This window comes from Pseudomonas sp. R5(2019) (assembly GCF_009905435.1).
Classification (GTDB): domain Bacteria; phylum Pseudomonadota; class Gammaproteobacteria; order Pseudomonadales; family Pseudomonadaceae; genus Aquipseudomonas.
The window spans coordinates 1-57,131 of record NZ_JAAAMT010000014.1; the positions used below are offsets into that span (position 1 = coordinate 1).

The window sequence follows — 57,131 nt, forward strand, 5'->3', positions numbered from 1 at the left end:
CGCGATGGGCTGCGCAGCGGCCCCGGCGATTCTGAGTCCGCCGGCACTCGCGAAACTGATTCGCAGATGTCACAGGCCCAAGGGGCCGCTGCGCGGCCCATCGCGGCCGGGTCCGCTCCTACATGGACGTGCGTCTATCGCTGGCAAGCCATGCTCCTATGCCAAATTTTTCTGTGCGCTTATTTCTTTTGTTTGGGGATCCGCACTAATTGGCTGTCGGAGTAGATGTCATGCCAGCTGCGTTTGCGCTTGTCCACCAACACCCAGAGAAAACCCAGGCCCAGGCATAGCCAGGAGGCGATGGAGACGACAAAGCGTAGCAAGGCTTGCCAGAGGCTGATTGCACTGCCATCGGCGTTCTGCACGCGTATACCCCATACCTGCATGCCCAGGGTCTGGCCGGCGTGGGTCCAGAACTTGGCAAAGAACCCGAACAGCACAAACAGCAGAATCGTCGATAGCAGGGGATCACCGTCCAGTGCGCCGGCATCCGACAGTTCGCGCAGCCGGGCTTCGCCAACAAACGCCATCATCACCAGCTTGTAGGCCAGGGTGGTGACCATCAGCAGTGCCGTGCACAGCAGGAAGTCGTAAAACATCGCCGCCAGTCGCCGAGCGAGGCCAACGGCAGGGAAATCGCCCTGAGGACGCAACAGGTGCTTGGGCATGGGGGCGGGCTCTCTTTGCGCTAAAAAAACCGCCATTCTACGGAATCGCGGGCACAAAAAAGCCCTTGCTGTTGCCAGCAAGGGCTTTTTTGAAGAGACGAATCAGCCTTCAGCTTGAACTTCGTCAGCCTGCATGCCTTTTTGGCCCTGCACAGCGATGAAGGTCACTTTCTGGCCTTCTTTCAGGCTCTTGAAGCCGTTGCCCTGAATAGCGCGGAAATGTACGAACAGATCCGGACCGCTTTCTGGAGTGATGAAACCAAAACCTTTCTCGTCGTTAAACCACTTGACGGTACCGCTCTGACGTTGCGACATAGCTTATTTCCTATGAAACTTAGAATTAGTAACAGCTTCTTCCAAATGAAAGAGTACTGGGCTGGGTTGCAGGAAAGTAAGAGACGTCGAACGGGTTGTAGCAACATCAGAGCTACTGCCCAGGTCACGAACCATAGCGACCCATGCAAACACAGTGAAGAGACTCTACGCCAACTGCGGCTGCAAAAACAAGCCCTGAAAGCCGCTGTTTTACTACCTTTTGACCTAAGTCAGAGATGATTTGGATTTGTCATTCCTGACGGTTTTTCACCTGTGTTCGAATGTTACAAAAAGGTTCGGATATGAAGCTCCGGTACTCATTTTGGTGAGTAGCGACGTAACAAAATCACGTCGCCTGGGTGAAACTTCAATGAATCAGCCGCGGTAGTAACGTTGGGCGACAAACGGCATTTTTGCGACTTTCATTGCCACGCGCTTGCCACGAACAATGGCAAAGACTTGCGTATCCAGCGCGGTATGCGCCACATCCAGATAGCCCATGGCAAGCGGGCCGGCCAAGGTCGGGCCAAAGCCGCCGCTGCACACACGGCCGATGGTGCCGCCGGCTTCATCGACGATCTCGGCGTCTTCACGTACCGGGGTTCGCTCTTGTGGCAGCAGCCCGACGCGTTTGCGCGCCACGCCGTTTTTTTGCTGAGCGAAGATTTGTTCCGCTCCCGGGAAACCACCGGCGCGTGAGCCCTCTGCACGACGAACCTTTGAAATCGCCCACAGCAGGCTGGCTTCGATCGGCGTGGTATCAGTGCTCATGTCGTGGCCGTACAGGCACAGACCGGCTTCCAGGCGCAACGAATCACGTGCACCCAAGCCGATGGCCTCGACTTCTGGCTCGGCCAACAGGCGGCGGGCCAGGGCTTGGGCGTGCTCACTCGGCACCGAGATCTCGAAGCCGTCTTCGCCGGTGTAGCCGGAGCGGCTGACAAAGCACTCGACGCCGAGCAATTGGACGCGGGCGAAATTCATGAACACCATACTCGCCACCTGCGGCGCCAGTCGCGCCAGCACGGTGACCGCCGCCGGGCCTTGCAGGGCCAGCAGGGCGCGTTCCTCGAACAGCGACTCGATCTCGCACTGGCCAGCCAGGTGCTTGCGCAGGTGCGCCAGGTCCTGGTCCTTGCAGGCGGCGTTGACCACCAGAAACAGCTCGTTGTTGCCCAGGTTGGCGACCATCAGGTCGTCGAGGATGCCGCCGTTTTCATCGGTGAACATCGCATAGCGCTGCATGCCTACCGGCAGGTCGAGGATGTCGACCGGCACCAGGGTTTCCAGGGCCTGGGCGGCAGCGGCGCCACGCAGGCGGATCTGGCCCATGTGTGAAACATCGAACAGGCCGGCCTGCTCACGGGTGTGCAGGTGTTCCTTCATCACGCCCAGCGGGTATTGCACCGGCATGTCGTAGCCGGCGAACGGCACCATGCGCGCACCCAGCTCCAGGTGCAGCGCATGCAGCGGGGTTTTCAACAGGGATTCGGTGGACATGCACAACTCCTAGCATTCGATGATGTTGACAGCCAGACCGCCGCGGGCGGTCTCCTTGTATTTGCTTTTCATGTCGGCGCCGGTCTGGCGCATGGTGCGGATCACCTTGTCGAGCGAGACAAAGTGCTGGCCGTCACCGCGCAAGGCCATGCGCACGGCGTTGATGGCCTTGACCGAGCCCATGGCGTTGCGCTCGATGCAGGGCACCTGCACCAGCCCGCCAATCGGATCGCAGGTCAGCCCCAGGTTATGTTCCATGCCGATTTCGGCGGCATTCTCGACCTGTTGCACGGTGCCGCCGAGCACTTCACAGAGCGCCCCGGCGGCCATGGAGCAGGCCACCCCGACCTCGCCCTGGCAGCCGACTTCGGCGCCGGAAATCGAGGCGTTTTCCTTGTAGAGAATGCCGATGGCGGCAGCGGTGAGCAGAAAGCGCACCACGCCGTCCTCGTGGGCGCCGGGGATAAAGCGCATGTAGTAATGCAGCACCGCCGGCACGATACCGGCGGCGCCGTTGGTGGGCGCAGTCACGACGCGGCCGCCGCTGGCGTTTTCTTCATTGACGGCCAGCGCATAGAGGTTGACCCAATCGAGAACCGAGAGGGCGTCGCGCAGATTGGCTTCCGGATGCTCGCACAGCTGTCGGTACAGCGCCGCAGCGCGACGCTTGACCTTGAGCCCGCCCGGCAGGATGCCTTCGCTGTGGCAGCCGGTCTCGACACAGTCCTGCATCACTTGCCAGATATGCAGCAGGCCGCTGCGGGTCTCGGCTTCAGGTCTCCAGGCCGCTTCGTTGGCGAGCATCACCTGGCTGATCGACATCCCCTGCGCCGTGCAATGAGCGAGCAGCTCTTTGGCAGTCTTGAACGGGTAGGCCAGCACCGTGCTGTCTTCGACAATCCGGTCCGCGCCGGCGGCATCGTCATCGACCACAAAGCCTCCACCCACCGAGTAGTACTCACGGCTGCGAATCTGCAGGCCGGCGGCATCAAAGGCACGGAAGATCATGCCGTTGGGATGAAAGGCGAGGGGTTTGCGGATCATTGCCAGGTGCTGTTTTTCGATGAACTCGATCGCATGCACGCCAAGTACGTTCAGCCTTGCGCTGCTGCGGATCTGTTGCAGGCGTTCGGGGATAGCGCGGGTATCGACGGTATCCGGGTGCTCGCCTTCAAGGCCCAGCAGCACCGCCTTGTCACTGCCGTGCCCCTTGCCGGTGGCGCCGAGTGAGCCGTAAAGCTCGGCCCTGATCTGCGTGGTACTGTCGAGCAGGCCTTCGCGTTGCAGGCCTTCGGCAAAACGAGCGGCAGCCCGCATCGGGCCCACCGTATGGGAACTGGAGGGGCCAATGCCGATCTTGAACAGGTCAAACACGCTCAAAGACATCTCGATAACCCCTGTAGTTTTGAATCTGAGCGGCCACCCGCTCAACCGCTTGAAGACAGGTTGAGAGGGCGGGCCTTACAAACAGCTTAGAGCCTTCAGGCGTCCTGGTAGCTCTCGATCGATGGGCAGGCGCACACCAGGTTGCGATCACCGAACACGTTGTCGACGCGACCGACCGGCGGCCAGTATTTGCTTTCGATCAACGACGCCAGCGGGTAGACCGCCTGCTCGCGGCTGTAGGGGTGGGTCCACTCGCCGGTCAGTTCTGCGGCGGTGTGCGGGGCGTTTTTCAGTGGGTTGTCGTCCTTGTCCAACTGGCCGTTTTCCACCGCGCGAATTTCTTCGCGAATGCAGATCATGGCGTCGCAGAAACGGTCGAGTTCCTCTCTGGATTCGCTTTCGGTCGGCTCGATCATCAGCGTGCCGGCGACCGGGAACGACATGGTCGGTGCGTGGAAGCCAAAGTCGATCAGGCGTTTGGCGACATCATCAACGCTGATGCCGCTGCTGTCCTTGAGCGGGCGCAGGTCGAGGATGCATTCGTGGGCGACCAGGCCATTGCTGCCGCTGTACAGCACCGGGTAGTGCTCTTCCAGGCGACGGGCAATATAGTTGGCATTCAGGATCGCCAGCTGCGAGGCGCGCTTGAGACCTTCGCCACCCATCATTCGAATATACATCCAGGTGATCGGCAGGATGCTGGCGCTGCCGAACGGCGCTGCGCAGACCGCGCCTTCCTTGCGTTCCATATGGCCGTGGCCAGGCAGGAACGGCGCCAGGTGCGACTTGACGCCAATCGGGCCGACGCCCGGGCCGCCACCGCCGTGCGGGATGCAGAAGGTCTTGTGCAGGTTCAGGTGCGATACGTCGCCGCCGAACTTGCCCGGTGCGCAGAGGCCAACCATGGCGTTCATGTTGGCGCCATCGATGTACACCTGGCCGCCGTTGTCGTGGATGATCGCGCAGATTTCGCGGATGCCTTCCTCGAACACGCCGTGGGTCGACGGGTAGGTGATCATGATCGCGGCCAGGTGCTCGCGGTGCTGGATCGCTTTGGCGCGCAGGTCTTCGATATCGACGTTGCCGCGCTCGTCACAGGCGGTGACCACCACGCGCATGCCGGCCATGTGGGCGGTGGCCGGGTTGGTGCCGTGGGCCGACGACGGGATCAGGCAGATGTCGCGGCGCTCGTCGCCACGGCTGGCGTGGTAGGCGCGAATCGCCAGCAGGCCTGCGTACTCACCCTGGGAGCCGGCGTTCGGCTGCAGCGACACCGCGTCGTAGCCGGTGGCGGCGCAGAGCATGGCTTCCAGCTCGCTGGTCAGTGCCTGGTAACCCTGGCTTTGCTCGGCAGGGGCGAACGGGTGCAGATTGCCGAATTCGGCCCAGGTCACCGGAATCATTTCGCTGGCGGCGTTGAGCTTCATGGTGCAGGAGCCCAGCGGGATCATGGTGCGGTCCAGTGCCAGGTCCTTGTCGGCCAGGCGGCGCAGATAACGCATCAGCTCGGTTTCGGAGTGATAGCGGTTGAACACCGGGTGGGCGAGGATTTCTGACTGGCGCAGCAGGCTGGCAGGAATCGTCGATTCGGTCCCGGCAGCCAGGGTGGCGAAGTCCGGCAGCGCAACACCTGCGTCGGCAAACAGCTGCCACAGCACTTCAACGTCGGCCTGGCGGCTGGTTTCGTCCAGGGACAGGCCCAGACGCGCGCTGTCGATGACACGCAGGTTCAGCCCGGCCGCACGCGCCTTGGCGTGCAGATCGGCGGTGGCGGTACCGGTGTTCAGGCTCAGGGTATCGAAGAAGTGCGTTTGCTCGACCGTCACGCCCAGGGCCTTGAGGCCTTTGGCCAGGATCGCGGTCAGCTGGTGAGTGCGGCGGGCGATCTGCTGCAAGCCTTGTGGGCCGTGGTAAACGGCGTACATGCTGGCGATGTTGGCCAGCAACACCTGCGCGGTGCAGATGTTGCTGGTGGCTTTCTCGCGACGGATATGCTGTTCGCGGGTTTGCATCGCCAGACGCAGCGCGGTCTTGCCGAAGCGGTCGATCGAGACGCCGACCAGGCGGCCCGGCATGTCGCGCTTGAACGCATCGCGGGTCGAGAAGTAGGCGGCGTGTGGGCCACCGAAGCCCAGCGGGACACCAAAGCGCTGGGCGCTGCCGATGGCCACGTCGGCACCGAACTCACCCGGTGGGGTCAGCAGGGTCAGGGCCAGCAAGTCGGCGGCGACGGCGACCAGGGCGTTGGCGGCGTGGAAACGCTCGACCAGCTCGCGGTAGTCGAACAGATCGCCATTGCTGGCCGGGTATTGCAGCAGGGCGCCGAAGTAGGCGCTGACATCACCCAGCTCGCGCTCATCACCGACGACCACCTCGATGCCCAGCGGCTCGGCACGAGTGCGCAACACGTCCAGGGTTTGCGGGTGGCTGTGCACCGAGGCGAAGAAGGCGTGGCTGCCCTTGTTCTTGCTCAGGCGCTTGCAGAAGGTCATGGCTTCGGCGGCGGCGGTGGCTTCGTCCAGCAAGGAGGCGTTGGCGATCGGCAAGCCGGTCAGGTCGCTGATCAGGGTCTGGAAGTTAAGCAGGGCTTCCAGGCGGCCTTGGGAAATCTCTGGCTGGTAAGGGGTGTAGGCGGTGTACCAGGCCGGGTTTTCCAGCAGGTTGCGCAGAATCGGCGCCGGGGTATGGCAGTTGTAGTAGCCCTGGCCGATGAAGGTCTTGAACAACTGGTTTTGCGAGGCGATGGCCTTGATCGCTGCCAGTGCATCCGCTTCGCTTTGGCCCGCGGCCATGTCGAGCACGCTGGTGCCTTTGATGCTGTCCGGGATGACGCTGGCGCTCAGGGCTTCCAGCGAGTCGAAGCCCAGGGTCTGCAGCATCTGTTGCTCGTCTGCCTGGCGTGGGCCGATGTGGCGGGCGATGAATTCGTTTTCGGTGCTCAGATTAACGTGGCTCATGGTGGCTCCGGGCTCAGGCTTGGGCTTTGATCAGGTTGTCGTAGGCGTCCTGATCCAGCAGTTGCGCCACGGCGCTGGCATCGGCCGGGATGAAGCGGAAGAACCAGCCTTCTCCCAGCGGGTCTTCGTTGACCAGCTCAGGGCTGTCTTCAAGCTTGGCGTTGGTTTCCACCACCTCACCCGCGAGCGGCATGTACACGCCGCTGGCGGCCTTGACCGACTCTACGGTGGCCGCTTCGCTGCCTTGCTCGTAAGCCTGCAGCTCCGGGAGTTGCACGAATACCACATCACCCAGCGCATTCTGGGCGAAGGCGGTGATGCCGACGGTCACGCTGCCATCAGCTTCAGTGCGCAGCCATTCGTGATCTTCGGTAAAACGCAACTCGCTCATGGAAACTCCTCAAGGACCAGCCGACGCTGGCAAACGCGATTGAATGCACGGCCAGGGCCGAGCTTTGGATACGAGTTCTTAAGCAAATATGCGGCCATATTTTGAAAAAGCCTTGAAAATCAATGGCTTGAACTATTTTTAGGTCGTTTTTGAGTAAGTGAGTGTAATGAAATCGCTACGGCAGAAAGGGCTGCAAAAACTGGAGTGGGATCAATGCGTTGTGAAACGGGGGCTGGGGAGGGTTGTAATGAAATCGATACGATGTAGTGAATTCGTTACGGTATTGCGGAGGAGGTTTTTAGCAGGAGCGGCGGACCGCCGCTCCTGCTATCTGTCACAGATCTATATCAATCAATGTATTCAAACAGCTTGACGATCTTCTGCACCCCGGAAACCCCTTGCACGACGCTGGTAGCACGGGCCGCTTCCGAATGAGTCACCAGGCCGAGCATATACACGATGCCGTTTTCGGTGATGACCTTGACGCGCGAGCCCGGCACGCTGGTGTCAGCCAGCATCTGGGCCTTGATCTTGGTGGTCAGCCAGGTGTCGTTGTTGCGCGCCAGCAGGGAGGAGGGCTGCAGGATCTGCAGTTCGTTGTGAACCTTCTTGACTCGTTGCACAGCGCTGGCGGCCTGTTCGGCCTGAGCCTTGAGGTCGGCACGCGGGGTCTGGCCGGCCAGCAACACGATACCGTTGAAGCTGCTGACAACGATATGCGAACCGCTGTCCAGGTCCGGGTTGGCCTTGGCAACGTTGACCGCCACCTTGGTTTCGATCAGCGAGTCATCGATTTTGCTGCCGATGGTCCTCGTGCCACGGTCATCCTCGATGGGGGCCTCGCGGGTAGCGGTGATAAAAGAGCTGCAACCGGTCAGGGTCAGGCACAGGGTCAGGGCCATCAGGCCGAGGCGATTAGGGGTCATTCTTCACTCCCGAACAATTGGCTGTCGATCAAATCGCAAAGGCAGTGGATCGCCAGCAGGTGAACTTCCTGGATGCGCGCGGTGACGTTGGACGGAACGCGAATTTCGACGTCCTCGGGCAGCAGCAGCGACGCCATGCCGCCACCATCTCGCCCGGTCAAAGCTACGACAATCATTTCGCGATCATGTGCGGCCTGGATCGCTTGAATTATGTTCGCCGAGTTACCGCTGGTGGAAATCGCCAGCAGCACATCGCCGGGTTGGCCCAGGGCGCGGATCTGCTTGGAGAAGATTTCGTTGTAGCTGTAGTCGTTGGCGATCGAGGTGATGGTCGAACTGTCGGTCGTCAGGGCGATGGCCGGCAGGCTTGGGCGTTCTCGCTCGAAGCGGTTCAGCAGCTCGGAAGAAAAGTGCTGGGCGTCGCCCGCCGAGCCGCCGTTGCCACAGGCAAGCATCTTGCCGTCTGCAAGCAAGGCACCCACCATGACCTGGCTGGCTTGCTCAATGTACGGTGCAAGAACTTCCATCGCCTGCTGCTTGGTGTTGATGCTGGCCTGGAAAAGCTGGCGAATTCGGGATTGCATGTCCATCAATGTGACCTTAAGTAGCGCGGCTGGTCGAGCGCTGTCTGACGGAGGCCAGATGCTGCCCGGCACATATAAAGTGCAGCCCGCAAAGCAAAGAGCAAAAAATCGGTGAATGAAGAGTGTTGCCTGGGGTGGTGGCGCGGGCTCAGCTGTCGAAGGCGTTCCGCACCCAGTTGAGCGGCGTTGCGGACCCGACGGTGCCTTCCAGGGCGATCACGTCGAACCGGCAGGGTTGCCCGGACCAGCGCGCTTCCTTCTGCAGGAATGTTTGCGCGGCATGGGCAAGCCGTTCGCGCTTGCGCCGGTCAATGCTGCCCAGTGCACCCCCCCAATTGGCGTGCAGCCGGTAGCGGACTTCGACGAATACTACTGTATCGCCGTCGAGCATGACCAGATCAAGCTCGCCTCCTTTGCATAACCAGTTTTGCGCCAGCAACCGCAGCCCCTGCTTTTCAAGAAAGACCAGGGCCTGCTGTTCGGCTTGTTTGCCGGACTGCTGACGCGAGGTGGCTGGCATCAGCGAGGCGTATCCGGCAGGCGCCTGACCTGCCCATGGTCGAACTCGGCCCACGGCAATTGACGCTCGATACGCTGGTTGGCGCTCATGCTCAGGCTGCCCGAGAAGCCTTCGATACGGTTGCCCGGCAGTGCCTTCAGCTGGCCCAGGCGCGGCGCCAGACCGTAGGCGTCGATGCCCATGGCGTAGAGGCGACCGAGGCTGCCGGCGGCTTGTGGCCATTGCTGCACCACTTGTTGGCGCAGGTTGTTGCCGCTGTCGAGCAGCCACGGAGTTTCGCAGAAACGGATGCCGTTCATGTCGTTGTACTGCGCCTGGTCACCCGAAGCGCTGAACAGATGCGAAGTGGCATAGACCGGCACATCGCCGGCGTACTGGAAGTTCAGGGTGGGCTTGATCTGCTGGGCTTGCTGCGGGGTGGCAGCGAGGAAGATGAAATCGATGTCCTGGCGACGCGACGGTTGCGCGGCAACGGCGCCACCGACGGTGCTCTGCAGGCTCTTGGCGCGGCCTTCGCTCTGGCGCAGCTGGAACAGGTCGGCAATCTGCTGGGCCAGGGCAACTGGCGAGCTGACGTGTTCGGCGGCGATCAGGGTGCCGCCATTGGCTTCCCAGTCCTGACGGAAGGCCTTGAGCACACGGTCACCCCATTCGCCTTGTGGCACCAGGGCTACAGCGCGTTGCATGCCGTCGGCGCGGGCGCGACGTGACACTTCGCGGGCTTCGTCTTCCGCGGCCAGGCCGAACTGGAACAGCTGGGGCGGCCCCGCCTGGCCTGCGTCGCTGTAGTTCAGCGCCAGGGTCGTAATCGGCAATTGCGGGCGAGTCGCGAGTTGTTTGACCAGCGGTTTTTCCAGTGGGCCAATCACCAGCTGCGCGCCAGCGGCCTGGGCCTGTCGGTAGAAATCGTCGAGCGAGGTCAACCGCGAGCTGTCATAGACCTCAATGGCCGGCGGATTCTGGCCGGCTTGCTGGGCCTGGTAATGGGCGGCCATGAAGCCTTCACGCAGGGCGCGGGCAACCGACGCCAGTTTGCCATCCTGAGGTAGCAGCAGGGCGATTCGGGTCAGTGGTTGGCTGGCCAGTTCCTTGAGCTTGGTGAGAGGGACAGGCAGTTGCTTGGCAGCAGGGTGATCGGCGTGCTGTTTGCGCCAGTCATCGATGGCCGCCTGTTGCTGTTCCAGGGTGCCGGCGCTCTTGATGGCCAATGCCAGGCTCATCCAGCCGGCGAGGTCATCATTGCCGGCAGGTTGCAGCTGATCAGTCGGCAGGGCGGCGATCAGGCTCCAGATGGCTTCATGGTTGCTGGCGGCAGCAGGGCCGCTGAGCAGCGACGCCATAGTGATGCGCTCGCGGGCAGCAGGCAGGATCTGGCCATCGGCTTCCAGTGCAGCGGCCCGCACGGCGTGGGTACGGATCTGCTGGTCGTCCGGCAATTTTTCCAGGTGTTCGAAGCTGGGGTGGCTGAGCGCAGTGAGGGCAGCCTTGGGCTGGTTGCGGGTCATGGCCAGTTCAGCGGCCAGGGTGTTGGCGAAGATCTGTTGAGCCGGCTTGAGCGGGGCGACCGGCACCTGCTCGAGAATGCGGGCAGCGCGCACGTTGTCTTTTTGCCGATAGGCCTTGTCGGCGGCGCTCAAGCGCAGCAGGGCGGCGTCTTCCGGCTTCTTGCTGGTGGCGGCTTGTTCGAGCAGTTGCTCGATGCTGGCATCCGGGGTACGGGGTAATTCACCCAGGCTGGACGAAGGCGAACTGGCGCAGGCTGCCAGCAGGGCAGCGAGGCAGAGGGCGGAGAACAGCCGCAGGCAAGCTATCATGAATGAATCCCGACTCGATCGAATTAACGTGCAATTGTACCCAAGCACTGGCTGGGGCGCGATGTTGCTGGCAATAAAGCCGTGATATTGATCATGGAAATGTTTCAACTGCATGCGGTGTTGCGAGTATCCCGCGCTTCGCTGATTGCCCACATATCTGTTTTGACGCTGTACAATGGCGGCTTTTGACCAACAAGACAGGTGTGTGCTGTGACTGCTCCAGGTGCTTCGAATACCACTGCCGGCACGCTATTTGTAGTCGCCACGCCCATTGGCAACCTGGATGACATGAGTGCGCGAGCGCTCAAGGTGCTCACCGATGTGGCCTTGATCGCCGCCGAAGATACCCGCCATTCCATTCGCTTGCTGCAGCACTTCGGCATTAATACGCCGCTGGCGGCCTGCCATGAGCACAACGAGCGCGATGAGGGCAGCCGCTTCTTGACGCGGCTGCTGGCCGGGGACAACGTTGCCTTGATTTCGGATGCCGGTACGCCGTTGATATCCGACCCTGGTTATCACTTGGTACGTCAGGCGCGCGCCGCGGGCGTTGCGGTAGTACCGGTACCGGGCGCCTGTGCCTTGATTGCGGCCTTGTCGGCGGCGGGCCTGCCGTCTGATCGCTTTATCTTCGAAGGTTTCCTGCCGGCCAAGTCGGTCGGCCGTCGTGCGCGCCTGGATCTGCTCAAGGAAGAACCTCGCACCCTGATTTTCTACGAAGCCCCGCATCGGATTCTCGAGTGCCTTCAAGATATGGAATCGATCTTCGGGCCGGAGCGCCCGGCATTGCTGGCCCGTGAGCTGACCAAAACCTTCGAGACGCTCAAGGGGCTGCCATTGGCGCAACTGCGAGAGTTCGTCGAAGCTGACAGCAATCAGCAGCGAGGCGAGTGTGTGGTGCTGGTGGCGGGTTGGACGGCGCCGCTCTGCGAAGAAGCGATCAGCCCTGAGGTTGAGCGCGTGCTGGACCTGTTGCTGGCGGAGCTGCCTTTGAAACGAGCAGCGGCGCTGGCGGCGGAGATCACCGGGGTGCGCAAAAACGTCTTGTATCAAGTTGCGCTGGAAAAACAGAAAGCAGAATAGACTTCTGGGTTGGATGGCAGGCTGACAAGTGTCGGGCGCGAAAATACCTGGCACTGGGGGGTTGTCAAAGTGCTATCACTGCTTTTAAAGCTTGTTCTTGGGCGTTTCTACCGTTAACCTTTGCGGCGGAGAGTCGATTGGACAGTCGCTGCCTTCTTTTGTTCCGCAAAAGAGGGGGGAGGAAAGTCCGGGCTCCATAGGGCAGAGTGCCAGGTAATGCCTGGGGGGCGCGAGCCTACGGAAAGTGCCACAGAAAATAACCGCCTAAGCACTTCGGTGCCGGTAAGGGTGAAAAGGTGCGGTAAGAGCGCACCGCATGACTGGCAACAGTTCATGGCTAGGTAAACCCCACTCGGAGCAAGACCAAATAGGGTTCCATATGGCGCGGCCCGCGTTGGAACCGGGTAGGTTGCTAAAGGTGTCCAGTGATGGCCATCGTAGAGGAATGACTGTCCTCGACAGAACCCGGCTTACAGATCGACTCTCCACCTTTTCCCTCCCTGCTCATTCAACAGCAGCGGCCAGTTTGTAATACGAAAAAAATCTTACTCTTAATAAATTACTTTAACTTGTGGCTGTATCCCTCTGAGTCAGCGCGATTTTTATTGTCATACAAAATGACGATTTGTTCATTTCTCTTCTCGTTACCTTCTAAATCTCCGATCTGTAAGGGATTTCCCTATGAGCGTGCCTTGACGGTGTGGTGGGCGCATTCCTATAGTGTGCGCAAGTGGCAGAAAGTGGCATGAAGTGGGATTTTTAGGCAGAAAAAACTGAATTCAAGAGGTCGTAGCCGTGTTTCGCGGAGCCAACGCCGTCAGTCTCGACGCTAAGGGTCGTCTCGCTATGCCGAGTCGGTACCGTGACGAGCTCGATTCGCGAAGTTCCGGACAACTGGTCATCACTGTTGATGCTGTCGAACGCTGCTTATGTGTGTATCCCCTCGATGAGTGGGAAGTGATTGAAACCAAGTTACGTGCGTTGCCGTCGTTGCGCGAAGAAACCCGCCGCCTTCAGCGTTTGCTGATCGGTAATGCGGTGGATCTCGAGCTCGATGGCAGTGGTCGTTTTCTGGTGCCGCCGCGCTTGCGTGAACACGCCAGGCTCGAGAAGCGAGCGATGCTCGTGGGGCAATTGAACAAGTTTCAACTGTGGGACGAGGATGCCTGGGAAGCTGTTTCCGCAGCGGACCTGGTAGCCATTCAACAACCGGGCGCGATGCCTGACGAACTGCGTGATTTGATCCTGTGACTATAGATAGCGGCTTTAACCACATCACCGTACTGCTTGACGAAGCCGTCGAGGCCCTCGCCGTACGTGCCGATGGCTGCTACCTGGACGGTACCTTCGGGCGTGGCGGGCATAGCCGGCTGATTCTCCAGAACCTGGGGCCCGATGGTCGGCTGCTGGGCTTCGATAAAGATCCTCAAGCGATTGCCACTGGGCAAACGCTGGCGGCCGAAGACGGCCGCTTTGTCATTGTGCAGCGCAGCTTTGCCGAGCTGGGTGCTGAAGTCGCCGCGCGTGGCCTGGCGGGCAAGGTCAGCGGCGTGCTGCTGGACTTGGGCGTGTCTTCGCCGCAGCTCGACGACCCGGAGCGCGGCTTCAGCTTCCTGAACGATGGCCCGCTGGACATGCGCATGGATCCGACCCGTGGCGTTAGCGCAGCCGAGTTCATCGCCACCGCCCCGGTAGAAGAGATCGCCCGGGTATTCAAGGAATACGGTGAAGAGCGATTCGCCAAACGCATGGCCAACGCGGTTGTGCAGCGCCGCGAAATCAAGCCCTTCGAGCGCACCGCTGACCTGGCCGAAGTATTGAAAGTGGCCAACCCGGCCTGGGAAAAGGGCAAGAACCCGGCGACCCGTGCCTTTCAGGGCCTGCGCATCCACGTCAACAATGAATTGGGCGACCTCGAGGCCGGCCTTGAAGCTGCGCTCGAATCGCTGGAAATCGGCGGCCGCCTGGTGGTGATCAGTTTCCACTCCCTGGAAGATCGCATCGTCAAACTGTTCATGCGCCGACTGGCCAAGGGCGAAGCGGACAATCTTCCACGCAATCTGCCGGTACGTTTCGAGCCCTTCGAGCCAAAGATTCGTATCCATGGCAAGGCACAGTTCGCGTCCGAGGCTGAACTGAAGGCCAACCCGCGTTCGCGCAGCGCCGTCATGCGTGTCGCGGAGAAGCTGCGGTGAGCAAGCTTTTCGCCAAGCCATTGCCAGGCGGAAGCTTCCTGATGCTGCTGCTGTTTATCGGCGTGCTCATTTCGGCAATTGCCGTTTCTTACAGCGCGCACTGGAACCGGCAGTTGCTCAACACCCTGTACAACGAACTCAGCGAGCGCGACAAGGCGCAAGCCGAGTGGGGTCGGCTGATCCTGGAACAAAGTACCTGGACCGCCCATAGCCGTATCGAGTCCCTGGCTGCCGAACAGTTGAAGATGCACATCCCCGGGGCTGCAGACGTACGGATGGTGGCGCCATGATGAAACTTGAGGGGGCGCTCTTCCCGTGGCGGTTTCGCGTGGTGCTTGGCCTGTTGGCATTGATGGTCGGTGCCATTTGCTGGCGGATCATCGACCTGCAAGTCATCGATCATGACTTCCTCCAGGGCCAGGGCGACGCACGCAGCCTGCGGCACATTCCTATTCCTGCTCACCGCGGCCTGATTACCGATCGCAACGGTGAGCCGCTGGCGGTCAGTACGCCGGTCACCACCTTGTGGGCCAACCCCAAGGAAATGCAACTGTCCAGGGACAAGTGGCCGGAGCTGGCTGCTGCCCTCAAGCAGGATCCGAAAGTACTGAGCGCGCGTCTTCAGGCGCAGGCCAATAAAGAGTTCATTTACCTGGTACGCGGCTTGACCCCGGAGCAAGGGCAGGTCGTGCTTGATCTCAAGATTCCTGGTGTCTATGGCATCGAGGAGTTTCGTCGTTTCTATCCGGCCGGTGATGTGGCCGCGCACATGGTCGGGTTCACCGACCTTGATGATCATGGGCGCGAAGGTGTCGAACTTGCCTACAATGAATGGCTGGCCGGGGTGCCCGGCAAGCGGCAAGTGATCAAGGATCGGCGTGGTCGACTGATCAAGGACATTCAGGTCACCAAAAACGCCAAGGCCGGCAAGACCTTGGCGTTGTCTATCGACCTGCGCCTGCAGTACCTGGCCACCCGCGAACTGCGCAACGCCATCACTGAAAACGAAGCCAAGGCTGGCAGCCTGGTGATCATGGACGTGAAAACTGGCGAAGTGCTGGCGATGGTCAATCAGCCGACCTACAACCCCAATAACCGCCGCAGCATGTTCCCCGCCGCGATGCGTAACCGCGCGATCATTGACGTGTTCGAGCCAGGGTCCACGGTCAAGCCGCTGTCGATGAGTGCTGCGCTGGAATCGGGGCGCTGGAAGCCGACTGACAAGGTCGAGGTGTATCCGGGCACGCTGCAACTGGGCCGTTACACCATCCGTGACGTGTCCAAGAGCGAAGGCCCGATCCTCGACCTGACCGGTATTCTGATCAACTCCAGTAACGTGGGGATGAGTAAGATCGCCTTCGATATCGGTGGCGAAGCCATCTACCGGGTGATGTCGCAATTGGGGCTGGGCCAGTACACCGGCCTCGGCTTCCCGGGAGAGCGGGTTGGCAACCTGCCGAACCACCGGGAATGGCGCAAGGCTGAAACCGCCACCTTGTCCTACGGCTACGGCTTGTCGGTGACCGCGCTGCAACTGGTGCACGCCTACGCGGCGCTGGCCAACGACGGCAAGATGGTCCCGCTGAGCATCCTCAAGACCGACAAATTGCCGGACTCCACTCAGGTGATCCCCGAGCAGACTGCCAAGACCATCCAAGGCATGTTGCAGCAGGTGATTGAAGCGCCGCGTGGTGTGTTCCGCGCCCAAGTGCCGGCGTACCACGTCGGCGGCAAGAGTGGTACGGCGCGCAAGGCCACCGTCGGCTCCAAGGGTTATACCGAAAACGCCTACCGCTCGCTGTTTGCAGGTTTCGGCCCGATGAGCAACCCGCGTTACGCGATCGTCGTGGTCATCGATGAGCCGAGCAAGGGCGGCTATTACGGTGGTCTGGTCTCGGCTCCGGTGTTCAGCAAAGTCATGTCCGGTACCTTGCGGTTGATGAATATTCCGCCAGATAACCTGGAATCGATCCCACAGCAGCAAGCAGTCGCTGCGCCGGTCAAGGGAGGGCGCGGCTAATGTCCATGCCTCTGGATAAACTCTTTCCTCAAGCGGGCCAGGCCCCGCTGATACGCGAGCTGACCCTGGACAGCCGCGCCGTGCGTCCGGGCGATCTGTTCCTGGCCGTCAAGGGCACCCGTCAGGACGGTCGCGAGCACATCGCCGATGCCTTGAAGCGCGGAGCCGCAGCCGTGGCCTATGAAGCCGAAGGCGCGAATGTATTGCCTATTACTGATATGCCGCTGATTCCGGTTCGGGGTCTGGCGGCTCAGTTGTCGGATATCGCCGGGCGCTTTTATGGCGAGCCAAGTCGCCTGTTGAACCTTGTAGGGGTCACCGGCACCAACGGTAAAACCAGCGTGACCCAACTGGTCGCCCAAGCACTCGACATACTGGGCCAGCATTGCGGCCTGATCGGCACCCTGGGCACTGGCTTCTACGGTGCGCTGCAGAGCGGTCGCTTGACCACGCCGGACCCGATCGCCGTGCAATCGACCCTGTACGACCTGAAAAAGGCCGGTGCCCGTGCCGTGGCAATGGAAGTCTCTTCCCACGCGCTGGATCAGGGCCGTGTCGCCGCGCTGGCATTCGACATCGCGGTGATGACCAACCTGTCCCGCGACCACCTCGATTATCACGGCAGCATGCAGGCCTATGAAGACGCCAAGGCCCGGCTGTTCGCCTGGCCGAATCTGCGCTGCCGTGTGGTCAACCTGGATGATGGCTTCGGTCGTCGCCTGGCTGAGGCCGGCGCCGAGTCGCGTCTGATCAGCTATAGCCTGCAAGACCCGGCCGCCACCTTGTATTGCCGCCAAGCGCACTTTGACGACGACGGTGTGCGCGCCGTGCTGGTGACCGCTCAGGGCGAACGCGAGTTGCGCAGTCGTCTGCTCGGGCGCTTTAACCTGAGCAACATGCTCGCAGCGGTCGGCACCTTGCTGGCGCTGGACTACCCGCTGGACGAAATTCTCAAGGTTACCCCCATGCTCGAAGGGCCGGTCGGGCGCATGCAGCGTCTGGGCGGCGGCAAGCAGCCGCTGGTGGTGGTCGATTACGCCCATACCCCCGATGCGCTGGAAAAGGTTCTCCAGGCTCTGCGCCCGCATGCCAAAGGCAAGCTGTTGTGCCTGTTCGGCTGCGGCGGCGACCGTGACCGTGGCAAGCGTCCGCTGATGGCCGAAGTGGCCGAGCGCCTGGCTGACCGCGTGCTGGTCACCGACGACAACCCGCGCAGCGAAGACCCGCAGCAGATATTTGATGACATTCGTCCTGGCTTCAGCGCCGTCGATGCGGTCACTTTCGTGGCTGGCCGTAGCGAAGCCATCGCCCGGATGATCGCTGGCGCTGGTGTCGATGACGTGATCGTCCTCGCCGGCAAGGGCCATGAGGATTATCAGGAGATCCATGGTCAGCGGCATCCTTTCTCCGATCTGACTGAAGCCGAAAAGGCACTTCAAGCCTGGGAGGCTGTTCATGCTTAAGCCATTGTCCCTCACTCAATTGACGGCCCCATTGCAGGGCCGCCTGAAGGGCAACGACGTTTCGTTTAGCGGTGTCAGCATTGACAGCCGTGCTATCACCCCCGGGCAGTTGTTCGTTGCACTGGCCGGTCCACGTTTCGACGGTCACGACTACCTCAATGAGGTGGCCGCCAAAGGCGCGGTCGCTGCATTGGTGGAGCGCGAAGTGGCCGGCACCGACTTGCCACAGTTGATCGTGGCCGACACGCGGCTCGCGCTGGGCCAGTTGGGTGCGCTCAATCGCGCGGCCTTCAGCCAGCCGGTGGCCGCGATTACCGGCTCCAGCGGCAAGACCACCGTCAAGGAAATGCTCGCCAGCATTCTGCGCACGCGCGGTGCGGTATTGGCCACGCGCGGCAACTTGAACAACGACCTCGGCGCACCGCTGACCCTGCTTGAGCTGGCGCCAGAGCACACCGCTGCAGTGATTGAACTGGGCGCGTCGCGTATCGGCGAAATTGCTTACACCGTCGGCCTGACGGCACCGCAGGTGGCGCTGATCAACAACGCCGGTACCGCTCACGTCGGTGAGTTCGGTGGCCCGGAAAAAATCGTCGAAGCCAAGGGGGAAATCCTCGAGGGGCTGGGCGACGGAGGCATCGCCGTGCTCAACCTGGATGACAAGGCCTTCGATATCTGGAAGAAGCGGGCAGCGCAGCATCAAGTGCTGACCTTCGCCTTGAGCAATCCGGCAGCCGATTTCCATGCCTCGAATCTGCACCGCGATGCGCGCGGTTGCCCGTCGTTCGAACTGCATGGCCCGACCGGTAGCGGCCAGGTGCAGCTGAACCTGCTCGGCACCCATAACGTGCAGAACGCTCTGGCTGCAGCCGCTGCGGCGCATGCCCTGAACGTGCCGCTGGCCGGTATTGTCGAAGGGCTCGATAACGTCCAGCCGGTCAAGGGCAGGGCGGTTGCGCAGCTGGCCCTTTCCGGCGCGCGCGTCATTGATGACAGTTACAACGCAAACCCCACCTCTATGTGCGCGGCCATTGATATACTCGCCGGCTTTTCCGGTCGCACCGTCCTGGTGCTCGGGGATATTGGCGAATTGGGGCAATGGGCAGAGCAGGGACACCGGCAGGTTGGTGAGTACGCCAAGGGCAAGGTGTCGGCACTCTATGCCGTCGGTCCGATGATGGCCCACGCTGTCACAGCGTTTGGGCCAAATGCTCGCCATTTTTCAACTCAAGCTGACCTGATCGAGGCCGTTCGCGCCGATCAGGACACCAACACCACTATTTTGATCAAGGGTTCGCGCAGCGCTGCGATGGAGAACATCGTAGCGGCGCTGTGCGGTTCCAGCGGGGAGAAACATTAATGCTGCTGCTGCTGGCTGAGTATCTGCAACAGTTCTACAAAGGCTTCGCGGTCTTCCAGTACCTGACCCTGCGCGGGATCCTGGGTGTGCTGACCGCGTTGTCGCTGGCCCTGTGGCTGGGCCCATGGATGATTCGTACCCTGCAGATTCGCCAGATCGGTCAGGCTGTTCGTAACGATGGTCCGCAATCGCACTTGTCCAAGTCCGGCACCCCGACCATGGGCGGCGCACTCATCCTGTCAGCCATCGGCGTCAGCACCTTGCTGTGGGCTGACCTGAGCAACCGGTATGTCTGGGTGGTGCTGATTGTTACCTTGCTGTTCGGCGCGGTTGGCTGGGTCGATGACTACCGCAAGGTCATCGAGAAAAACTCCCGTGGGCTGCCGAGCCGCTGGAAGTATTTCTGGCAGTCGGTGTTTGGCCTGGGTGCGGCGATTTTCCTGTACATGACGGCGCCAAGCAGCGTCGAGACCACCTTGCTGGTGCCGATGTTCAAGGACCTCACAATTCCGCTGGGTGCAGGCTTCATTGTCCTGACTTACTTCGTGATCGTGGGTTCGAGCAACGCCGTCAACCTGACCGACGGCCTTGATGGCCTGGCGATCATGCCGACCGTGATGGTCGGCGGTGCGCTGGGTATCTTCTGCTACCTGTCCGGTAACGTGAAGTTTGCCGAATACCTGCTGATTCCTTACGTGCCGGGCGCCGGTGAGCTGATTGTGTTCTGCGGCGCGCTGATTGGTGCGGGCCTGGGCTTTCTGTGGTTCAACACCTACCCGGCACAAGTCTTCATGGGCGACGTCGGCGCGCTGGCGCTGGGCGCGGCACTGGGCACCATCGCGGTCATCGTTCGCCAGGAAATCGTACTGTTCATCATGGGCGGCGTGTTCGTGATGGAAACCCTGTCGGTGGTCATCCAGGTGGCCTCGTTCAAGTTGACCGGCCGTCGCGTCTTTCGCATGGCACCGATTCACCACCATTTTGAACTCAAGGGCTGGCCCGAGCCGCGCGTGATTGTCCGCTTCTGGATCATCACCGTGATTCTGGTGCTGATTGGTCTCGCCACCCTGAAACTGAGGTAGAACACGTGTCGTTGATCGCTTCTGACCACTTCCGCATCGTTGTCGGCCTCGGCAAGAGCGGCATGTCCCTGGTGCGCTTCCTGGCGCGCCAGGGCGTTGCCTTTGCCGTGGCCGACACGCGCGAGAATCCACCGGAGCTGGCCACGATCAAGCGTGACTACCCACAGGTGGAAGTGCGTTGCGGCGAGCTGGACGTCGAGTTCCTCTGCCGCGCCAATGAGCTGTACGTCAGCCCGGGGCTGGCCATTTCCACGCCAGCATTGCAGCAGGCGGCAGCCCGCGGCGTGAAGCTTTCCGGCGACATCGAGCTGTTCGCGCGTCACGCGAAAGCGCCGATCGTTGCCATCAGTGGCTCGAATGCCAAGAGCACGGTCACCACGCTGGTCGGCGAAATGGCGGTCCAGGCGGGCAAGCGTGTGGCCGTCGGTGGCAACCTCGGTACCCCGGCGCTGGACCTGCTGTCCGACGACGTTGAGCTGTATGTGCTGGAACTGTCCAGTTTTCAACTGGAAACCACCGACCAGCTCAATGCTGAAGTGGCGACCGTCTTGAACGTCAGCGAAGACCACATGGACCGCTACAGCGGCCTGCCGGCTTATCACTTGGCCAAGCACCGGATTTTCCGTGGCGCGCGCCAGGTGGTGGTCAATCGTCAGGACGCTCTCAGCCGTCCGTTGGTGGGCGAAGGCCTGCCGTACTGGACCTTCGGACTGAACGCGCCGGACTTCAAGAATTTTGGCCTGCGCGAAGAAAGCGGTGAAAAGTACCTGGCGTTCGGGTTTGACCACCTCATGCCTGTGCGCGAGTTGAAGATTCGCGGCGCGCACAATCAGTCCAACGCGCTGGCGGCTCTGGCGCTGGGTCATGCCGTTGGCCTGCCATTCGACGCGATGCTCGACAGCCTGCGCACGTTCACCGGCCTCGCGCACCGCTGCCAGTGGTTGCGCGAGCGTGACGGCGTGACCTGGTACGACGATTCCAAGGCCACCAACGTCGGTGCGGCCCTGGCGGCCATCGAAGGGCTGGGCGCTGATATCACCGGCAAACTGGTGCTGGTCGCCGGCGGCGATGGCAAGGGCGCCGATTTCTCCGCGCTGCGAGCACCGGTCCAGGCACACTGCCGCGCTGTGGTTTTGCTTGGCCGTGATGCCGATCGCCTGGCGCTAACACTTGATGGCGCGGTCGAGTTGATCCGGGCCAAGACCCTGGACGAGGCGGTCGAGGAATGTGCGCAGCTCGCCCAGCCGGGTGATGCCGTGCTGTTGTCTCCCGCCTGCGCAAGCCTGGACATGTTCAAGAATTTCGAAGAGCGCGGCCGTCTGTTCGCCCAAGCGGTGGAGGCCTTGTCATGATCTTTGGCCTCCTCAAACCGTACCCTTCGCCGCTGATCACCGGCCGTGGCATCGACCTCGATTTCGCCATGCTCGCCGGCTGCCTGGCGCTGTTGGGCCTGGGGCTGGTCATGATCACCTCGGCGTCCTCGGAAGTCGCCGCCGCCCAGTCGGGCAACCCTCTGTATCACATGATCCGCCACCTGATTTATGTGGTGCTGGGCCTGGGTGCGTGTGTGATGACCATGATGGTGCCGATCGCCACCTGGCAGCGCCTGGGCTGGATGATGCTGGTCGGTGCCTTTGGCCTGCTGGTGCTGGTACTGGTGCCGGGGATTGGCCGCGAAGTGAACGGTTCGATGCGCTGGATCGGTTTCGGCTTCTTTAACGTGCAACCCTCGGAAATCGCCAAGGTCTTCGTGGTGATTTACCTCGCCGGCTACCTGGTTCGTCGCCAGCGCGAAGTGCGCGAGAGCTGGATGGGCTTTTTCAAACCCTTCATCGTGCTGTTGCCAATGGCCGGCCTGCTGCTGATGGAACCGGACTTCGGCGCCACCGTGGTGATGATGGGTGCTGCGGCCGCGATGCTGTTCCTCGGTGGCGTGGGGCTCTTCCGCTTCAGCCTGATGGTGATACTCGCGGTGGGAGCGGTATTCCTGCTGGTACAGGCGCAACCGTACCGGATGGCGCGACTGATTACCTTTACCGACCCCTGGGCCGATCAATTCGGTTCCGGCTATCAATTGACCCAGGCGCTGATTGCCTTCGGCCGTGGCGAATGGCTGGGCGTTGGCCTGGGCAACAGCGTGCAGAAGCAGTTCTACCTGCCGGAAGCGCATACCGACTTCGTGTTCTCTGTGTTGGCCGAAGAGCTGGGCGTCTTCGGTTCGCTGGCCACGGTGGCGCTGTTCGTGTTCGTCAGCGTGCGGGCCATGTATATCGGCCTGTGGGCCGAGCGGGCCCGGCAATTCTTCGCCGCCTACATGGCTTACGGCCTGGCCTTCCTGTGGATCGGCCAATTCTTGATCAACATCGGTGTGAACGTCGGCCTCCTGCCGACCAAGGGCCTGACCTTGCCGTTTCTCAGCTACGGAGGCAGCTCGCTGGTTATCTGCTGCATTTGCCTCGGGTTGTTGCTGCGGATCGAATGGGAGAGTCGCACCCACCTGGGCAGCGAAGAGACGGAGTTCAGCGAAAGCGACTTCGCCGAGGAGCCAGCTCATGGGCGCTAATGTACTGATCATGGCCGGTGGTACTGGCGGGCATGTATTCCCGGCGCTGGCGTGTGCCGGCGAATTCCAGGCGCGTGGTTATACCGTGCACTGGCTGGGAACTCCGCGTGGCATCGAAAACGAACTGGTGCCCCAGGCCGGGCTGCAACTGCACCTGATCAACGTCGCCGGCCTGCGCGGCAAGAGCAAGCTGTCCCTGCTCAAGGCGCCGTTCACGCTGATCAAGGCAGTGATGCAGGCCCGTCGCATCATTCGTCAGCTCAAGCCTGCCTGCGTCGTCGGCTTCGGTGGCTATGTCACTGGCCCCGGTGGCGTGGCGGCAAAACTGTGCGGCGTGCCAGTGGTCATCCACGAGCAGAACGCTCGCGCCGGTACCGCCAACCGCATGCTGGTGCCGCTGGCAGCGCGTGTTTGCGAAGCCTTTCCCGACACCTTTTCCGGTTCCGGCAAGCGCCGCACCACGGGTAACCCGGTGCGCGGCGAACTGTTTCTGCAAACCCCTCGCCAGTCCCTCGCCGGGCGCAAGCCGCGGCTGTTGGTGCTGGGTGGCAGCCTGGGTGCCGAACCCTTGAACAAGCTGTTGCCACAAGCGCTGGCCAGGGTCCCGGAGCATCTGCGTCCCGAGGTGTTCCACCAGGCTGGCAAGAAACACGATGAAATCACCGCGCAGCGTTACAAGGACGCCGGTGTCGAGGCGCAGGTCGCGCCCTTTATCAAGGACATGGCCCAAGCCTATGGCTGGGCCGATCTGGTGGTCTGCCGTGCAGGTGCGTTGACGGTCAGCGAACTGGCCGCTGCCGGCCTGCCGTCGGTGCTGGTGCCTTTGCCCCATGCGATCGACGACCACCAGACCCACAACGCCAACTATCTGGCTCGTGAAGGTGCTGCCTTCCTGATGCCGCAAGCGACAACTGGCGCAGCCGAACTGGCTGACCGCCTGAACGAGGTGCTGATGCAACCGGAAAAACTCAACACCATGGCCACGACCGCACGGCGCCTGGCCAAACCTGATGCCACCCGCACCGTGGTCGAAATCTGCCTGGAGGTGGCCCATGGTTGAACATCAAAAAGCCATGCCTCAGCCTGAAATGCGCCGCATCCGCCATATCCACTTCGTGGGGATCGGTGGCGTGGGCATGTGCGGCATCGCCGAAGTATTGCTGAACCTGGGCTATGCCGTGTCGGGCTCGGACCTCAAGGCCTCGCCTGTGACCGAGCGCCTGGAGTCGTTCGGCGCCGAGATCTTCATCGGCCACCGCGCGGAAAACGCCGCCAGCGCTGACGTGCTGGTGGTATCCAGTGCGGTCAACACCTCCAACCCGGAAGTCGCCAACGCGCTGGAGCGCCGTATCCCAGTGGTGCCGCGTGCCGAAATGCTCGCCGAGCTGATGCGCTATCGCCACGGCATCGCGGTCGCCGGTACCCACGGCAAGACCACCACCACCAGCCTGTTGGCCTCGGTGTTCGCCGCGGGCGGCCTGGACCCGACCTTTGTGATCGGTGGTCGTCTGAACGCTGCCGGCACCAACGCCCAGCTGGGCACCAGCCGCTACCTGATCGCCGAAGCCGACGAGAGCGACGCCAGCTTCCTGCACCTGCAGCCGCTGGTGGCCGTGGTCACCAACATCGACGCCGACCACATGGCGACCTATGAAGGCGACTTCAACAAACTGAAGAAAACCTTCGTCGAATTCCTTCACAACCTGCCGTTCTATGGTCTGGCCGTGATGTGCCTGGACGACCCGGTCGTGCGCGAGATTCTGCCGCAGGTCAAGCGCCCGACCGTGACCTACGGCGTCAGCGAAGAAGCTGACGTGCGTGCGATCAATATTCGCCAGGAAGGCATGCTGACCCACTTCACCGTGCTGCGTCGCGACCGCGCACCGTTGAACGTGTCGGTGAACATGCCGGGTAACCACAACGTGCTCAATTCGCTGGCGACCATCGCCATTGCCACCGATGAAGGCATCAGCGACGAAGCCATCGTCCAGGGCCTGTCGGGCTTCCAGGGCGTGGGCCGGCGCTTCCAGGTCTACGGCGAACTGCCGGTCGAGAACGGCAGCGTGATGCTGGTCGACGACTACGGTCATCACCCGCGTGAAGTGGCCGCCGTCATCAATGCCGTTCGCGGTGGCTGGCCGGACCGCCGTCTGGTGATGGTCTATCAGCCGCACCGTTACAGCCGCACCCGTGATCTGTACGACGACTTCGTACAGGTATTGGCCGATGCCAACGTGCTGCTGCTGATGGAGGTCTACCCGGCCGGCGAAGAGCCGATCCCTGGTGCAGACAGCCGTCAGCTGTGCCACAGCATCCGTCAGCGTGGTCAATTGGACCCGATCTACATCGAGCGCGGCATCGAGCTGGCGCCGCTGGTCAAGCCACTGCTGCGTGCCGGCGACATCCTGCTGTGCCAGGGCGCGGGCGACATCGGCGGGCTTGCACCGCAATTACTGAAAAGTCCGTTGTTCGCTGGGGCAGTAGCCGCCAGTCAGGGGAAAGCGAAATGACTGCTGCCTACGCCAAGCTGTTCTCGACCATCGCACCGAAGGATTTCGGTCGCGTCGCCGTGCTGTACGGTGGCAAGAGCGCCGAGCGCGAAGTCTCGCTCAAGTCCGGCAGGGCCGTGATCGAAGCGCTGAACTCGGCTGGTGTCGACGTGGTTGCCATTGATGTCGGCGATGACCTGCTGCAACGCCTGCTCGCTGAGAAGATCGACCGCGCCTTTATCATCCTCCACGGCCGTGGCGGTGAAGATGGCAGCATGCAGGGTCTGCTCGAGTGCCTGGGCATCCCTTACACCGGTAGCGGCATCCTCGCCTCGGCGCTGGCCATGGACAAGCTGCGGACCAAGCAGGTCTGGCAAAGCCTGGGCATCCCGACGCCAATGCATGCGGTACTGGCCAGCGAAGCCGACTGTATTTCTGCGGGCGCGGAACTGGGCTTTCCTTTGATCGTCAAACCGGCCCATGAAGGTTCCAGTATCGGTATGGCCAAGGTGAGCGACGTAGATGCATTGATCGCTGCCTGGAAGGACGCCGCCACCTACGATTCGCAAGTGTTGGTCGAACAATGGATTCAAGGTCCGGAGTTCACCGTCGCGACCCTGCGTGACCAGGTTCTGCCGCCCATCGCCCTCGGCACCCCTCATTCGTTCTACGACTACGACGCCAAGTACCTGGCGTCCGATACCCAGTACCGCATTCCCTGCGGCCTGGACAGCACCAAGGAACAAGAACTGATCGACCTGACCGCACGCGCCTGCGAAGCGGTCGGCATCAGCGGCTGGGGCCGCGTGGATGTCATGCAGGACGCTCAAGGCAAGTTCTGGCTGCTGGAAGTGAACACCGCACCAGGCATGACCGATCACAGCCTGGTCCCCATGGCAGCACGTGCAGCCGGCCTTGATTTCCAGCAGTTGGTACTGGCGATCCTGGCGGCCAGCGTCGAGGCGCGAGGTTAATCCCATGCAAGGCGCGATGTTACGTCATCAGCAACCCGCCACCGGCCGCAAGCCGGTGCCGCGCGGTGCCAGCCGGATGGTGGCCAAGGAGCCACTGTCGGCGCGCCTGCCCAAGCCAGGCATCGGCTTTCTGAAAAAAGTGCTGTGGCCCGTGGCGCTGGTCGCGCTGGGCTTCGGCGCTTATGAGGGCGCCCAGCGCCTGATGCCGTATGCCGATCGACCGATTACCAAGATCGCTGTGCAGGGCGACCTCAGCTACATCAGCCAGCAGGCGGTGCAGCAGCGGATCGCGCCCTATGTGGCGGCGAGCTTTTTCACTATTGATCTGGCGAGCATGCGCACCGAGCTTGAAAAGATGCCTTGGATCGCCCACGCCGAAGTGCGCCGGGTATGGCCGGATCAGGTGGTCATTCGATTGGAAGAGCAATTGCCCGTGGCCCGCTGGGGTGACGAAGCACTGTTGAACAACCAGGGACAGGCGTTTACCCCGCGCGAGCTGGCCAACTACGAACACCTGCCGCAATTGTACGGCCCGCAGCGCGCCCCGCAGCAAGTGATGCAGCAGTATCAGGTATTGAGCCAGATGCTGCGCCCGCTGGGCTTTTCGATCGCGCGCCTGGAGCTGCGTGAGCGCGGCAGCTGGTTCCTCACCACGGGAGCTGGCAGCTCGGGGCCTGGCATCGAGCTGCTGCTGGGGCGTGATCACCTGATGGAAAAGATGCGCCGTTTCATTGCCATTTACGACAAGACACTGAAAGAACAGATCACGAATATCGCGCGCATTGACCTCCGCTACGCCAACGGCCTGGCCGTGGGCTGGCGGGAACCGATTGCGCAGCCGACGGCCGAACCCGTCGTCGCGAAGAATTAAGAGAGGCAGGACCATGGCAAATGTGCAAAGCGGCAAAATGATCGTTGGCCTGGACATCGGCACCTCCAAGGTGGTGGCGCTGGTGGGCGAGGTCGCGGCTGACGGTAGCCTGGAAATCGTCGGGATCGGCACCCATCCATCGCGCGGCCTGAAGAAGGGCGTGGTGGTCAACATCGAATCCACCGTGCAGTCGATTCAGCGCGCGGTCGAAGAAGCGCAGTTGATGGCTGGCTGCCGGATTCACTCGGCGTTCGTCGGCGTGGCCGGCAACCACATCCGCAGCTTGAACTCCCACGGCATCGTGGCGATCCGTGATCGTGAAGTCAGCGCCGCTGACCTTGAGCGTGTGCTGGACGCGGCCCAGGCCGTGGCGATTCCAGCGGACCAGCGCGTCCTGCACACCTTGCCACAGGATTACGTGATCGATAACCAGGAAGGCGTGCGTGAGCCGCTGGGCATGTCGGGCGTGCGACTGGAAGCCAAGGTCCACGTGGTGACCTGTGCGGTCAACGCCGCCCAGAACATCGAGAAGTGCGTGCGCCGCTGTGGCCTGGAAATCGATGACATCATCCTCGAGCAATTGGCTTCGGCCTACTCGGTACTGACCGACGACGAGAAAGAGCTGGGCGTCTGCCTGGTCGATATCGGTGGCGGCACTACCGACATCGCCATCTTCACCGAAGGCGCGATTCGCCACACGGCAGTGATCCCGATCGCGGGTGATCAGGTCACCAACGATATCGCCATGGCCCTGCGCACGCCGACCCAGTACGCCGAAGAAATCAAGATCCGTTACGCCTGCGCCCTGGCCAAGCTGGCCGGTGCCGGTGAAACCATCAAGGTTCCGAGTGTGGGTGACCGTCCACCGCGTGAACTTTCGCGCCAGGCCCTGGCCGAAGTGGTCGAGCCGCGCTACGACGAGCTGTTCACCCTGATCCAGGCCGAACTGCGTCGCAGCGGTTACGAAGACCTGATCCCGGCGGGCATCGTCCTCACCGGCGGTACTTCGAAGATGGAAGGTGCGGTGGAGCTGGCAGAAGAGATCTTCCACATGCCAGTACGCCTGGGTGTGCCGCACTCGGTGCACGGCCTGGCTGATGTGGTGCGCAACCCGATTTATTCCACTGGTGTGGGCTTGCTCGTCTACGGCTTGCAAAAGCAGTCCGAAGGCGTGTCCCTGGCCGGTATGAGCAGCACTAACAGCTATGGCGATGAACCTAAGGCTCCTGTGCTTGAACGATTCAAGCGTTGGGTTCAGGGCAACTTTTAAAGTTTCAAAGCAGTAGTAGTAGGCGCAAAAACTAGAGAAATGGAAAGGAGAGGGAAAATGTTCGAACTTGTAGACAACGTCCCGCAAAGTCCGGTAATCAAGGTTATCGGTGTCGGTGGTGGTGGCGGCAACGCCGTTAATCACATGGTCAAGAGCAACATCGAAGGTGTGGAATTCATCTGCGCCAACACCGACGCACAAGCGCTGAAAAACATTGGTGCGCGCACCATTCTGCAACTGGGTACCGGTGTGACCAAGGGCCTGGGTGCGGGTGCAAATCCCGAGGTCGGCCGTCAAGCCGCCCTGGAAGACCGCGAGCGCATCGCTGAAGTACTGCAAGGCACCAACATGGTGTTCATCACCACCGGCATGGGCGGCGGTACCGGTACCGGTGCGGCGCCAATCATCGCTGAAGTGGCCAAGGAACTGGGTATCCTCACCGTTGCGGTGGTGACCCGTCCGTTCCCGTTCGAAGGTCGAAAGCGTATGCAGATCGCTGACGAGGGTATTCGTGCCCTGTCCGAAAGCGTCGACTCGCTGATCACCATCCCGAACGAAAAACTGCTGACCATCCTTGGCAAGGATGCAAGCCTGTTGTCGGCCTTCGCCAAGGCGGACGATGTACTGGCCGGTGCTGTTCGCGGTATCTCCGACATCATCAAGCGTCCGGGCATGATCAACGTCGACTTCGCCGACGTGCGGACCGTGATGAGCGAAATGGGCATGGCCATGATGGGCACTGGCTGCGCCAGCGGTCCGAACCGTGCACGTGAAGCCACTGAAGCGGCGATCCGCAACCCACTGCTCGAAGACGTCAACCTGCAGGGCGCGCGCGGCATTCTCGTCAACATCACCGCAGGTCCTGACCTGTCGCTGGGCGAGTACTCGGACGTGGGTAGCATCATCGAGGCGTTTGCCTCGGATCACGCCATGGTCAAGGTCGGTACTGTTATTGATCCAGACATGCGCGACGAGCTGCACGTGACCGTGGTTGCTACGGGTCTTGGCGCGAAAATCGAGAAACCGGTGAAGATCATCGACAATACGCTGCAAACTGCCGCTCAACAGGCGCCCATGGCGGCCCCTGCGCGTCATGAGCAACCGTCGGTGAACTACCGTGATCTCGACCGTCCGACCGTTATGCGTAACCAGGCCCATGCCGGTGCTGCAGCGGCTGCTAAGCTCAACCCACAGGACGATCTGGATTACCTGGATATCCCGGCTTTCCTGCGTCGCCAGGCTGATTGATGGAATTTATCAGGGGTATTAGGGTGATTGGTTTTCAGCAAAGGCCGGTTCTGCTATCATCGCCCGTCTTTGTTGATACCAGTTCGCAATTTGCGCTGAAGCGGCCAATGCCATGATTAAACAACGCACCCTGAAGAATATTATTCGTGCCACAGGTGTCGGCCTGCACTCGGGCGAGAAGGTCTATCTGACTCTCAAGCCCGCGCCTGTGGATACCGGCATCGTGTTCTGCCGCGCCGACCTCGACCCTATGGTGCAGATCCCTGCCCGTGCGGAAAACGTCGGCGAGACCACCATGTCGACCACGTTGGTCAATGGCGATGTCAAAGTCGATACGGTGGAACACTTGCTCTCGGCCATGGCCGGTCTGGGCATCGATAACGCCTACGTCGAGCTCTCCGCGTCTGAAGTGCCGATCATGGACGGCAGCGCAGGTCCCTTCGTATTCCTGATTCAATCGGCTGGTCTTGAAGAGCAGGACGCTGCCAAGAAATTCATTCGCATCCTGCGTGAAGTGACAGTGGAAGACGGCGACAAGCGCGCCACTTTCGTCCCTTTCGAAGGGTTCAAGGTGAGTTTCGAGATCGATTTCGATCACCCGGTTTTCAAGAACCGCACTCAAAGTGCCAGCGTGGACTTTTCCAGCACCTCCTTCGTGAAGGAAGTCAGCCGCGCCCGCACCTTCGGTTTCATGAGTGACATCGAGTACCTGCGCAAGCACAATCTCGCACTCGGCGGCAGTGTTGAAAACGCCATCGTGGTAGACACGGACGGCGTGTTGAACGAAGACGGCCTGCGTTACGAGGACGAATTCGTCAAACACAAGATCCTGGATGCCATCGGCGACCTCTACCTGTTGGGCAACAGCCTGATTGGCGAATTCCGTGGGTTCAAATCCGGTCACGCACTGAACAACCAGCTCCTGCGCAAGCTCATCGAGCAGAAGGATGCCTGGGAAGTCGTGACATTCGAAGATGCCAGTACGGCACCGATCTCTTACATGCGTCCGGTAGCGGCAGTGTAAGTAACAACTCTCTTTCCTTTAGCATTTCTTCAAGGCCACCTTCGGGTGGCCTTTTTTTTGGAAGCAGCTCCAGGCCTGGAGCCATGCACTGTGGGAGCAAAGCTTGCTCGCGATAGATTCACCGCGCAGCATCAGAAACTCGCAGTGCCTTCATCGCGAGCAAGCTTTGCTCCACACAGTGGTCGGCGGGGGGGTTAGTTTTTCTCTTCTTTGCGGCTGGCATGACTGGCCAACCGCTCCAGCGCCGCGCGAAGGTTCGGGTCGCTGATACCCTCGGCCGTGGCCTGGATATTTTCCGCCGCTCGGGTCGACAGATCGATCGTATGTCCCACCGCCTTGCTCTGGGTCGTCGGCGGCTGAACCTTGAACAGGATGCGCGTCAGGTTAGTGAACTGCTCAAGCGCCTGCAGCTGCCGTTGCAGACGTTTTTGCTGGTAGCGCAAGCGGGTCGCCCAATGACCGTCGGTCACGATCAGAAGCAACGTGCCTTCGCGCCAGGAAGCAATATGACAGTGCTCGCGCGCCGCCGGCTGCAGCTGGCTGTCGAGCAAACGTTGCAGATGGGCAAGTCGCTGGGCCTGGCTGAACAGCGCTTTCAGCGGGCGAGCCTCGCGCAAAAGGACCGAGGGAGCCCGTGCGGCAAGAGGGCGAAATGCCATTGGAAAGATACCTGAAGTTACAGAGCGGCCATCTTAACAGAAAGCCGGTTTTCCATCGTCTCGCCCGCAGGCGCCCGCAATCTCTTGGCACCATGGGTTGAAGTTGAGCGAAAAGGCCCTATTTTAAACAAGCCCCGCTAAAGCGCTGTGCCAGCATCGTGGAATAACGCCACTTTCCTCACCATCGTTTCCGGGTAGAATGCTCGTTCGCATGCGGCCATAAGGGCTGCACGGGCGATCCACGGGGCCGCCCTCCATCCCTACGTGTGGAAGATCCTGCCGATATGTTTGCGCCTTTGTTAAAAAAACTTTTTGGAAGCAAGAACGAGCGTGAAGTCAAACGCATGCTCAAGACGGTAGCCATCGTCAATGCCTTCGAAGAGCAGATGGTCGCCCTCTCGGACGAGCAATTGCGCGCCAAGACTGCAGAGTTCAAAGAGCGCCTGGCCAAGGGTGAAAGCCTCGACAATCTGCTGCCTGAAGCCTTTGCGGTCGCCCGCGAAGCCGGTAAGCGCGTCATGGGCATGCGCCACTTCGACGTGCAGCTGATCGGCGGCATGACCTTGCATGAAGGCATGATCGCAGAAATGCGCACCGGCGAAGGCAAGACCTTGGTCGCGACCCTGGGCGTATACCTCAACGCTCTGTCCGGCCAGGGCGTGCACGTGGTCACGGTGAACGACTACCTGGCCCGCCGCGACGCCAACTGGATGCGCCCGCTGTATGAATTCCTCGGCCTGAGCGTTGGCGTCGTCACGCCTTTCCAGCCGCCGGAAGAGAAGCGTGCAGCCTATGCCGCGGACATCACCTACGGCACCAACAACGAATTCGGTTTCGACTACCTGCGCGACAACATGGCGTTCAGCATGGAAGAGAAATTCCAGCGCGAGCTGAATTTCGCCGTGATCGACGAAGTCGACTCCATCCTGATCGACGAAGCCCGTACGCCGCTGATCATCTCCGGCCAGGCCGAAGACAGCTCCAAGCTGTACACCGAGATCAACAAACTGATCCCGCGCCTGGCCCAGCACATCGAAGAAGTCGAGGGCGTGGTCACCAAGGCCGGGCACTTCACGGTCGATGAGAAAACCCGTCAGGTCGAACTCAACGAGGCCGGTCATCAGTTCATTGAAGAAATGCTCACCCAGGTTGGCCTGCTGGCCGAGGGCGAGAGCCTCTACTCGGCGCACAACCTGGCCCTGCTGACTCACGTGTATGCCGGTCTGCGTGCGCACAAGCTGTTCAACCGCAACGTCGAATACATCGTCCAGGACGGCCAGATCCTGCTGGTCGACGAGCACACCGGCCGTACCATGCCGGGCCGCCGCCTGTCCGAAGGCCTGCACCAGGCCATCGAAGCGAAGGAAAACCTGAACATTCAGGCCGAGAGCCAGACCCTGGCATCGACCACCTTCCAGAACTACTTCCGCCTGTACGAGAAGCTGTCCGGCATGACCGGTACCGCTGACACCGAAGCGTTCGAATTCGCTCAGATCTACAACCTCAACGTGATGGTCATCCCGCCGAACAAGCCGTTGGCGCGTAAAGACTTCAACGACCTGGTGTACCTGACCGCCGACGAGAAATACGCCGCGATCATTGCCGACATCAAGGAAAGCATGACCCAGGGTCGGCCGGTACTGGTCGGTACCGCAACCATCGAAACGTCGGAGCACATGTCGGCGCTGCTGCAAAAAGAAGGCATCGACCACAAGGTCCTGAACGCCAAGTACCACGAAAAAGAAGCCGAGATCATTGCCCAGGCCGGTCGTCCAGGCGCCCTGACCATCGCCACCAACATGGCCGGTCGTGGTACCGACATCCTGTTGGGCGGTAACTGGGAAGTGGAAGTCGCTTCGCTGGATAGCTCGAGCCCTGAGCAGATTGCCCAGATCAAGGCTGACTGGCAGAAGCGCCACCAGCAAGTGATCGAGTCCGGTGGCTTGCACGTCATCGCCTCCGAGCGTCACGAATCGCGCCGTATCGACAACCAGTTGCGTGGTCGTGCCGGCCGTCAGGGTGACCCGGGCTCGAGCCGGTTCTACCTGTCGCTGGAAGACAGCCTGATGCGCATCTTCGCCTCTGACCGGGTGAAGAACTTCATGAAGGCGCTGGGCATGCAGTCCGGTGAAGCCATCGAGCACCGCATGGTGACCAACGCCATCGAAAAAGCTCAGCGCAAGGTTGAAGGCCGCAACTTCGATATCCGTAAGCAATTGCTGGAATTCGACGACGTTGCCAACGAACAGCGTAAAGTCATCTACCACATGCGTAACAGCCTGCTGGCAGCCGACAACATTGGCGACACCATCGCCGAGTTCCGTCAGGAAGTGCTGGACGCCACTGTCAGCTTGCACATTCCGCCACAATCGCTGCCGGAGCAGTGGGACGTGGCGGGTCTGGAAGCCGCGCTGGCCAGCGATTTCGGTGTGAAGCTGCCGATCCAGCAATGGCTCGACGAAGACGATCACCTGTACGAAGAAACCCTGCGCGCGAAGCTCATGACCGAGCTGCTCAACGCCTACAACGAGAAGGAAGAGCAGGCCAGCGCCGAAGCCCTGCGGACCTTCGAGAAGCAGATCCTGCTGCGTGTGCTGGACGACCTGTGGAAAGACCACCTGTCGACCATGGACCACCTGCGTCACGGTATCCACCTGCGTGGCTACGCCCAGAAGAACCCGAAACAGGAATACAAGCGCGAGTCTTTCTCCCTGTTCCAGGAACTGCTGGAGTCGATCAAGCGCGACACCATTCGCGTCCTGTCGCACGTCCAGGTGCGTCGCGAAGACCCGGTCGAAGAAGAAGCCCGTCTGCGTCGCGAAGCCGAAGAGCTGGCCCAGCGCATGCAGTTCTCGCATGCCGCGGCACCAGGTCTTGAGCAAGTGGCAGCGGCTGCAACCGGGGAAGAGGGCGCTGATGTCGCCGTCGCTACTGCCCCGGTGCGCAATGAACAGAAGCTGGGTCGCAACGAACTGTGCTGGTGCGGTTCGGGCAAGAAGTTCAAGCACTGCCACGGTCAGATCAACTAACGATCCAGACCTGGCTTGATGCTGCGTAACATTGACACCGCGCCGCGACCGGCCTTCCGCCGTCGCGGCGTTTTACCATCTCATGCGCAGGGGAAGACCCCGGCGCGGATTATTCTCTAGGAGCGCTTTCATGGCTGTTGGTCTTGGTCCTTTGCCAACGTTGCACCCGGTTCCCGGCTTCGAACTCGGCATCGCCTCTGCGGGCATCAAGCGCCCGGGGCGCAAGGACGTTGTGGTCATGCGCTGCGCCGAAGGCTCCAGCGTTGCCGGCGTGTTCACCCTGAACGCCTTTTGCGCCGCTCCCGTGATCCTCTCCAAGCAACGTGTACAAGGCACCGTGCGTTACCTGCTGACCAACACCGGCAATGCCAACGCCGGTACCGGTGCACCGGGCTTGGCCGCTGCCGAACGCACTTGCGCCAAACTGGCCGAGCTGACCGGTGTCGACGCCAGCGCCGTGCTGCCGTTTTCCACCGGTGTGATCGGTGAGCCGCTGCCGGTCGAGAAGATCGAAGGCGCGCTGCAAGCCGCGCTGGACGATCTGTCGGAAGACCACTGGGCTGAAGCCGCCACCGGCATCATGACCACCGACACCTTGCCAAAAGGTGCCAGCCGCCAGTTCCAGCACGAAGGCGTGACCGTCACCGTGACCGGAATCAGCAAGGGTGCCGGCATGATTCGCCCGAACATGGCGACCATGCTCGGCTACATCGCCACCGACGCCAAGGTGTCGCCGGCGGTGCTCAAGGACTTGATGCTCGATGGCGCCAACAAGTCATTCAACCGCATCACCATTGACGGCGACACTTCGACCAACGACTGCTGCATGTTGATCGCCACCGGCAAGGCGGATGTGCCTGAAATCACGCAGGCCAGCGGTCCGCTGTTCGAAGCCTTGAAAAAGGCCGTGTTCGAAGTCTGCATGGAAGTCGCCCAGGCGATCGTGCGCGACGGCGAAGGCGCGACCAAGTTCGTGACCGTTGAAGTCAACGGCGGCGGCAACCACCAGGAATGCCTGGACGTCGGCTATGCGGTGGCTCATTCGCCGCTGATCAAGACTGCTCTGTTTGCTTCTGACCCGAACTGGGGCCGCATCCTGGCCGCTGTCGGCCGTGCCGGTGTGCCGAACCTGGATGTCAGCCTGATCGACGTGTACCTGGGCGAAGTCAATATCGCCAGCAAGGGCGGCCGCAGCGCGACCTATACCGAAGCCCAGGGCGCGGCCGTCATGGCCCGTGAAGAAATCACCATTCGTATCGAATTGGGCCGTGGCACCTGCAGCGAAACGATCTGGACCACCGACCTGTCCCACGAGTACGTCAAGATCAACGCCGAGTACCGCACCTGAGTCTTGAACTACACGCGTTACGAGGGGGCCAATGGCCCCCTTTCTTTCCCTGAAGATGGAGCCGAACCATGAGCCTTCACCTGATCATCGGCGACAAACTGTATTCCTCCTGGTCACTGCGCGCCGCGCTGGCGATTAAGCTGACCGAGGCGGCCTACACTGAACAGATCATCAAGCTGAACCAGGCCGACACTCACGCGCGGATTCTCGAGCATTCGCCAACGGGCAAAGTACCGCTGCTCAAAAGCGAGCATGGCACCATCGCCGACTCCCTGGCGATTGGCGAGTACCTGGCCGAGCGCTTCCCCGAGGCCCATCTCTGGCCGCAAGACATCGCCGCTCGCGCCCAGGCCCGCTCGGCCTGCGCCCAGATGCACAGTGGTTTCTTCGCCCTGCGCGGCAATATGCCGTTCGACCTGAGCCGTGACCAGGCGTTGACACCGATGCCGGCAGAAGTCCAGGCCGACATCGACCGTATCGTTGCGCTGTGGTGGGAATGCCGTGCCGCGGCGGTGGAAAAAGGGCCGTTCCTGTTTGGCGAATTCAGCCTCGCGGATGCTTTCTTCGCCCCGGTCGCGGTGCGTTTGCGCACCTACCGGGTCGAATTGCCGAGCGAGGCTCTGGCCTACATCGAGGCGATCTATCAATGGCCAGCGTTCAAGACCTGGCAGCAGGCGGGTCTGACGGAGCGTGGGCTGTGAAGCGGGTGCATGTTGCGGCTGCGGTAATCCGCGGCATTGATGACCGAATCCTGATTGCCCGCCGAGCCGATAGTCAGCATCAAGGCGGCTTGTGGGAGTTCCCGGGCGGTAAGGTCGAAGAGGGCGAAAGCGTCTCGCAAGGCCTGGCGCGTGAGCTCAAAGAGGAGCTGGGCATCACCGTCACCGCCGCCCGGCCGTTGATTCAGGTCAAGCATGACTATCCGGACAAACAGGTGTTGTTGGATGTCTGGGAGGTGTCGGCATTTACTGGCAAACCCCACGGTGCCGAGGGCCAGCCGCTGGCTTGGGTGACCGCCCGCGAGTTGCCGAATTATGGCTTCCCTGAAGCCAACCAGCCGATCGTCGCGGCGGCGCGTCTGCCCTCCGACTACCTGATTACCCCGGAAGGTCTGGAAACACCCACCTTGCTGCGTGGCATGCAGAAAGCCATCACCAACGGCACCCGCTTGCTGCAACTGCGTGCCCCCAACGGCTATGACCCGAGCTACCGCGACCTGGCTGTGGACGCGGTCGGCTTGTGTGCGGGCAAGGCGCAGTTGATGCTCAAGGGGCCGCTGGAGTGGCTGGGCGATTTTCCGGCGGCCGGCTGGCACCTGACTTCCGCGCAGCTACGCAAATACGCCCGCAACGGTCGTCCGTTTCCCAAAGCGCGCTGGTTGGCGGCGTCCTGCCACAATGCCGAAGAGCTGTCGCTGGCGGAGCAGATGGATGTGGATTTCGTCACCCTCTCGCCAGTGCAGGCGACGCTGACCCATCCTGGCGCCGAGCCGCTGGGCTGGGATCAGGCGGCGCGCCTGATCGTAGGTTTCAGCAAGCCGGTGTATCTGCTCGGTGGCGTGGGTGCTGCTCAGCGCGAACAGGCTTGGGCAGCCGGTGCGCAGGGTGTGGCAGGGATTCGGGCGTTCTGGCCTCAGCCGGACTGAGTCCAATCCATTAAATTGCGTCAGGCCTATCGCGGGCAAGCCCCAATGCCAGTCAGTTAACGCATAGATTCTGTGGGAGCGGATTTATCCGCGAATGAACGATGACGCGCAATGCCTGAAAAACCGCGGTGTATTCATTCGCGGATAAATCCGCTCCCACAGGGGTTGTGTCGTTCAATGCCTTAACTGACCGGCATTGGGGCAAGCCCTGCTCCTACGGGGCTGTAGGAGCAGGGCTTGCCCGCGATGCTTTTCAGGGCTTGGCAGGTTCCCACAGAATTTCCGCCACGCCTTGACGCCGGCCAATCAGCCGCGACGCCACGAACAGCAAGTCCGACAGTCGGTTGATATACGCTAACCCCACTCCCTGCAACGGCTCCTCGGCATTCAAATGCTGGCAACGCCGCTCGGCACTGCGAGCCAGGCTGCGGCAGACGTGGGCCTGGGCCACTAGCATCGAGCCGCCGGGCAAGATGAAGTTTTCCAGTGGTCCAAGCTCTTCGTTCCACAAATCAATCGCGGCCTCCAGTCGCTGCACTTCGGCCTCATTCAAAGCCTGATAAGCCGGCATCGCCAACTCGCCGCCCAAATCGAACAGCCGATGCTGGCAGGGCGCGAGTACCTCGATGACCTCGGCCAATGCCGGGCACCCCGCCTGCTGCTCAGCCAAACCGGCCAGTAGCACTCCCAGCTGACTGTTGAGGCTGTCCACCTCGCCAATCGCTTCGATCCGTGGATGATCCTTGGGCACTCGGCGGCCATCGCCCAGGCCGGTTTCGCCCTTGTCACCGGTGCGGGTGTAAATCTTCGACAAGCGAAAGCCCATGCTCAAAACTCCGCGTTAGTGGGCAGCGGCGGCGTCACCGAATTTGCCGCCAATGGCAGGCGCAGGGTGAAGCAAGTGCCCACACCAGGGGTGGAATGCACTTCCATCTGGCCTTTGTGATTGTTGGTAATGATGAAGTACGAAACCGACAGCCCCAGCCCTGTGCCCTGGCCGATCTCCTTGGTGGTGAAGAACGGCTCGAAGGTGCGTTTGCGCACGCTTTCGGGCATGCCGACGCCGTTGTCTTCCACCTGAATCTCTGCCCACGGCGGGTTGAGCCGGGTGCGCAGGATGATGTGCCCTGGTTCGCTGTTGTCAGTGCGCTGGTGAATGGCCTGGGCCGCGTTCTTGAGCAGATTGAGCAGTACCTGTTCCAGCTCGTTGGCGGTGCAGGGTACGGGGCCCAAAGCGGGATCGAACTGACGGCTGATGGCCTGGCCCTTGAAGTCGAAGCCGATGGTCAGGTCGAAGTCGCTACCGGCGATTTCCACGGCTTGATCGATCAGTGCCGGCAAGTCACACGGCGCCAGTTGGCGATTGCTGCGGCGGCTGAAGCTGAGCATGTGGGTGACGATCTTGGCCGCCCGGGCCCCGGCCTGCTGGATGCCGTCGAGCAACTGTGGCACTTCCCGGCTCTGCAGGTAACGGTTGACGGTGGCCAGGTCGATGCCAGCCTCGGCGGCCTGCTCGATGTTTCTCGGCAGGTCCGCAGACAGGCGCCGACGGATGTTCTGCACGTTATGCAAAATGGCGCCGAGGGGGTTGTTGATCTCGTGCGCCATGCCGGCTGCCAACCCACCCACTGAAAGCATTTTCTCGGATTGCACCATCATTTCCTCCAACGACAGGCGCTGGGTGATGTCATCGATACGGATCACCACGCCGCGCCCGGCGCCGCCCATCAGCGGGTAAAAGGTCAGGGCGTAGTGGTGGGAAACGTCGTCCTTGGTCCAGGTCACCCGTTCGATTTTCGCCACGGTGTGGCGCTCCACGGTGTTCTTGAGCTCCGGCAGGAATGGCTTGAGCGGCTCGAAGGCGAGAAAAATCGGTTGGTTCAGCGCTTCATCCAGCGGCGTACCGGACAGTGCACTGGCCTCCTGATTCCATTGCGTCACGTAAAGCTGCTCGTCCAGTGCGATCAGCGCCGAAGGCATGGAGTCGATGATGCTGTTGAGGTAATTCTGAAAGCCGGTGAGCTTTCTTTCGATCTTGCTGCGCACCTGGACTTCCAGCTCCAGCTTGCGGTTGGTGTGGCGGGTTTCCTCGGCCAGGCCCTGGGCCTGGTCAAACGCGGCCTGGAATTCGTCGCGGGCGCGCTTGAGCTGTTGCTCGCGCGCTTCGATGCGCGACAGCATGGTGTTGAAGGCCTCGGCCAGGCTGCCGATTTCATCATGGTTGCCGCGCTGGGCACGCAGTGCATAGTTCTCCTCGCGGGTGACCTGGCGCGACAATTCTTCAAGGCGGTAGATCGGCTGGGTGATCAGGCGCTTGATCTGACGCGCAATCACCATCCACAGCAGGATACTGAACACCAGAATGCCCAGGCTCGCGGTCAAGGTGCCGGTATAGAACGCCATGGGCAACTCGCTGCTGGCCACCAGCAGCAAATGGCCCGGTGGCCGGCCGGGGCGCGGCAGCTTGATCAACTGGGTGCTGCGAAACTCGGTGATTCGCCAGCTTTCGATATGCCGCAAGCGCTTGGGCAATTGCAGCTCGTCGCCGTGTTGCAGCTGCGCGAGCAACGAGCCATCGCTGTCATACAGGGCGGCGGCGCGCAGGGGCGAGTAGCTGTTGAGTTCGTTGAGCAGGGCTTTGGCGGAGAGCTGCGAGTCCAGCGCCTGTTGCGCCAGTTTCGGGTTCGATACCAGCCGGCCGATGGTCTGAAGGGCCTGGGGCGCCATGCTTTCCTGGGAGATCCAGTAGGCGGCGCTGATAAAGGTCAGGTTGGCGACCAGCAGCACGGTGGTCAACAGTACCAGCAGGGCCGCCAGCAGCTTCTGGCCGACCGGCAGGTTTTCCAGGCGTTCGCGCAATGGCATGGTGAAGGCGTGATCCCGGTGGGTGGAAGGGCAGGGTAGGCTCGAATCAGTCGCTGGGCAATCCGCGTGCGTTCAGGTGTTCGACCAGGCGCCGGTAGAGCCGTTCCAGGTGCGGCAGCGAGCAGTCGTGACGGGCGGCGACGCGGCACACATGCCCCAGCAAGTAGTGAATCTCGGTACGGCGGCCCTGAGCGACATCCTGATACATCGAAGAATAGTTCGCGGCAGTCGCCTGGATAACCCGCTCGACTTCTTCGCTTAAATGCTCAGCCGCTTGAGGCTGGCCACAGCGCTGGAGCAACTCGACCAGCTCCGCGCAGAGGGTGGCGACTTCACAGTGGTGAGCCTGCAGGCCGCCGTTGCGGCAGTCGTGCAGCACGGTCAGTGGGTTGATCGCGCAATTGAGCGCCAGCTTGCGCCACAGCCGCGTGAGAATGTCCGGTGTCCACTGGTGGGGGATGCCACAGGCCTGCAGGTCGTCGAGCCAGTCGGGCGGCAGTGGGTTGGCCGGATCGCCCAGCCAGTTGAAGCCGTGGCCGGCGAAGACCACCTGCCAATCGGCCTGACGAAAGGCACCTTCGGTGCTCGAGGCAAAGATACAACGCGCATGAGGCACCTTGTTCGCCACCGCGTCCTGGCTGCCCAGGCCGTTTTGCAGCAGGATGACGTCGGCATCAAAGGCCAGCCGCGGTGCCAGCTGAGCAACCGCCTGTTCGGCATCGTAAGCCTTGCAAGCCACCAACAGTCGATGGATCGGCCCCTGAGTGTCCGGTGTCTGCGCGGGGATGGCCAGGGTCGTGGGTTGGCCATGTTCGATCAGCGTCAAGCCGCCAGCGGCCTCGTAGGCCATCAGGCGAGTGGCGTCACGCAGGATCAACTGCACCGGCTTGCCACCGCGTGCCAGTCGACTTGCCCATAAACTGCCCAGGCTGCCTGCGCCCAGAATATGCCAGGTGCTGCTCATCGGACTTTCGCAACCGTTATAATGATCCGGCATTTTAACCGTCAAACCAGGCGTGCTCCATCTTCAATCGAGCAGCGCCATTTTTTTTGGAGAAATACATGCCGTCGTTCGACGTGGTATCAGAACTGGACAAGCACGAAGTCACCAACGCGGTCGACAACGCGATCAAGGAACTGGACCGCCGCTATGACCTCAAGGGCAAGGGTAGCTTCGAATTCAAGGACAAGGATCTTCAGGTCAATCTGACCGCCGAAGCCGAGTTTCAGCTTGAGGCGATGATCGAGATTCTCAAGCTCGCCATGGTCAAGCGCAAGATCGATGTCCAGTGCCTGGAAGTCAAGGACGCGTACCCTTCCGGCAAGGAAATGAAGCAAGAAGTCAAACTGCGCGAAGGCATCGACAAGGAGCTTGCGAAAAAGATCGTTGCTCATATCAAGGACGCCAAGCTCAAGGTGCAAGCCGCCATCCAGGGCGAGCAGGTACGGGTCACTGGCAAGAAGCGCGACGACCTGCAAGAAGCCATTGCTGCCCTGCGCGGCAAGGAATTCGGTATGCCGCTGCAGTTCAACAACTTCCGCGACTGAGCACTCGCTGCGCAACCTCGAGGGCCTGATGTTGTCCGAGATGCGTGGCAGGGCCGCACAGGGCTGGTGTCAATCCAGCCCTGTGCGGCCCGTCCTTGTTTTTGTCACCTGGCTTTCAGGAGAATGTTATGGATTTGAGCGCTGAAGTGGATAACCTGGTCAAGCAATCGCAGACCTGGATCCCGATGATGATGGAATACGGCAGCCGGGTGCTGCTGGCAGTCATAACCCTGGCCATCGGCTGGTGGTTGATCAACAAAGTGACGTATCGGCTGGGCAAGCTGTTGGCCCTGCGCAATGCCGATCTGGCCCTGCAGGGTTTTATCTGCAGCCTGGCCAATATCATCCTCAAAGTGCTGCTGGTGGTCAGTGTCGCGTCGATGATCGGCGTGGAAACCACCTCGTTCGTTGCCGCGATCGGTGCGGCCGGCCTGGCCATTGGCCTGGCGCTGCAAGGCAGTCTGGCCAATTTTGCCGGCGGGGTACTGATTCTGCTGTTCCGTCCCTTCCGCATAGGCGACTGGATCGAAGCGCAAGGTGTCAGCGGTACCGTGGACTCGATTCAGATCTTCCACACTGTGCTGCGTACCGGCGACAACAAGACGGTCATTGTGCCCAATGGCAATTTGTCCAACGGCATCATCACCAACTACAACCGTCAGCCAACCCGCAAGGTGGTGTTTGACGTGGGTGTCGATTACGAGGCCGACTTGCAGAAGGCTCGCCAGGTCTTGCTGGAGCTGGCCAAAGACCCGCGCGTGCTCGCTGACCCTGCACCGCAGGCGGTGGTGTCGACTCTGGGCGACAGCTCCATCACGGTGTCCTTGCGGATCTGGGTCAACACCGCCGATTACTGGGACGTGATGTTCATGCTCAACGAGCAGGCGCGTGATCGCTTGAAGGCCGAGGGCATCGACATTCCCTTTCCGCAGCGAGTGATTCGTGTGGTGCAGGAAGCGGCAGTGTAGGAGCCTGGCTTGCCAGCGAAGCGGTCTGGCTGAATATTCGCGGTGTAATCGCCAGCAAGCTGTGCTCCTGCAGGGAACATGAAAAAGCCCCGGTGCAGACCACTGCCCGGGGCTTTTTTTGGCTTATGCCTTGGTCGAAGGTGGCTCGTTGACGGGTGTTTCCGGCGCTGGAGGCTCTTCGACGGCGTCGCCATTGCGCCCGTGTTCCTGACGCCACTGCAATGCAATCAGGATCAAGGTCGGCACCCCGAGCAGGGCAGTAATCAGGAAGAAATCGTGATAACCCCATTTCTCGACCATCACACCGGAGTAACCGCCGATCAGGCGCGGCAGCAGCAGCATGATAGAGCTCAGCAGCGCGTACTGGGTGGCGGAGAACTTCAGGTTGGTCAGGCTCGACAGGTAGGCCACGAACGCCGAAGTGGCGAGGCCTGAGCTGAAGTTATCGAGCGAAATGGTCACCACCAGCATCTGCAGGTTTGGGCCCATGTCGGCCAGAATCAGAAACAGGATATTGGTCGCCGCTGACGCCGCACCGCCGATAAACAGGATTGGCAGAATGCCGAAGCGCACAATCAACAAGCCGCCAAAACCTGCGCCCAGCAGGGTCATGATCAGGCCGAAGATCTTGCTGACGCTGGCGATCTGCTCCTTGGTGAAGCCCTGGTCGATGTAGAACACGTTGGCCATCACGCCCATGACCGTATCGGACATCCGGTAAGTCGCGATCAAGCCCAGCAGCAACAGCGCCTGCCAGCGGTAGCGCAGGATGAAGTCGTTCACCGGCGTCAGCACTGGCGCCAGGCCACGGCGGCCCAAGGACGACAGGCACAGGCCGGTGAGCAGGGTATAGAGGATGGCACGCAGGAAGGCTCGGTCTTCGAGCAGCAGGTCGAGCACGCTGGCGCCTTCGAACAGCACGCTGGCGAAGTCGGTGTTGTAGAGCTGGGTGAACATCGCCGGGACCGAAACCAGCAGCACGATCAGCACGAATACCGAGATCAGTTGGTGGCTGAAACCGTAACGCGCGGCAGACAGCTGGGTCCGTAGCGACACTGGCGGTTCGCGCATCAGCAGGGTGGTGATCAGTGCGGGCACCATCAGCACGCCGAACAGCACGTAGGTGCCGGTCCAGGCCTCGTGCAGGTAACTGAAGCCGGTAGAGCCGAAGCGTTCGGCGAAAAACAGTGCACCGGCCGTGGCCAGCAGCGCCGCCATGCGATAGCCGGCCATGTAGCTGGCGGCCAGGGCCGCCTGGCGGCTCTCCTCGGCGATTTCCAGGCGGTAGGCGTCGACGGCGATGTCTTGGGTGGCCGAGGCGAAGGCCACCAGCACGGCGAGGGCGATCAGCCACGACAGGTGTTTTTGCGGGTCGCAAAAGCCCATGCCGACCAGGCCGATGATCACCAGCACTTGCGAGAGCATCAGCCAAGACCGTCGCCTGCCCATCTTCGCCAGCAGCGGCAGGCGCCATTGGTCGAGCAGTGGCGACCAGACCCATTTAAAGGCATAGGCCAGGCCGATCAGGCTGGCATAGCCGATGGTTTCGCGGGCCACGCCGGCCTCGCGTAACCAGACCGAAAGCGTTGAAAACACCAGCATGTACGGCATCCCGGCGGCAAAGCCGAGCAGCAGTAGCACGAGTGTTGAAGGGCTGGCATAAGCGGCGAGCGCGGCGCGCCAGGTTTTACGCGGCATGAGCTGAAATCTGCCTCAGTTTACGAAAACAAAGCGCGCACTCTAACCGCTGTGCTCCATCGGGCGCCAGCCATGGCACTTAATATCCACACGGTTGTTCCGGACAGTGATGCCTTCGGCCCGCAGCCGCGCGCGCTGTTCATCGCCTGACACTGTGCCCGATGGCAGGCTGATTCGGCCTCCGGCTGCGACCACCCGGTGCCAGGGCAGGCGTGTGCCGTCGGGTAACTGGCTCAGTGTACGGCCGACCCAGCGAGCAGCGCGACCGAGGCCGGCCAGCTCCGCCAGTTGACCATAGCTGACGACCTTGCCTTCAGGTACTTGGCCAAGTGCCACGTAGAGGGCCATTCGTCGGGCCACGGCATCCTCGTCAACAGCTTCTGAAGTGCGGCTCATCGCCCGTACCCTCTGCGCTTGAGGTGGTTCAACGCGCCATTACCGATGCAATCAAGCATTGAACTCATCGCAATTCGTCCGGTCAGTCCTTGCTCGGGGTGCGTCTATCCGGATAATGCCCGATTTTTTCGCGAACCAGAGCCTTGAATTTGCTTATGTTGTCTAGAGCCCTGCTGTGCCTTGCCGTTGTCAGCGCCTCGTCGGCCGCTGTCGCCGATACCGTATTCATGAAGAATGGAGATCGCCTGAGCGGCAAGATCAAGTTTTTCGATGGCGGTAAACTGCTGCTCGACACCGAGTACGGTGGCTCGGTGGCTATCGACATGAAGAAGGTCAAGACTCTCGAAAGCGACCAGGAGCTACTGGTCAAGCAAGACGAGTACACCGGTGAGAGGGCCAAGTCGCTGAGCGCGGCCGAAGACGGCAAGGTCACCCTGGCCAATGGCGAGGCGCCGAAGACGGTGGAACTGTCCAGCATCCAGCAGATCCTCAAGCCCAAGCCTGTGGTTGAAGACCTGGTGCTCAAGGGCAACGTCGACGTGGGGTTGGACTATAAGCAGGCCGAAACCGACACCGAAAACTACGACGTCGACTTCAAGACCACGGCTCGCCATGGCCGCTGGCGTCACAATGCCGAAGGCGAATACAACCGCGAAGCCCAGGACGAGGTCACCACGACCAACAACTGGGGCGCCGAATACGCGCTTGACCGCTTTATTACCGACAAGTGGTTCTGGCAGGGGCGCTTGAATTACAAGCGCGACCATATCGAAGACCTGGCTCGCCAGCGCACCATCGGTACCGGCCCTGGCTACCAGTTCTGGGATAACGAACTGGGCGCGTTCTCGCTTGGGTCGTTGCTCAACCGGACCGACTACGAATATGCCGACGGCGGCAAGGACAACTTCTACTCGTTGGGCGTGAAGTGGGATTACAACCGTTACCTGGTTGGCAAGAAAGTCGAATTCTTCACCAACGGTGAAGTGGGCAAGCCGTTGGGTAACGTCGCCAACTACAGCCTCGATGCCGAGGTTGGCTTGCGCTACAAGGTCACCGAGTGGGCCTCGCTCAACCTCAAGGCCGAGAAAGATATCATCAGCGGCACCAACGACAGCGACCTGGACAAGACCCGTTACACCGCAGGTTTCGGCGTGGCCTGGTAACGCCCGCCCACCGGCTTCCTGGCAAATGCGGTTGATAGCGCTTACCTTGTGTAGGAGCATGGCTCGCCAGCGATAGGCGCACCGCGGTGTGTCAGGTACACCGCCTCGCGGGCAAGCCCGGCTCTTACGTCGATCCTGCAACCTGAAGCCTGTCTATCAAGGAGTCACAGGGTGAGCCTCAAAGCTGCCAAGCAAGCGCGTGCGCTGCTGCTCAAAGAATACCGGGGGGTGTTGTCCACCCACTCCAAATCGATGCCGGGCTTTCCCTTCGGCTCCGTGGTGCCTTACTGCCTGGACGCCCAGGGTCACCCGCTGATCCTTATCAGCCGCATCGCCCAGCACACCCACAACCTGCAACTTGATCCCAAGTGTTCACTGCTGGTTGGCGAGCGTGGTGCCGAGGATGTGCAGGCCGTCGGGCGGCTGACCGTGTTGGCCGAAGCCAGCCAGCTCAGCGACCCTGAAACGATCGCTGCCGCCGCGGAGCGTTACTACCGTTATTTCCCCGAGTCGAGCAACTATCACAAGGCTCACGATTTCGATTTCTGGGTGCTCAAGCCCGTGCGTCATCGCTACATCGGTGGCTTCGGTGCCATCCACTGGGTCGATGATTTGACGCTCGCCAACCCATTCGCAGGCAAGGCTGAACTGAGCATGGTCGAGCACATGAATGCCGACCACGCCAAAGCCATCACCCACTATGTCGAATTGGCCGGGTTGCCCAGGCATGCGCCTGCGCAGCTGGCGGGTATCGACAGCGAAGGCATGCACCTGAGGATCGGTCAGACGCTCTACTGGCTGCCATTTGCTGAATCTTGCAACACGCCGACACAAGTCCGCGAAGCCCTGGTTTCTCTGGCTCATGCTGACCAATGGCCTGATGTTGTAGAGGCCAAGGCTTGAAATAACGGGAAGTCGCCGTCATCTAGGGTTTACTGCAAGGATGTCTTGCGCAGAGGAACCCGTAATGCGTGCATTTCTACTGTTTTTTCTACTTTTTCCGGTACTGGAGCTGTACGTCTTTTTCAAGGTCAGCACCGCGATCGGATTTTTCCCGGCGCTGCTGTTGATCATCGCCGGTTCCGCCCTGGGTGTCCTGGTGGTGCGGGTGGCGGGTCTGGCCACCGCGCTGCGTGCCCGTGAAAGCCTGCAGCGGGGCGAGCTGCCAGCCGAGCAGATGTTCCAGGGCATGCTGCTGGCGGTGGGTGGCGGATTGCTGCTGTTGCCAGGCTTTATCAGCGATGTGATCGGTTTGATTTGCCTGCTGCCTTTCACCCGTCGTTTGCTGGGCCGCAAGATGCGCGAGCGCGCCCAAGAGCAGGCCATGCGCCAGCGCGCGTTTGCCGATGACCTTGACGCCCAGCGTCGCGGTCCTGCCCAGGGTGCGCCTCGCAAGCCCGATGTGATCGAAGGCGAGTACGAGCGGCGTGACCGGTAAGCTTCGCCCTTTCATGAACACGGCCCCTGATGGGGCCGTGTTCATTTGTGCCCGGTGATGCAAAAAATTTCATGGGCAGCACTTGTAATCCGCTGGAGCGACCTCATGTATGGGTCACCGCAAGGTTTCTGGCCCTGGCCAGACATTTAACTTACGCGGCTCGCCTGGCGAGTCGTGACCGGCACCGTCGGATGAACCAACCTGCCGGTGCCGATACCGGCCGATGAAAACCACAATTAGGAGAGATCGACAATGAAGCTTCGTCCTCTGCATGACCGCGTCGTAATCCGTCGCAGCGAAGAAGAATCGAAAACCGCTGGCGGTATCGTTCTGCCGGGTTCGGCCGCCGAAAAGCCTAACCGTGGCGAAATCGTCGCTGTTGGCACTGGCCGTGTGCTGGACAACGGCGAAGTCCGCGCGCTGGCCGTGAAAGTGGGTGACAAGGTCGTTTTCGGCCCGTACTCGGGCAGCAACACTGTGAAAGTTGACGGCGAAGACCTGCTGGTGATGAGCGAGAACGAAATTCTCGCTGTCATCGAAGCTTGATTACCGCTGGTTTCCCGTTACTAAAAAGTATTTAAGGAATAACGATCATGGCTGCTAAAGAAGTTAAATTTGGCGATTCCGCCCGTAAGAAAATGCTGGTCGGTGTCAACGTTCTGGCTGACGCGGTAAAAGCGACCCTGGGCCCGAAAGGCCGTAACGTGATCCTGGCCAAAAGCTTCGGCGCACCGACCATCACCAAGGATGGCGTGTCCGTAGCCAAAGAAATCGAACTGGACGACGCCTTTGAAAACATGGGCGCCCAGCTGGTCAAGGACGTCGCTTCGCGCGCCAACGATGACGCAGGCGACGGCACCACCACTGCTACCGTTCTGGCTCAAGCCATCGTCAACGAAGGCCTGAAAGCCGTCGCTGCCGGCATGAACCCGATGGACCTGAAGCGCGGCATCGACAAGGCGACCATCGCCATTGTTGCCGAGCTGAAAAACCAGGCCAAGCCATGCACTGACTCCAAGGCAATCGCTCAGGTCGGCACCATCTCCGCCAACTCCGACAACTCCATCGGCGACATCATTGCCGAAGCCATGGAAAAAGTCGGTAAAGAAGGCGTGATCACCGTTGAAGAAGGCTCGGGCCTGGAAAACGAACTGTCGGTCGTAGAAGGCATGCAGTTCGACCGTGGCTACCTGTCCCCGTACTTCGTCAACAAGCCGGACACCATGGTTGCCGAGCTCGACGGCCCGCTGATCCTGCTGGTCGACAAGAAGATCTCCAACATCCGCGAAATGCTGCCAGTACTGGAAGCCGTTGCCAAAGCCGGCCGCCCACTGCTGATCGTTGCCGAAGACGTTGAAGGCGAAGCCCTGGCGACTCTGGTTGTGAACAACATGCGCGGTATCGTCAAAGTCGCTGCCGTCAAGGCACCTGGCTTCGGTGACCGTCGCAAGGCCATGCTGCAGGACATCGCCGTTCTGACCGGCGGTACCGTTATCTCCGAAGAGATCGGCCTGAGCCTGGAAAGCACCACTCTGGAGCACCTGGGTAACGCCAAGCGCGTTGTTCTGTCCAAAGAAAACACCACCATCATCGACGGTGCTGGCGTTGAGGCAGACATCCAGGCTCGCGTTGTCCAGATCCGTCAGCAAGTGGCCGACACTTCCTCGGACTACGACCGTGAAAAACTGCAAGAGCGTCTGGCCAAGCTGTCTGGCGGCGTTGCAGTGATCAAGGTTGGCGCGGGCTCCGAAGTTGAAATGAAAGAGAAGAAAGCCCGCGTTGAAGACGCCCTGCACGCTACCCGTGCAGCCGTTGAAGAAGGCGTGGTGCCTGGCGGTGGTGTTGCACTGGTTCGCGCCCTGCAAGCTATCGAGGCCCTGAAAGGCGACAACGCCGACCAGGACGTGGGTATCGCTCTGCTGCGTCGTGCTGTTGAAGCACCTCTGCGCCAGATCGTTGCCAACTCCGGTGACGAGCCAAGCGTAGTCGTCGACAAGATCAAGCAAGGTAGCGGCAACTACGGCTACAACGCTGCCACCGGCGAATACGGCGACATGATCGAAATGGGTATCCTGGACCCAGCCAAAGTGACCCGTTCGGCACTGCAAGCTGCTTCCTCGATCGCCTCGCTGATGATCACCACCGAAGCCATGGTCGCTGAGATGAAGGTTGCAGCACCAGCTGGCGGCGGCATGCCAGACATGGGCGGCATGGGTGGCATGGGCGGCATGATGTAAGCCAGCCTACCCGGCTAACCTCGAAACGGGTTAACCCCCGTTTTAACCAGAAGGCCCGGTGCATTGCACCGGGCCTTCTGGTTTTTGTCGCAGCAGTGACCGCTTGAACCGGCGTGACGAAACACGCCCTAGCCCTGCGCCCGAACAGGCCTTAAGCTGCGCCTGCCACGAGGGCGAAAGCTGCGGACAAAGAGAGAGCCCAATGCGAATTCTACTGGTTGAAGACAACCGCGATATCCTTGCCAACCTGGCCGATTACCTGGGGCTGAAAGGTTACACCGTGGACTGTGCGCAAGACGGTTTGTCGGGCCTGCACCTGGCGGCAACCGAGCATTACGACCTGATCGTGCTCGACATCATGCTGCCGGGAATCGACGGCTATACCCTGTGCAAGCGCCTGCGCGAAGACGCTCGCCGTGACACCCCTGTCATCATGCTGACCGCACGGGACCAGCTGGATGACCGCCTGCAAGGCTTTCGCTCCGGCGCTGACGATTACTTGCTCAAGCCCTTTGCGCTCTCCGAGCTCACCGCGCGGATCGAGGCGGTATTGCGCCGTAGCCAGGGTGGCGGCAAGCGCTGCTTGCAGGTCGGTGACCTGAACTATGACCTGGACACCCTGGAAGTCACCCGCGAAGGGCGCCGGCTCAAGCTCAACCCGGTGGGCCTGAAGTTGCTTGCGGTGCTGATGCAGAAAAGCCCCCATGTACTGCGCCGCGAAGTGCTCGAAGAAGCCCTGTGGGGCGACGATTGCCCCGACAGTGACAGCTTGCGCAGCCACGTTCACCAATTGCGCCAAGTGATCGACAAACCGTTCGACAAGCCGCTGCTGCAGACCGTGCATGGTGTGGGCTATCGCCTGGCTGAGGGGCGTGATGGAGTTTAAGCAGAGCCTCGCTCAGCGGATTATCATCGCCTTTGCCTTGATGACCGCGCTCGTGGCCGGAGCCTTCGCCTTCGGTATCGTTGCCACCGTCCATCTGGTGGAAAAGAAGCTGATCTCAGCCGGGCTGGGCGGCGACCTGCAGCGCCTGTTGCTGATGGACAGTGTCAGCGAATGGAGCCATCGCCCAGAGCCAGACCAGATGTTCTACTTCAGCGGCGGCCCGGGTGATTTCGATGTATCCCAAGACCTGCGTCATCTGGACCCTGGCTTTCATGAAGTCTTTCGTGAGGAGCGGTCCTATCACGCCATGGTCGAGGTGGTGGACGGTCGTCGCTACGTGCTGCTGCAAGACCAGAACGACTTCGAAGAGCGCGAGCGTGTACTCTTTGCCGTGGTAGTGACCGGTTTTGTCCTCAGCCTGGCGCTGGCGGTGTTCCTCGGTTGGGTGCTGGCGCGCCGGGTAATGGCGCCGGTTGTTCGGCTGGCACGCCAAGTGCGGCACCGGGACCAGTTGCTGGGTCTGGCGCCACCGCTGGCGCCGGATTACGCGGCAGATGAGGTGGGCGAGTTGGCGGTAGCCTTCGATGCGACCCTGGGTCGTCTGCGTGACGCCTTGAACCGCGAGCGTCTGTTCACCAGCGACGTCAGCCATGAGCTGCGCACTCCACTGATGGTGCTCGCCAGCTCTTGTGAGCTGCTGCTGGTGAGCCCCGACCTCGACCAGCGTGCCCGCGCCCAGGTGGAGCGTATCTCCCGGGCCTGCGCGCAAATGCGTGAACTGGTCCAGACCTTCCTGATGCTTGCACGTGCCCAGCATGAAAACGCCAGCGCCGCGTCCCAGAGCACACTGGCGCAGGTTGCTGACGACTTGGTCGGCCTGTGGCGTGAACCTGTCGAGCAAAAAGGCCTGACGTTAAGCTTTATGGTGCGTCAGGTTTCACCGACGCTGCACAACACCACCTTCCTGCAAACAGTGATGGGCAACCTGATTCGCAACGCGGCTCACTACACCGAGCGCGGCTTCATCCGCCTTACCCTGGATGGCGACCGTTTCTGGGTCGAAGACAGCGGCATAGGGATTCCCGAAGAGAAGCGCGAAGCGATGTTCCAGCCCTTTGTGCGCGGCAACGAGAAACGTGGCGAAGGCCTGGGCCTGGGCCTCTCGCTGGTGCAGCGGATTTGCGATGACCAGGGCTGGACGGTCGAGCTGTCGACCATGGAGCCAAACGGTTGCCGGTTTCAGGTTGAACTGGCGCCGAAAAAAAGCTGAGTGCCTTCCCGTCGTAGCATTTAGCCTCTTCTTGACTTCGTAAAACCTTGAAACGTTTGAGGAAGGCCTTAACGATTTTTTCACATTCGCATGACCTGACAATGACTACCGCACCCCTAAGGTGGGCCATCAGAGTCAGGAGGCGCACCATGAGCAACCCGATCAAGCTGGAAGTGGCGCGCAGACTTTCTCATCGACGTGACGAGCAACTGGCACAGCGAGCGCTGGCGCTGGCCGGCGAGCCCGGCCTGGTGCTGGACCTACCCTGCGGAGCAGGACATTTCTGGCCCTTGCTGGCGCAAAAAATGAACCGCGTGATCATTGGCGCCGACAATTGCGCCGACATATTGGCGACTGCCTGCCGCTCGCAGCCTGCACACGTGGTGGAACGGGTACGACCCTTGCAGACATCAGTGTTCGACATCGATTTGCCCAACAACGCTGTCGATAGCATTTTCTGCATGCGCTTGATGCACCACATCGGCGAATCCTCTAACCGCTTGGCAATGCTCAAGGAATTTCAACGGGTTACACGTGACAGCGTGATCCTTTCGCTGTGGGTAGACGGCAACTTCAAGGCTTGGCGGCGCAAGAAGCTCGAACAGGAACGCGAGAAAAAGGACGACGAAGGCAGTTTCCAGAATCGCTATGTGTTACCGGCTGCTACAGTCGAGGCCGAATTCAAGCAATCGGGTTTCCGCATCCAGAAACGATTGGACTCCTTACCCCTCTATGCCATGTGGCGCGTTTACGTATTGCGTAAGGAGTAATAAAGGATGGCAGTAGGGTGTCCAACCAACGACCTTCGGCAAGTGCGTCGCCATTCGTCGTTCAGCGACGCAGACTGGGCCCAGGTGCTCTATTTTTATAGCAAGGCGTATGGCAACCCTATCAAAGGTTTAGGCCTATGAAACTCGAAATAGCTCGAGGTTTGTTTCTTATGGGTGCGTTGGGCGTGGCAACTGCCGCGGCAGCCGCCTGGGAAGTGCCTCGGCCTGAAATTCTCAGCGCAGCGATTGGCAGTGGGCATTGCCCGCTACCGCGCTTGATCAAGGCCCAGGTAGCTGTCAGTCCTGATCAGGATTTACTGCTGTTGATGTTCGGGCTTGCTCTAGGGAAGGGACCACAAGGTTGAAACTGTTTCGTACCACTTGAAGGCCTCGTCAAACGACGAGGCCTTTTTGATTTCTGTCAGCTCATGTGGTTCGCGCAGGAGCAGAGCTTGCTCGCGATAGCACCAGTAGGGTCCAGGCCATGTTGTAGATATCCGCGTCTACCCGTGCGAGGTTGCTGTCGGTTTTGCGGGCCTCATCGCGAGCAAGCTCGCCCCCACAAAAAAAACCAGGGCTTCAGGTGGTTTGAGGTTGCTCCTGGGCGGCCTTGTCCTTGGACGCCAGCAAGGTATAGACGCATGGCAGCACGAACAGCGTGAACAGGGTACCGATCGACATGCCAGTGGCGATCACCATGCCGATATCGAACCGGCTCACCGCGCCGGCACCGGTGGCGAGAATCAGCGGCACCATGCCAAAGACCATCGCTGCGGTGGTCATCAAGACCGGGCGCAAACGGATCGATGCGGCCTCTTCGACAGCTTCCCGGGCAGTCAGGCCTTTTTCGTGCCGAAGCTGGTTGGCAAATTCGACGATCAGGATCCCGTGCTTGCTGATCAGGCCGATCAGGGTCACCAGGCCAACCTGGGTATAGATGTTCATGCTCGATAGCCCCAGGAACAGCGGAATCAAGGCCCCGCAGATCGACAGTGGCACGGTCACCAGAATCACCAGCGGGTCTCGGAAGCTTTCGAACTGCGCCGCCAGCACCAGGAAAATGATCGCCAGAGCCAGGCCGAAGGTAACCCACAGAGCACTGCCTTCCTGCACGAATTGACGCGCTTGGCCGCCATAGTCAAAGGCAAACCCGGCAGGCGCCTCTTCGCTGGCGATGGTGCGCAGGATGGAAATGGCTTCACCCATGCTGACCGTCGGCACACCCTGGATGATCGCCGAGTTGAGCTGCTGGAACTGGTTCAACTGGCGGGGGCGGGCGCGGTCGCTGACGGTGATCAGGGTTGAAAGCGGCAGCATCTCGCCCTGGTTGTTGCGCACGTAATACTGAGTCAGCCAGTCCGGGTTGTCGCGATACGCCCGCTCGACCTGGGCGATGACCTTGTAGCTGCGTCCTTCGATGGTGAAGCGATTGATTTCCGCCTCCCCCAGCAAGGTCGCCAGGGTGCCGCCGAGGGCGTCCATCGACACGCCCATCTGCGCCGCCTTGGCGCGGTCGATATCCACCACCACTTCCGGCTTGTCGAACGCCAGGTCGATGTCGAGAAAGGCGAATTTGCCGGAGGCCAGCGCTCGCTCCTTGACCCGCTCGGCGACCTGCAGCAGCGACTCGTAGTCGTTCGGGGTGTTGATCACAAACTGCAGCGGCAGGCCTTCGCCGGTGCCTGGCAGCGAAGGCAGGTTGAAACCAAAGACCTGCAGGCCGCTGATATTCTCAAGCCTGGTTTGTACTTCCGGTAAAAGCTGCATTTGGGTGCGGTCACGCTCGTCCCAGGGCTTGAGCAGGAAGCCGCCGATACCCGATTGCACACCGTTGAAGCCGTTGATCTGGAACGAGGAGTAGTACTCGGGGAACGCCTTGAAGATCGAGATGAACTCGTCGGTATAGCTGCTCAGGTAATCCAGGTTGGTCGGCTGTGGTGCCGTGGCCATCATGAAAATGACGCCCTGGTCTTCATCCGGCGCCAGCTCCGAGCGGGTGAACATCAGCAGCACCGGAATCAGGCACATGACGATGGCGGCGAACACCAGCACGACTGGCCGGGTATTGAGCGTGCCGTGGAGTATCTGCTGGTAGCGCCGTTTCAAGCGTTCGAAAATCTGGTCGAGGCGATGGGCAAGGCCGGACGGGTTCTCGTCGTGGCGCAGCAGCAGGGCACACATCATTGGCGAGAGGGTCAGGGCGACGATGCCGGAGATCACCACGGCCCCGGCCAGAGTCAGGGCGAACTCCTTGAACAAGGCGCCCGTCAGGCCTTGCAGAAAGCCGATAGGTGCGTACACCGCCGCCAGCGTGATGGTCATCGAGACCACCGGCATGGCGATCTCACGGGCGCCTTCCAGCGCGGCATCGTACGGCGTCTTGCCTTCCTCGATATGGCGATGGATGTTCTCCACCACCACAATCGCATCGTCGACCACCAGGCCGATGGCCAGCACCATCGCCAGCAGGGTCAGCAGGTTGATCGAATAGCCCATCAACTGCATGAAAAACAGCACGCCGATCATCGACAGCGGGATGGTGATCACCGGGATCAACACCGACCGCAGCGCGCCGAGGAACAGGAACACCACCACGATCACGATCATCACCGCTTCAACCAGGGTCTTGACCACTTCATTGATCGAGGCCTGGATAAAGCGCGTGGCGTCGTAGGCGATTTCGACTTTCAGGTTCGGTGGCAACTGTGACTCCAGCTCCGGCATGATCTTGCGCACTTCCTTGATCACGTCGAGCGGGTTGGCGCCGGGGGTGGCCTTGATGCCGATGTACACCGACGGCGTGCCATCGAACGAGCTGACACTGTCGTAGTTTTCGGCGCCCATCTGCACCCGCGCCACATCACCCAGCAGAACGCGACTGTCGCCTTCGGTCTTCAAGGGGATGGCGGCGAAGGCTTCGGCCGACTTGAGTTCGGTGGTGGCGTTGATGCTGGTAACGATGTACTGGCCCTTCACCTCACCTGCGGCGGAGAGGAAGTTGTAGCGGCGTACCGCATCGGTGACGTCGGTGGCGCTCAGTCCATAGCCTGCGAGCTTGACCGGGTCGAGCCAGATCCGCATGGCGAACACCTGGTTGCCGAGGATTTGTGCCTCGGCCATGCCTGGCAGTGTCGCCAGCTTGGGCTGGATCACCCGCGACAGGTAGTCGGTGATTTGCGGGTTGCTCAGCTCACTGCTGAAGAAGCTGATGTACATCAGTGCCGAGGCATCGGCGGCTTCCTTGCTCAGCACCGGGTCTTCGGCGTCTTGCGGCAGCTTGTTCTTGACCTCGTTGGCCTTGGCCAGCAACTCGGTGAACATCCGGTCGCTGTCGGCGCCGATGCGGGCGTAGATCGAAATCACCGAGAAGTTCTGGCGGCTTACCGAGGTCATGTAGTCGATGCCTTCGGCGCTCGCCAGACTTTGCTGCATGGGCTGGGTAATGTAGCCCTGAATGGTTTCGGCGTTGGCACCGGGGTAGGCGGTGGTCACCGTGATCAGGGCGTTTTCCATCTGCGGGTATTGGCGGATGGTGAGGTTGCCGTACGCCTGAACGCCCAGCAGCACGATCAGCAGGCTGATCACCGTAGCCAGCACGGGGCGGCGTATGAACGGATCTGTAAAAGCCATGGGGATGTCCTTGATCAGTCGGCGCGCGGCGGGCTGTTCTTGTCGGCCTGTACGGCCTTGTCTGGGCTGATCGCGATTTGGGCGCCTTGATTGAGCTTCAACTGGCCGGCGGTCACGACCTGCTCGCCACTGTTCAAGCCCTTGTCGATCACCACCCAACCATCACGGCGCTCGCCGGTCTCGACAAAGCGGCGGTCGGCGAACAGCACCGGCTGGCCTTCGGCGGTCTTCTGCACCTGGCCGTCCTCAGCCTTTCTCTCGGCGACCACGTACACCGAGTTGCCATACAGCGTGTAGGTGATGGCGCTTTCAGGCACGACAATGGAAGGCTTGGGCTCAGGCATCAGGACCTGCAGGTTGGCGAACATGCCCGGGAGCAATTTGCCGTCGGGGTTGGCCAGGGTGGCGCGCACCATCACATTGCGGGTGGTGTCTTCAACCTTGGGGTTGATCGCACTGACCGTGCCTTCGAAAGATTGCCCGGGGTAAGCCGCAACGCTGACCATGACCTTTTGCCCCAGCGCCAGTTTTGGCACGTGCTGCTCGGGCACAAAAAAGTCGACGTAGAGGCTGCTCAAATCCTGAAGGGTGGCGATGACCGTGCCGCTGGCCAGGTAGTCGCCGACATCCACCTTGCGGATGCCGACGGTGCCGGAGAAAGGCGCAACAATGCTCTTTTTCGCCAGCGACGCCTTGAGTTGGGCCACGGTAGCCTTGTTTTTCTGCAGTTGTGCGTTGAGGCGGTCGAACTCGCCCTTGGAGATGGCCTGGCTGCCGACCAGTTGCGCGCCGCGGCCGTAATCGAGCTGGGCCAGACCGAGGTCCGCCTGGGCGGTGCCCAGCAGTGCGGTTTCGACGTCGCTGTCGAGTTGCACCAG

At 61.0% G+C, this 57,131-nt stretch carries 50 protein-coding genes, 1 other RNA gene and 1 pseudogene (1 of these 52 running past the window's edge); 34 read left to right on the forward strand and 18 right to left on the reverse strand.

All coding sequences use genetic code 11. From position 1 onward, the window contains the following. Window positions 1-179: 179 nt before the first annotated feature. From GUY40_RS11600 to GUY40_RS11640, 10 genes are all read right to left on the reverse strand, one after another. Window positions 180-668: an RDD family protein gene (locus tag GUY40_RS11600; RefSeq protein ID WP_166569089.1), complete on the reverse strand. Its 489-nt coding sequence runs from the start codon at window positions 666-668 to the stop codon at window positions 180-182. 102 nt (window positions 669-770) lie between these two features. Next, window positions 771-983: a cold-shock protein gene (locus GUY40_RS11605; protein WP_007931076.1), complete on the reverse strand. Its 213-nt coding sequence runs from the start codon at window positions 981-983 to the stop codon at window positions 771-773. 375 nt (window positions 984-1,358) lie between these two features. Next, complete coding sequence (gene gcvT / locus GUY40_RS27990) at window positions 1,359-2,483, reverse strand: glycine cleavage system aminomethyltransferase GcvT (protein WP_178117781.1); 1,125 nt, start codon at window positions 2,481-2,483, stop codon at window positions 1,359-1,361. Between the two features lie 9 nt (window positions 2,484-2,492). Beyond that, on the reverse strand, window positions 2,493-3,869 hold the full coding sequence (locus tag GUY40_RS27995; protein WP_178117782.1) for an L-serine ammonia-lyase: 1,377 nt from the start codon (window positions 3,867-3,869) through the stop codon (window positions 2,493-2,495). 95 nt (window positions 3,870-3,964) lie between these two features. Further along, complete coding sequence (gene gcvP, locus GUY40_RS11615; protein ID WP_166569090.1) at window positions 3,965-6,826, reverse strand: aminomethyl-transferring glycine dehydrogenase; 2,862 nt, start codon at window positions 6,824-6,826, stop codon at window positions 3,965-3,967. Window positions 6,827-6,839: 13 nt separating this feature from the next. Next, window positions 6,840-7,217 (reverse strand): glycine cleavage system protein GcvH, encoded by a 378-nt coding sequence (gcvH, locus tag GUY40_RS11620; protein ID WP_166569091.1) that lies wholly within the window; start codon window positions 7,215-7,217, stop codon window positions 6,840-6,842. A 347-nt stretch (window positions 7,218-7,564) separates the two neighbouring features. After that, window positions 7,565-8,143, reverse strand: coding sequence for a BON domain-containing protein (locus GUY40_RS11625; protein WP_166569092.1), 579 nt, complete (start codon window positions 8,141-8,143; stop codon window positions 7,565-7,567). After that, entirely contained in the window at window positions 8,140-8,733 is a 594-nt protein-coding gene (locus GUY40_RS11630) for a phosphoheptose isomerase (protein WP_166569093.1), read from the reverse strand. The genes GUY40_RS11625 and GUY40_RS11630 overlap by 4 nt, the downstream gene beginning before the upstream one ends. Before the next feature lie 142 nt (window positions 8,734-8,875). Further along, entirely contained in the window at window positions 8,876-9,247 is a 372-nt protein-coding gene (locus tag GUY40_RS11635; protein WP_166569094.1) for a YraN family protein, read from the reverse strand. Next, window positions 9,247-11,061, reverse strand: a complete 1,815-nt coding sequence (locus GUY40_RS11640) for a penicillin-binding protein activator (RefSeq protein ID WP_166569095.1) — start codon at window positions 11,059-11,061, stop codon at window positions 9,247-9,249. Before GUY40_RS11640 ends, GUY40_RS11635 begins: the two co-directional genes overlap by 1 nt. A gap of 210 nt (window positions 11,062-11,271) precedes the next feature. Here GUY40_RS11640 and rsmI point away from each other — a divergent pair, with 210 nt between their 5' ends. From rsmI to lpxC, 18 genes are all read left to right on the forward strand, one after another. Continuing rightward, complete coding sequence (gene rsmI / locus GUY40_RS11645) at window positions 11,272-12,144, forward strand: 16S rRNA (cytidine(1402)-2'-O)-methyltransferase (protein WP_371924789.1); 873 nt, start codon at window positions 11,272-11,274, stop codon at window positions 12,142-12,144. A gap of 129 nt (window positions 12,145-12,273) precedes the next feature. Continuing rightward, window positions 12,274-12,633, forward strand: an RNA gene (gene rnpB / locus GUY40_RS11650) — RNase P RNA component class A. 306 nt (window positions 12,634-12,939) lie between these two features. Further along, window positions 12,940-13,395 (forward strand): division/cell wall cluster transcriptional repressor MraZ, encoded by a 456-nt coding sequence (mraZ, locus tag GUY40_RS11655; RefSeq protein ID WP_166569097.1) that lies wholly within the window; start codon window positions 12,940-12,942, stop codon window positions 13,393-13,395. Further along, entirely contained in the window at window positions 13,392-14,339 is a 948-nt protein-coding gene (gene rsmH, locus GUY40_RS11660; RefSeq protein WP_166569098.1) for a 16S rRNA (cytosine(1402)-N(4))-methyltransferase RsmH, read from the forward strand. The genes mraZ and rsmH overlap by 4 nt, the downstream gene beginning before the upstream one ends. Beyond that, the gene (gene ftsL, locus GUY40_RS11665; RefSeq protein WP_166569099.1) at window positions 14,336-14,629 is read left to right on the forward strand and encodes a cell division protein FtsL; all 294 of its coding nucleotides are present in this window, start codon (window positions 14,336-14,338) and stop codon (window positions 14,627-14,629) included. Before rsmH ends, ftsL begins: the two co-directional genes overlap by 4 nt. Continuing rightward, window positions 14,629-16,359 (forward strand): penicillin-binding protein 2, encoded by a 1,731-nt coding sequence (locus GUY40_RS11670; protein WP_166569189.1) that lies wholly within the window; start codon window positions 14,629-14,631, stop codon window positions 16,357-16,359. The genes ftsL and GUY40_RS11670 overlap by 1 nt, the downstream gene beginning before the upstream one ends. Then, window positions 16,359-17,822, forward strand: coding sequence for a UDP-N-acetylmuramoyl-L-alanyl-D-glutamate--2,6-diaminopimelate ligase (locus GUY40_RS11675; RefSeq protein WP_166569100.1), 1,464 nt, complete (start codon window positions 16,359-16,361; stop codon window positions 17,820-17,822). Before GUY40_RS11670 ends, GUY40_RS11675 begins: the two co-directional genes overlap by 1 nt. Then, on the forward strand, window positions 17,815-19,182 hold the full coding sequence (gene murF, locus GUY40_RS11680; RefSeq protein WP_166569101.1) for a UDP-N-acetylmuramoyl-tripeptide--D-alanyl-D-alanine ligase: 1,368 nt from the start codon (window positions 17,815-17,817) through the stop codon (window positions 19,180-19,182). Before GUY40_RS11675 ends, murF begins: the two co-directional genes overlap by 8 nt. After that, a complete protein-coding gene (gene mraY / locus GUY40_RS11685) occupies window positions 19,182-20,264 on the forward strand; it encodes a phospho-N-acetylmuramoyl-pentapeptide-transferase (RefSeq protein WP_166569102.1) in 1,083 nt (360 codons plus the stop codon). The genes murF and mraY overlap by 1 nt, the downstream gene beginning before the upstream one ends. A gap of 5 nt (window positions 20,265-20,269) precedes the next feature. Beyond that, window positions 20,270-21,616, forward strand: coding sequence for a UDP-N-acetylmuramoyl-L-alanine--D-glutamate ligase (gene murD, locus GUY40_RS11690; RefSeq protein ID WP_166569103.1), 1,347 nt, complete (start codon window positions 20,270-20,272; stop codon window positions 21,614-21,616). Continuing rightward, a complete protein-coding gene (gene ftsW / locus GUY40_RS11695; protein WP_166569104.1) occupies window positions 21,613-22,827 on the forward strand; it encodes a putative lipid II flippase FtsW in 1,215 nt (404 codons plus the stop codon). Before murD ends, ftsW begins: the two co-directional genes overlap by 4 nt. Then, complete coding sequence (gene murG / locus GUY40_RS11700) at window positions 22,817-23,887, forward strand: undecaprenyldiphospho-muramoylpentapeptide beta-N-acetylglucosaminyltransferase (protein WP_166569105.1); 1,071 nt, start codon at window positions 22,817-22,819, stop codon at window positions 23,885-23,887. Before ftsW ends, murG begins: the two co-directional genes overlap by 11 nt. Next, window positions 23,880-25,337: a UDP-N-acetylmuramate--L-alanine ligase gene (murC, locus tag GUY40_RS11705; RefSeq protein ID WP_166569106.1), complete on the forward strand. Its 1,458-nt coding sequence runs from the start codon at window positions 23,880-23,882 to the stop codon at window positions 25,335-25,337. Before murG ends, murC begins: the two co-directional genes overlap by 8 nt. Then, window positions 25,334-26,290 carry a D-alanine--D-alanine ligase gene (locus GUY40_RS11710; RefSeq protein ID WP_166569107.1) on the forward strand — a complete coding sequence of 319 codons (957 nt, stop codon included), beginning with the start codon at window positions 25,334-25,336 and terminating at the stop codon, window positions 26,288-26,290. Before murC ends, GUY40_RS11710 begins: the two co-directional genes overlap by 4 nt. Window positions 26,291-26,294: 4 nt before the next feature. Beyond that, window positions 26,295-27,161, forward strand: a complete 867-nt coding sequence (locus GUY40_RS11715; protein WP_166569108.1) for a cell division protein FtsQ/DivIB — start codon at window positions 26,295-26,297, stop codon at window positions 27,159-27,161. Between the two features lie 13 nt (window positions 27,162-27,174). After that, window positions 27,175-28,431: a cell division protein FtsA gene (gene ftsA, locus GUY40_RS11720; protein ID WP_166569109.1), complete on the forward strand. Its 1,257-nt coding sequence runs from the start codon at window positions 27,175-27,177 to the stop codon at window positions 28,429-28,431. Between the two features lie 57 nt (window positions 28,432-28,488). Then, window positions 28,489-29,679, forward strand: a complete 1,191-nt coding sequence (gene ftsZ, locus GUY40_RS11725; protein WP_166569110.1) for a cell division protein FtsZ — start codon at window positions 28,489-28,491, stop codon at window positions 29,677-29,679. Between the two features lie 112 nt (window positions 29,680-29,791). Continuing rightward, window positions 29,792-30,703 (forward strand): UDP-3-O-acyl-N-acetylglucosamine deacetylase, encoded by a 912-nt coding sequence (lpxC, locus tag GUY40_RS11730; RefSeq protein WP_166569111.1) that lies wholly within the window; start codon window positions 29,792-29,794, stop codon window positions 30,701-30,703. Window positions 30,704-30,897: 194 nt separating this feature from the next. Here lpxC and GUY40_RS11735 read toward each other — a convergent pair whose 3' ends face one another. Beyond that, window positions 30,898-31,362 carry a DUF721 domain-containing protein gene (locus GUY40_RS11735; RefSeq protein WP_166569112.1) on the reverse strand — a complete coding sequence of 155 codons (465 nt, stop codon included), beginning with the start codon at window positions 31,360-31,362 and terminating at the stop codon, window positions 30,898-30,900. A gap of 284 nt (window positions 31,363-31,646) precedes the next feature. Between GUY40_RS11735 and secA the strand changes: the two genes are divergently transcribed. The 4 genes from secA (at window position 31,647) to GUY40_RS11755 (ending at window position 37,384) form a co-directional block, all read left to right on the forward strand. After that, window positions 31,647-34,391, forward strand: a complete 2,745-nt coding sequence (gene secA, locus GUY40_RS11740) for a preprotein translocase subunit SecA (RefSeq protein WP_166569113.1) — start codon at window positions 31,647-31,649, stop codon at window positions 34,389-34,391. A gap of 130 nt (window positions 34,392-34,521) precedes the next feature. Continuing rightward, a complete protein-coding gene (argJ, locus tag GUY40_RS11745; RefSeq protein WP_166569114.1) occupies window positions 34,522-35,739 on the forward strand; it encodes a bifunctional glutamate N-acetyltransferase/amino-acid acetyltransferase ArgJ in 1,218 nt (405 codons plus the stop codon). 68 nt (window positions 35,740-35,807) lie between these two features. Further along, entirely contained in the window at window positions 35,808-36,440 is a 633-nt protein-coding gene (locus tag GUY40_RS11750; RefSeq protein WP_166569115.1) for a glutathione S-transferase family protein, read from the forward strand. Beyond that, complete coding sequence (locus tag GUY40_RS11755; RefSeq protein WP_166569116.1) at window positions 36,437-37,384, forward strand: Nudix family hydrolase; 948 nt, start codon at window positions 36,437-36,439, stop codon at window positions 37,382-37,384. The genes GUY40_RS11750 and GUY40_RS11755 overlap by 4 nt, the downstream gene beginning before the upstream one ends. 253 nt (window positions 37,385-37,637) lie before the next feature. On the opposite strand, the gene GUY40_RS11760 is transcribed toward GUY40_RS11755, so the two are convergent. Genes GUY40_RS11760 through GUY40_RS11770 form a run of 3 tightly spaced genes read right to left on the reverse strand, consistent with a single transcriptional unit; the run spans window position 37,638 to window position 41,213 of the window. After that, window positions 37,638-38,210, reverse strand: a complete 573-nt coding sequence (locus GUY40_RS11760) for a cob(I)yrinic acid a,c-diamide adenosyltransferase (RefSeq protein WP_166569117.1) — start codon at window positions 38,208-38,210, stop codon at window positions 37,638-37,640. A 2-nt stretch (window positions 38,211-38,212) separates the two neighbouring features. Next, entirely contained in the window at window positions 38,213-40,249 is a 2,037-nt protein-coding gene (locus tag GUY40_RS11765) for an ATP-binding protein (protein WP_166569118.1), read from the reverse strand. A 46-nt stretch (window positions 40,250-40,295) separates the two neighbouring features. Continuing rightward, window positions 40,296-41,213, reverse strand: coding sequence for a putative 2-dehydropantoate 2-reductase (locus tag GUY40_RS11770; protein ID WP_166569119.1), 918 nt, complete (start codon window positions 41,211-41,213; stop codon window positions 40,296-40,298). A gap of 98 nt (window positions 41,214-41,311) precedes the next feature. Here GUY40_RS11770 and GUY40_RS11775 point away from each other — a divergent pair, with 98 nt between their 5' ends. Both GUY40_RS11775 and GUY40_RS11780 read left to right on the forward strand, forming a co-directional pair. Next, entirely contained in the window at window positions 41,312-41,797 is a 486-nt protein-coding gene (locus tag GUY40_RS11775; RefSeq protein WP_166569120.1) for a YajQ family cyclic di-GMP-binding protein, read from the forward strand. A 128-nt stretch (window positions 41,798-41,925) separates the two neighbouring features. Next, window positions 41,926-42,765, forward strand: a complete 840-nt coding sequence (locus GUY40_RS11780; RefSeq protein ID WP_166569121.1) for a mechanosensitive ion channel family protein — start codon at window positions 41,926-41,928, stop codon at window positions 42,763-42,765. Between the two features lie 123 nt (window positions 42,766-42,888). Here GUY40_RS11780 and GUY40_RS11785 read toward each other — a convergent pair whose 3' ends face one another. Together GUY40_RS11785 and GUY40_RS11790 are read right to left on the reverse strand one after the other, a co-directional pair. After that, a complete protein-coding gene (locus tag GUY40_RS11785) occupies window positions 42,889-44,463 on the reverse strand; it encodes an AmpG family muropeptide MFS transporter (protein WP_166569122.1) in 1,575 nt (524 codons plus the stop codon). Window positions 44,464-44,505: 42 nt separating this feature from the next. Next, on the reverse strand, window positions 44,506-44,859 hold the full coding sequence (locus GUY40_RS11790; RefSeq protein WP_166569123.1) for an MGMT family protein: 354 nt from the start codon (window positions 44,857-44,859) through the stop codon (window positions 44,506-44,508). A gap of 155 nt (window positions 44,860-45,014) precedes the next feature. On the opposite strand from GUY40_RS11790, the gene GUY40_RS11795 reads away from it, so the two are divergent. The 10 genes and pseudogenes from GUY40_RS11795 to GUY40_RS28285 all read left to right on the forward strand — a co-directional run bounded on the left by GUY40_RS11795 (window position 45,015) and on the right by GUY40_RS28285 (window position 52,988). After that, window positions 45,015-46,022 carry a DUF481 domain-containing protein gene (locus GUY40_RS11795; RefSeq protein WP_166569124.1) on the forward strand — a complete coding sequence of 336 codons (1,008 nt, stop codon included), beginning with the start codon at window positions 45,015-45,017 and terminating at the stop codon, window positions 46,020-46,022. 171 nt (window positions 46,023-46,193) lie between these two features. Continuing rightward, a complete protein-coding gene (locus GUY40_RS11800) occupies window positions 46,194-46,925 on the forward strand; it encodes a HugZ family protein (protein WP_166569125.1) in 732 nt (243 codons plus the stop codon). A 64-nt stretch (window positions 46,926-46,989) separates the two neighbouring features. Beyond that, a complete protein-coding gene (locus tag GUY40_RS11805) occupies window positions 46,990-47,460 on the forward strand; it encodes an FxsA family protein (protein ID WP_166569126.1) in 471 nt (156 codons plus the stop codon). 252 nt (window positions 47,461-47,712) lie between these two features. Then, complete coding sequence (locus GUY40_RS11810) at window positions 47,713-48,006, forward strand: co-chaperone GroES (RefSeq protein ID WP_166569127.1); 294 nt, start codon at window positions 47,713-47,715, stop codon at window positions 48,004-48,006. A 47-nt stretch (window positions 48,007-48,053) separates the two neighbouring features. After that, window positions 48,054-49,697 (forward strand): chaperonin GroEL, encoded by a 1,644-nt coding sequence (groL, locus tag GUY40_RS11815; RefSeq protein ID WP_166569128.1) that lies wholly within the window; start codon window positions 48,054-48,056, stop codon window positions 49,695-49,697. A gap of 202 nt (window positions 49,698-49,899) precedes the next feature. After that, on the forward strand, window positions 49,900-50,583 hold the full coding sequence (gene colR / locus GUY40_RS11820) for a two-component system response regulator ColR (protein ID WP_166569129.1): 684 nt from the start codon (window positions 49,900-49,902) through the stop codon (window positions 50,581-50,583). Then, window positions 50,573-51,853: a HAMP domain-containing sensor histidine kinase gene (locus GUY40_RS11825; protein ID WP_166569130.1), complete on the forward strand. Its 1,281-nt coding sequence runs from the start codon at window positions 50,573-50,575 to the stop codon at window positions 51,851-51,853. The genes colR and GUY40_RS11825 overlap by 11 nt, the downstream gene beginning before the upstream one ends. A gap of 149 nt (window positions 51,854-52,002) precedes the next feature. Further along, complete coding sequence (locus tag GUY40_RS11830) at window positions 52,003-52,623, forward strand: class I SAM-dependent methyltransferase (protein WP_306092841.1); 621 nt, start codon at window positions 52,003-52,005, stop codon at window positions 52,621-52,623. Window positions 52,624-52,650: 27 nt separating this feature from the next. Further along, window positions 52,651-52,764, forward strand: a pseudogene (locus tag GUY40_RS28280) (InaA protein); the annotation flags it as partial. Further along, window positions 52,761-52,988, forward strand: a complete 228-nt coding sequence (locus GUY40_RS28285) for a hypothetical protein (protein ID WP_166569132.1) — start codon at window positions 52,761-52,763, stop codon at window positions 52,986-52,988. The pseudogene GUY40_RS28280 and the gene GUY40_RS28285, both read left to right, overlap by 4 nt. 214 nt (window positions 52,989-53,202) lie before the next feature. Here GUY40_RS28285 and GUY40_RS11840 read toward each other — a convergent pair whose 3' ends face one another. Both GUY40_RS11840 and GUY40_RS11845 read right to left on the reverse strand, forming a co-directional pair. Further along, window positions 53,203-56,253: a multidrug efflux RND transporter permease subunit gene (locus tag GUY40_RS11840; RefSeq protein ID WP_166569133.1), complete on the reverse strand. Its 3,051-nt coding sequence runs from the start codon at window positions 56,251-56,253 to the stop codon at window positions 53,203-53,205. A 14-nt stretch (window positions 56,254-56,267) separates the two neighbouring features. Further along, on the reverse strand, window positions 56,268-57,131 hold the 3' portion of the coding sequence (locus tag GUY40_RS11845) for an efflux RND transporter periplasmic adaptor subunit (RefSeq protein WP_166569134.1). Its footprint extends 288 nt past the window's final position; the window shows 864 of its 1,152 coding nt (coding positions 289-1,152); its start codon lies off the right edge, out of view; it ends in the stop codon at window positions 56,268-56,270.

What these genes read in the sequence shown, in the direction of transcription:
- GUY40_RS11600 (WP_166569089.1), bottom strand. Translation starts at nt 668, where the DNA reads ATGCCCAAGCACCTGTTGCGTCCTCAGGGCGATTTCCCTGCCGTTGGC.
- GUY40_RS11605 (WP_007931076.1), bottom strand. Translation starts at nt 983, where the DNA reads ATGTCGCAACGTCAGAGCGGTACCGTCAAGTGGTTTAACGACGAGAAA.
- gcvT (WP_178117781.1), bottom strand. Translation starts at nt 2,483, where the DNA reads ATGTCCACCGAATCCCTGTTGAAAACCCCGCTGCATGCGCTGCACCTG.
- GUY40_RS27995 (WP_178117782.1), bottom strand. Translation starts at nt 3,869, where the DNA reads ATGTCTTTGAGCGTGTTTGACCTGTTCAAGATCGGCATTGGCCCCTCC.
- gcvP (WP_166569090.1), bottom strand. Translation starts at nt 6,826, where the DNA reads ATGAGCCACGTTAATCTGAGCACCGAAAACGAATTCATCGCCCGCCAC.
- gcvH (WP_166569091.1), bottom strand. Translation starts at nt 7,217, where the DNA reads ATGAGCGAGTTGCGTTTTACCGAAGATCACGAATGGCTGCGCACTGAA.
- GUY40_RS11625 (WP_166569092.1), bottom strand. Translation starts at nt 8,143, where the DNA reads ATGACCCCTAATCGCCTCGGCCTGATGGCCCTGACCCTGTGCCTGACC.
- GUY40_RS11630 (WP_166569093.1), bottom strand. Translation starts at nt 8,733, where the DNA reads ATGGACATGCAATCCCGAATTCGCCAGCTTTTCCAGGCCAGCATCAAC.
- GUY40_RS11635 (WP_166569094.1), bottom strand. Translation starts at nt 9,247, where the DNA reads ATGCCAGCCACCTCGCGTCAGCAGTCCGGCAAACAAGCCGAACAGCAG.
- GUY40_RS11640 (WP_166569095.1), bottom strand. Translation starts at nt 11,061, where the DNA reads ATGATAGCTTGCCTGCGGCTGTTCTCCGCCCTCTGCCTCGCTGCCCTG.
- GUY40_RS11670 (WP_166569189.1), top strand. Translation starts at nt 14,629, where the DNA reads ATGAAACTTGAGGGGGCGCTCTTCCCGTGGCGGTTTCGCGTGGTGCTT.
- GUY40_RS11675 (WP_166569100.1), top strand. Translation starts at nt 16,359, where the DNA reads ATGTCCATGCCTCTGGATAAACTCTTTCCTCAAGCGGGCCAGGCCCCG.
- murF (WP_166569101.1), top strand. Translation starts at nt 17,815, where the DNA reads ATGCTTAAGCCATTGTCCCTCACTCAATTGACGGCCCCATTGCAGGGC.
- mraY (WP_166569102.1), top strand. Translation starts at nt 19,182, where the DNA reads ATGCTGCTGCTGCTGGCTGAGTATCTGCAACAGTTCTACAAAGGCTTC.
- ftsW (WP_166569104.1), top strand. Translation starts at nt 21,613, where the DNA reads ATGATCTTTGGCCTCCTCAAACCGTACCCTTCGCCGCTGATCACCGGC.
- murG (WP_166569105.1), top strand. Translation starts at nt 22,817, where the DNA reads ATGGGCGCTAATGTACTGATCATGGCCGGTGGTACTGGCGGGCATGTA.
- murC (WP_166569106.1), top strand. Translation starts at nt 23,880, where the DNA reads ATGGTTGAACATCAAAAAGCCATGCCTCAGCCTGAAATGCGCCGCATC.
- GUY40_RS11710 (WP_166569107.1), top strand. Translation starts at nt 25,334, where the DNA reads ATGACTGCTGCCTACGCCAAGCTGTTCTCGACCATCGCACCGAAGGAT.
- GUY40_RS11715 (WP_166569108.1), top strand. Translation starts at nt 26,295, where the DNA reads ATGCAAGGCGCGATGTTACGTCATCAGCAACCCGCCACCGGCCGCAAG.
- ftsA (WP_166569109.1), top strand. Translation starts at nt 27,175, where the DNA reads ATGGCAAATGTGCAAAGCGGCAAAATGATCGTTGGCCTGGACATCGGC.
- ftsZ (WP_166569110.1), top strand. Translation starts at nt 28,489, where the DNA reads ATGTTCGAACTTGTAGACAACGTCCCGCAAAGTCCGGTAATCAAGGTT.
- lpxC (WP_166569111.1), top strand. Translation starts at nt 29,792, where the DNA reads ATGATTAAACAACGCACCCTGAAGAATATTATTCGTGCCACAGGTGTC.
- GUY40_RS11735 (WP_166569112.1), bottom strand. Translation starts at nt 31,362, where the DNA reads ATGGCATTTCGCCCTCTTGCCGCACGGGCTCCCTCGGTCCTTTTGCGC.
- secA (WP_166569113.1), top strand. Translation starts at nt 31,647, where the DNA reads ATGTTTGCGCCTTTGTTAAAAAAACTTTTTGGAAGCAAGAACGAGCGT.
- argJ (WP_166569114.1), top strand. Translation starts at nt 34,522, where the DNA reads ATGGCTGTTGGTCTTGGTCCTTTGCCAACGTTGCACCCGGTTCCCGGC.
- GUY40_RS11750 (WP_166569115.1), top strand. Translation starts at nt 35,808, where the DNA reads ATGAGCCTTCACCTGATCATCGGCGACAAACTGTATTCCTCCTGGTCA.
- GUY40_RS11760 (WP_166569117.1), bottom strand. Translation starts at nt 38,210, where the DNA reads ATGGGCTTTCGCTTGTCGAAGATTTACACCCGCACCGGTGACAAGGGC.
- GUY40_RS11765 (WP_166569118.1), bottom strand. Translation starts at nt 40,249, where the DNA reads ATGCCATTGCGCGAACGCCTGGAAAACCTGCCGGTCGGCCAGAAGCTG.
- GUY40_RS11770 (WP_166569119.1), bottom strand. Translation starts at nt 41,213, where the DNA reads ATGAGCAGCACCTGGCATATTCTGGGCGCAGGCAGCCTGGGCAGTTTA.
- GUY40_RS11775 (WP_166569120.1), top strand. Translation starts at nt 41,312, where the DNA reads ATGCCGTCGTTCGACGTGGTATCAGAACTGGACAAGCACGAAGTCACC.
- GUY40_RS11780 (WP_166569121.1), top strand. Translation starts at nt 41,926, where the DNA reads ATGGATTTGAGCGCTGAAGTGGATAACCTGGTCAAGCAATCGCAGACC.
- GUY40_RS11785 (WP_166569122.1), bottom strand. Translation starts at nt 44,463, where the DNA reads ATGCCGCGTAAAACCTGGCGCGCCGCGCTCGCCGCTTATGCCAGCCCT.
- GUY40_RS11790 (WP_166569123.1), bottom strand. Translation starts at nt 44,859, where the DNA reads ATGAGCCGCACTTCAGAAGCTGTTGACGAGGATGCCGTGGCCCGACGA.
- GUY40_RS11795 (WP_166569124.1), top strand. Translation starts at nt 45,015, where the DNA reads ATGTTGTCTAGAGCCCTGCTGTGCCTTGCCGTTGTCAGCGCCTCGTCG.
- GUY40_RS11805 (WP_166569126.1), top strand. Translation starts at nt 46,990, where the DNA reads ATGCGTGCATTTCTACTGTTTTTTCTACTTTTTCCGGTACTGGAGCTG.
- GUY40_RS11810 (WP_166569127.1), top strand. Translation starts at nt 47,713, where the DNA reads ATGAAGCTTCGTCCTCTGCATGACCGCGTCGTAATCCGTCGCAGCGAA.
- groL (WP_166569128.1), top strand. Translation starts at nt 48,054, where the DNA reads ATGGCTGCTAAAGAAGTTAAATTTGGCGATTCCGCCCGTAAGAAAATG.
- colR (WP_166569129.1), top strand. Translation starts at nt 49,900, where the DNA reads ATGCGAATTCTACTGGTTGAAGACAACCGCGATATCCTTGCCAACCTG.
- GUY40_RS11825 (WP_166569130.1), top strand. Translation starts at nt 50,573, where the DNA reads ATGGAGTTTAAGCAGAGCCTCGCTCAGCGGATTATCATCGCCTTTGCC.
- GUY40_RS11830 (WP_306092841.1), top strand. Translation starts at nt 52,003, where the DNA reads ATGAGCAACCCGATCAAGCTGGAAGTGGCGCGCAGACTTTCTCATCGA.
- GUY40_RS28285 (WP_166569132.1), top strand. Translation starts at nt 52,761, where the DNA reads ATGAAACTCGAAATAGCTCGAGGTTTGTTTCTTATGGGTGCGTTGGGC.
- GUY40_RS11840 (WP_166569133.1), bottom strand. Translation starts at nt 56,253, where the DNA reads ATGGCTTTTACAGATCCGTTCATACGCCGCCCCGTGCTGGCTACGGTG.